At 60.4% G+C, this 55,862-nt stretch carries 57 protein-coding genes (2 of these 57 running past the window's edge); 23 read left to right on the top strand and 34 right to left on the bottom strand.

The features are described from left to right. Positions 1-43, bottom strand: partial view of an NAD(P)/FAD-dependent oxidoreductase gene (locus Q355_RS0104090; protein WP_027876619.1) — the beginning only. 1,166 nt of this gene lie to the left of the window's left edge; the window shows 43 of its 1,209 coding nt (coding positions 1-43); the start codon lies at positions 41-43; its stop codon lies off the left edge, out of view. 141 nt (positions 44-184) lie between these two features. Here Q355_RS0104090 and tig point away from each other — a divergent pair, with 141 nt between their 5' ends. From tig to clpX, 3 genes are all read left to right on the top strand, one after another. Continuing rightward, a complete protein-coding gene (gene tig / locus Q355_RS0104085; protein WP_027876618.1) occupies positions 185-1,399 on the top strand; it encodes a trigger factor in 1,215 nt (404 codons plus the stop codon). 157 nt (positions 1,400-1,556) lie between these two features. Beyond that, positions 1,557-2,144, top strand: a complete 588-nt coding sequence (locus Q355_RS0104080) for an ATP-dependent Clp protease proteolytic subunit (protein ID WP_027876617.1) — start codon at positions 1,557-1,559, stop codon at positions 2,142-2,144. Beyond that, positions 2,131-3,327, top strand: coding sequence for an ATP-dependent Clp protease ATP-binding subunit ClpX (clpX, locus tag Q355_RS0104075; protein WP_027876616.1), 1,197 nt, complete (start codon positions 2,131-2,133; stop codon positions 3,325-3,327). The genes Q355_RS0104080 and clpX overlap by 14 nt, the downstream gene beginning before the upstream one ends. Positions 3,328-3,397: 70 nt before the next feature. Here the strand turns inward: clpX and Q355_RS0104070 are convergent, their stop codons facing one another. The 10 genes from Q355_RS0104070 to Q355_RS15345 form a co-directional block, all read right to left on the bottom strand. Then, entirely contained in the window at positions 3,398-4,084 is a 687-nt protein-coding gene (locus tag Q355_RS0104070; protein ID WP_027876615.1) for a DsbA family protein, read from the bottom strand. A 55-nt stretch (positions 4,085-4,139) separates the two neighbouring features. Further along, entirely contained in the window at positions 4,140-5,078 is a 939-nt protein-coding gene (gene speE / locus Q355_RS0104065) for a polyamine aminopropyltransferase (RefSeq protein WP_027876614.1), read from the bottom strand. Between the two features lie 125 nt (positions 5,079-5,203). Next, a complete protein-coding gene (locus Q355_RS0104060) occupies positions 5,204-5,611 on the bottom strand; it encodes an S-adenosylmethionine decarboxylase family protein (protein WP_027876613.1) in 408 nt (135 codons plus the stop codon). A gap of 131 nt (positions 5,612-5,742) precedes the next feature. Beyond that, positions 5,743-6,261 carry a hypothetical protein gene (locus Q355_RS15350; RefSeq protein ID WP_051529299.1) on the bottom strand — a complete coding sequence of 173 codons (519 nt, stop codon included), beginning with the start codon at positions 6,259-6,261 and terminating at the stop codon, positions 5,743-5,745. Between the two features lie 96 nt (positions 6,262-6,357). After that, complete coding sequence (locus Q355_RS0104050) at positions 6,358-7,185, bottom strand: HAD family hydrolase (RefSeq protein WP_027876612.1); 828 nt, start codon at positions 7,183-7,185, stop codon at positions 6,358-6,360. Positions 7,186-7,210: 25 nt separating this feature from the next. Beyond that, the gene (locus Q355_RS0104045) at positions 7,211-8,059 is read right to left on the bottom strand and encodes an HAD family hydrolase (protein WP_027876611.1); all 849 of its coding nucleotides are present in this window, start codon (positions 8,057-8,059) and stop codon (positions 7,211-7,213) included. A 122-nt stretch (positions 8,060-8,181) separates the two neighbouring features. After that, positions 8,182-9,093, bottom strand: coding sequence for a PhzF family phenazine biosynthesis protein (locus Q355_RS0104040; RefSeq protein WP_027876610.1), 912 nt, complete (start codon positions 9,091-9,093; stop codon positions 8,182-8,184). A 60-nt stretch (positions 9,094-9,153) separates the two neighbouring features. Beyond that, the gene (gene aspS / locus Q355_RS0104035; protein WP_027876609.1) at positions 9,154-10,896 is read right to left on the bottom strand and encodes an aspartate--tRNA ligase; all 1,743 of its coding nucleotides are present in this window, start codon (positions 10,894-10,896) and stop codon (positions 9,154-9,156) included. A gap of 165 nt (positions 10,897-11,061) precedes the next feature. Then, entirely contained in the window at positions 11,062-12,348 is a 1,287-nt protein-coding gene (gene hisS, locus Q355_RS0104030) for a histidine--tRNA ligase (protein WP_027876608.1), read from the bottom strand. A 187-nt stretch (positions 12,349-12,535) separates the two neighbouring features. Next, entirely contained in the window at positions 12,536-14,719 is a 2,184-nt protein-coding gene (locus tag Q355_RS15345) for a diguanylate cyclase domain-containing protein (protein ID WP_051529298.1), read from the bottom strand. 177 nt (positions 14,720-14,896) lie between these two features. Between Q355_RS15345 and Q355_RS0104020 the strand changes: the two genes are divergently transcribed. From Q355_RS0104020 to Q355_RS0103990, 7 genes are all read left to right on the top strand, one after another. After that, on the top strand, positions 14,897-16,471 hold the full coding sequence (locus tag Q355_RS0104020; RefSeq protein WP_245597480.1) for an S-layer homology domain-containing protein: 1,575 nt from the start codon (positions 14,897-14,899) through the stop codon (positions 16,469-16,471). Positions 16,472-16,629: 158 nt separating this feature from the next. After that, a complete protein-coding gene (locus Q355_RS0104015; RefSeq protein WP_027876606.1) occupies positions 16,630-17,649 on the top strand; it encodes a tyrosine-type recombinase/integrase in 1,020 nt (339 codons plus the stop codon). A 28-nt stretch (positions 17,650-17,677) separates the two neighbouring features. After that, positions 17,678-18,112, top strand: coding sequence for a phosphate-starvation-inducible PsiE family protein (locus tag Q355_RS0104010; RefSeq protein ID WP_036258625.1), 435 nt, complete (start codon positions 17,678-17,680; stop codon positions 18,110-18,112). Further along, positions 18,102-18,578 (top strand): cation:proton antiporter regulatory subunit, encoded by a 477-nt coding sequence (locus Q355_RS0104005; protein ID WP_027876604.1) that lies wholly within the window; start codon positions 18,102-18,104, stop codon positions 18,576-18,578. Before Q355_RS0104010 ends, Q355_RS0104005 begins: the two co-directional genes overlap by 11 nt. Before the next feature lies 1 nt (position 18,579). Further along, positions 18,580-19,674 (top strand): cation:proton antiporter, encoded by a 1,095-nt coding sequence (locus tag Q355_RS0104000; protein ID WP_027876603.1) that lies wholly within the window; start codon positions 18,580-18,582, stop codon positions 19,672-19,674. Further along, entirely contained in the window at positions 19,671-20,333 is a 663-nt protein-coding gene (locus Q355_RS0103995; protein ID WP_027876602.1) for a rhomboid family intramembrane serine protease, read from the top strand. The genes Q355_RS0104000 and Q355_RS0103995 overlap by 4 nt, the downstream gene beginning before the upstream one ends. An 11-nt stretch (positions 20,334-20,344) precedes the next feature. Next, positions 20,345-21,184, top strand: a complete 840-nt coding sequence (locus Q355_RS0103990) for an SDH family Clp fold serine proteinase (protein WP_027876601.1) — start codon at positions 20,345-20,347, stop codon at positions 21,182-21,184. A 59-nt stretch (positions 21,185-21,243) separates the two neighbouring features. Here the strand turns inward: Q355_RS0103990 and Q355_RS0103985 are convergent, their stop codons facing one another. The 17 genes from Q355_RS0103985 to rplM form a co-directional block, all read right to left on the bottom strand. Continuing rightward, positions 21,244-24,444, bottom strand: a complete 3,201-nt coding sequence (locus Q355_RS0103985) for an AAA family ATPase (protein WP_027876600.1) — start codon at positions 24,442-24,444, stop codon at positions 21,244-21,246. Positions 24,445-24,503: 59 nt separating this feature from the next. Continuing rightward, the gene (locus Q355_RS0103980; protein ID WP_027876599.1) at positions 24,504-25,037 is read right to left on the bottom strand and encodes a GerMN domain-containing protein; all 534 of its coding nucleotides are present in this window, start codon (positions 25,035-25,037) and stop codon (positions 24,504-24,506) included. Next, positions 25,034-26,263, bottom strand: coding sequence for an N-acetylmuramoyl-L-alanine amidase family protein (locus tag Q355_RS0103975; protein ID WP_245597479.1), 1,230 nt, complete (start codon positions 26,261-26,263; stop codon positions 25,034-25,036). The genes Q355_RS0103980 and Q355_RS0103975 overlap by 4 nt, the downstream gene beginning before the upstream one ends. A gap of 90 nt (positions 26,264-26,353) precedes the next feature. Further along, positions 26,354-26,785: an SsrA-binding protein SmpB gene (smpB, locus tag Q355_RS0103970; protein ID WP_027876597.1), complete on the bottom strand. Its 432-nt coding sequence runs from the start codon at positions 26,783-26,785 to the stop codon at positions 26,354-26,356. A gap of 89 nt (positions 26,786-26,874) precedes the next feature. Then, complete coding sequence (pdxT, locus tag Q355_RS0103965) at positions 26,875-27,462, bottom strand: pyridoxal 5'-phosphate synthase glutaminase subunit PdxT (protein WP_084496048.1); 588 nt, start codon at positions 27,460-27,462, stop codon at positions 26,875-26,877. Between the two features lie 251 nt (positions 27,463-27,713). Next, complete coding sequence (locus Q355_RS0103955; protein WP_027876595.1) at positions 27,714-28,070, bottom strand: hypothetical protein; 357 nt, start codon at positions 28,068-28,070, stop codon at positions 27,714-27,716. Between the two features lie 232 nt (positions 28,071-28,302). Then, a complete protein-coding gene (gene pdxS / locus Q355_RS0103950; RefSeq protein WP_027876594.1) occupies positions 28,303-29,184 on the bottom strand; it encodes a pyridoxal 5'-phosphate synthase lyase subunit PdxS in 882 nt (293 codons plus the stop codon). Positions 29,185-29,281: 97 nt separating this feature from the next. Next, positions 29,282-30,625 carry an acetyl-CoA carboxylase biotin carboxylase subunit gene (gene accC, locus Q355_RS0103945; protein WP_027876593.1) on the bottom strand — a complete coding sequence of 448 codons (1,344 nt, stop codon included), beginning with the start codon at positions 30,623-30,625 and terminating at the stop codon, positions 29,282-29,284. Positions 30,626-30,666: 41 nt separating this feature from the next. Next, on the bottom strand, positions 30,667-31,182 hold the full coding sequence (gene accB, locus Q355_RS0103940) for an acetyl-CoA carboxylase biotin carboxyl carrier protein (protein ID WP_027876592.1): 516 nt from the start codon (positions 31,180-31,182) through the stop codon (positions 30,667-30,669). Between the two features lie 334 nt (positions 31,183-31,516). Further along, positions 31,517-32,071, bottom strand: a complete 555-nt coding sequence (gene efp / locus Q355_RS0103930; RefSeq protein ID WP_027876591.1) for an elongation factor P — start codon at positions 32,069-32,071, stop codon at positions 31,517-31,519. 128 nt (positions 32,072-32,199) lie between these two features. Further along, positions 32,200-32,643, bottom strand: a complete 444-nt coding sequence (locus Q355_RS0103925; protein WP_027876590.1) for a universal stress protein — start codon at positions 32,641-32,643, stop codon at positions 32,200-32,202. A gap of 142 nt (positions 32,644-32,785) precedes the next feature. Beyond that, on the bottom strand, positions 32,786-33,448 hold the full coding sequence (gene phoU / locus Q355_RS0103920) for a phosphate signaling complex protein PhoU (protein ID WP_027876589.1): 663 nt from the start codon (positions 33,446-33,448) through the stop codon (positions 32,786-32,788). 2 nt (positions 33,449-33,450) lie between these two features. Further along, on the bottom strand, positions 33,451-34,431 hold the full coding sequence (locus tag Q355_RS0103915; protein WP_027876588.1) for a sensor histidine kinase: 981 nt from the start codon (positions 34,429-34,431) through the stop codon (positions 33,451-33,453). A gap of 5 nt (positions 34,432-34,436) precedes the next feature. Then, positions 34,437-35,108, bottom strand: a complete 672-nt coding sequence (locus Q355_RS0103910) for a winged helix-turn-helix domain-containing protein (RefSeq protein ID WP_027876587.1) — start codon at positions 35,106-35,108, stop codon at positions 34,437-34,439. Between the two features lie 67 nt (positions 35,109-35,175). Beyond that, on the bottom strand, positions 35,176-35,646 hold the full coding sequence (locus Q355_RS0103905) for a DinB family protein (RefSeq protein WP_027876586.1): 471 nt from the start codon (positions 35,644-35,646) through the stop codon (positions 35,176-35,178). Between the two features lie 71 nt (positions 35,647-35,717). After that, complete coding sequence (gene rpsI / locus Q355_RS0103900) at positions 35,718-36,104, bottom strand: 30S ribosomal protein S9 (protein WP_027876585.1); 387 nt, start codon at positions 36,102-36,104, stop codon at positions 35,718-35,720. Beyond that, positions 36,104-36,544 carry a 50S ribosomal protein L13 gene (gene rplM / locus Q355_RS0103895; protein ID WP_036258622.1) on the bottom strand — a complete coding sequence of 147 codons (441 nt, stop codon included), beginning with the start codon at positions 36,542-36,544 and terminating at the stop codon, positions 36,104-36,106. The genes rpsI and rplM overlap by 1 nt, the downstream gene beginning before the upstream one ends. A gap of 337 nt (positions 36,545-36,881) precedes the next feature. On the opposite strand from rplM, the gene Q355_RS0103890 reads away from it, so the two are divergent. From Q355_RS0103890 to lpdA, 4 genes are all read left to right on the top strand, one after another. Then, positions 36,882-37,166, top strand: a complete 285-nt coding sequence (locus Q355_RS0103890) for a 4a-hydroxytetrahydrobiopterin dehydratase (protein WP_027876583.1) — start codon at positions 36,882-36,884, stop codon at positions 37,164-37,166. A gap of 160 nt (positions 37,167-37,326) precedes the next feature. Then, a complete protein-coding gene (locus Q355_RS0103885) occupies positions 37,327-40,035 on the top strand; it encodes a 2-oxoglutarate dehydrogenase E1 component (protein ID WP_027876582.1) in 2,709 nt (902 codons plus the stop codon). Between the two features lie 98 nt (positions 40,036-40,133). Then, a complete protein-coding gene (gene odhB, locus Q355_RS0103880) occupies positions 40,134-41,336 on the top strand; it encodes a 2-oxoglutarate dehydrogenase complex dihydrolipoyllysine-residue succinyltransferase (protein WP_027876581.1) in 1,203 nt (400 codons plus the stop codon). 47 nt (positions 41,337-41,383) lie between these two features. Beyond that, positions 41,384-42,766 (top strand): dihydrolipoyl dehydrogenase, encoded by a 1,383-nt coding sequence (lpdA, locus tag Q355_RS0103875; protein ID WP_027876580.1) that lies wholly within the window; start codon positions 41,384-41,386, stop codon positions 42,764-42,766. A 249-nt stretch (positions 42,767-43,015) separates the two neighbouring features. Here the strand turns inward: lpdA and Q355_RS16855 are convergent, their stop codons facing one another. The 4 genes from Q355_RS16855 to Q355_RS0103855 form a co-directional block, all read right to left on the bottom strand. Beyond that, complete coding sequence (locus tag Q355_RS16855; protein WP_169735533.1) at positions 43,016-43,192, bottom strand: hypothetical protein; 177 nt, start codon at positions 43,190-43,192, stop codon at positions 43,016-43,018. A gap of 4 nt (positions 43,193-43,196) precedes the next feature. Continuing rightward, on the bottom strand, positions 43,197-43,763 hold the full coding sequence (locus Q355_RS0103865; RefSeq protein ID WP_333659358.1) for a peroxidase-related enzyme: 567 nt from the start codon (positions 43,761-43,763) through the stop codon (positions 43,197-43,199). Positions 43,764-43,882: 119 nt separating this feature from the next. After that, positions 43,883-44,296 carry a cobalamin B12-binding domain-containing protein gene (locus Q355_RS0103860; RefSeq protein ID WP_027876578.1) on the bottom strand — a complete coding sequence of 138 codons (414 nt, stop codon included), beginning with the start codon at positions 44,294-44,296 and terminating at the stop codon, positions 43,883-43,885. A gap of 181 nt (positions 44,297-44,477) precedes the next feature. Next, positions 44,478-44,960 (bottom strand): SRPBCC family protein, encoded by a 483-nt coding sequence (locus Q355_RS0103855; protein ID WP_027876577.1) that lies wholly within the window; start codon positions 44,958-44,960, stop codon positions 44,478-44,480. Positions 44,961-45,078: 118 nt separating this feature from the next. Between Q355_RS0103855 and trmFO the strand changes: the two genes are divergently transcribed. Continuing rightward, positions 45,079-46,416, top strand: a complete 1,338-nt coding sequence (gene trmFO / locus Q355_RS0103850; RefSeq protein ID WP_027876576.1) for a methylenetetrahydrofolate--tRNA-(uracil(54)-C(5))-methyltransferase (FADH(2)-oxidizing) TrmFO — start codon at positions 45,079-45,081, stop codon at positions 46,414-46,416. Here the strand turns inward: trmFO and Q355_RS0103845 are convergent. After that, positions 46,385-46,861 (bottom strand): hypothetical protein, encoded by a 477-nt coding sequence (locus Q355_RS0103845; RefSeq protein WP_027876575.1) that lies wholly within the window; start codon positions 46,859-46,861, stop codon positions 46,385-46,387. The two genes, trmFO and Q355_RS0103845, sit on opposite strands and share 32 nt — an antisense overlap. A 76-nt stretch (positions 46,862-46,937) precedes the next feature. Here Q355_RS0103845 and glmM point away from each other — a divergent pair, with 76 nt between their 5' ends. The 5 genes from glmM to rnr all read left to right on the top strand — a co-directional run bounded on the left by glmM (position 46,938) and on the right by rnr (position 53,082). After that, on the top strand, positions 46,938-48,248 hold the full coding sequence (gene glmM, locus Q355_RS0103840) for a phosphoglucosamine mutase (RefSeq protein ID WP_027876574.1): 1,311 nt from the start codon (positions 46,938-46,940) through the stop codon (positions 48,246-48,248). Continuing rightward, a complete protein-coding gene (locus Q355_RS0103835; protein ID WP_027876573.1) occupies positions 48,245-48,652 on the top strand; it encodes an acyl-CoA thioesterase in 408 nt (135 codons plus the stop codon). Before glmM ends, Q355_RS0103835 begins: the two co-directional genes overlap by 4 nt. Positions 48,653-48,680: 28 nt before the next feature. Beyond that, a complete protein-coding gene (locus tag Q355_RS0103830) occupies positions 48,681-49,013 on the top strand; it encodes a hypothetical protein (RefSeq protein ID WP_027876572.1) in 333 nt (110 codons plus the stop codon). Positions 49,014-49,278: 265 nt separating this feature from the next. Continuing rightward, a complete protein-coding gene (locus Q355_RS0103820) occupies positions 49,279-50,514 on the top strand; it encodes an aspartate aminotransferase family protein (protein ID WP_027876571.1) in 1,236 nt (411 codons plus the stop codon). 99 nt (positions 50,515-50,613) lie between these two features. Then, on the top strand, positions 50,614-53,082 hold the full coding sequence (rnr, locus tag Q355_RS0103815) for a ribonuclease R (RefSeq protein WP_027876570.1): 2,469 nt from the start codon (positions 50,614-50,616) through the stop codon (positions 53,080-53,082). Here the strand turns inward: rnr and Q355_RS0103810 are convergent. Beyond that, a complete protein-coding gene (locus tag Q355_RS0103810) occupies positions 53,079-53,573 on the bottom strand; it encodes a CAP domain-containing protein (protein WP_027876569.1) in 495 nt (164 codons plus the stop codon). The genes rnr and Q355_RS0103810 overlap by 4 nt on opposite strands. An 88-nt stretch (positions 53,574-53,661) precedes the next feature. Between Q355_RS0103810 and coaE the strand changes: the two genes are divergently transcribed. The 3 genes in view from coaE to Q355_RS0103795 are tightly spaced (at most 50 nt apart) and all read left to right on the top strand, a layout consistent with a single transcriptional unit that may run on beyond the window. Next, the gene (gene coaE, locus Q355_RS0103805) at positions 53,662-54,240 is read left to right on the top strand and encodes a dephospho-CoA kinase (RefSeq protein ID WP_027876568.1); all 579 of its coding nucleotides are present in this window, start codon (positions 53,662-53,664) and stop codon (positions 54,238-54,240) included. After that, positions 54,237-55,034, top strand: coding sequence for a helical backbone metal receptor (locus tag Q355_RS0103800; RefSeq protein WP_027876567.1), 798 nt, complete (start codon positions 54,237-54,239; stop codon positions 55,032-55,034). The genes coaE and Q355_RS0103800 overlap by 4 nt, the downstream gene beginning before the upstream one ends. 50 nt (positions 55,035-55,084) lie before the next feature. After that, a protein-coding gene (locus Q355_RS0103795; protein ID WP_027876566.1) for an aldose 1-epimerase crosses the window boundary here: on the top strand, positions 55,085-55,862 show its 5' portion. 137 nt of this gene lie beyond the right edge of the window; 778 of the gene's 915 nt are visible here — the first part of the coding sequence; the start codon lies at positions 55,085-55,087; the stop codon falls past the right edge of the window.

The following is a 55,862-nucleotide window of genomic DNA, read 5'->3' as shown; positions in this document are numbered from 1 at the left end:
TCATCCCGCCGAAGTTTCCGCCAATTACGAGGATTGTTTTCATATCATGCCCCTTGTTTCACAAGTTACTGCATACGGGTGAGGGGTATACAGGGTCACTTGTCCCAGGTGGGTGTATCTGAAACCCGCATAGGGTTGTAAACTATGACCTTGGCGACCCCTGAGGTCGAACTCGAGGTGTGTTGTGGCAGAAATTCTAGAACGTGATGGCTACAAGGTAAAAATCAAGGTGGAGGTTCCGGCCAGTCAGGTCGAACAGACCTACCACACGGTTTTGAGCAACTATGCCAGTCGGGTTAAGGTGCCCGGTTTTCGGCCAGGGAAAGCGCCTGCTAAGGTCATCGAGGCCAAAATTGGTAAGGAGTCGTTGCTTGATGAAGTTAAGGAAGTCCTGCGCGATGAGACCTTCCCTAAGGCCGCCCGCGAGCTTTCTCTGCTACCGGTAGGCGCCAAGGTTTTGGAAGAGCAGCTGACTTTTGGAGAGCCCTTCGTCTACACGGTGGAGGTGGAGAACTACCCTGAAGTAAAACTGCCCGACTGGCGCAGCTTCAAGCTCGAGGTAGAAACACCCGAGCTGACCGACGAAGTGGTCAACAAGGCTCTGGAAGACCTTCGTGGTCGCTATGGTGAGATGGTGGCGGTTGACCGCGAGGTTCAGGCCACCGATCACGTGTTTATCGAGACCGAAGACGGCGGACGCTTTCCGGTGGTGATGGAAAACGCCCAACCACACGTGCGCGAGGCCTTGCTGGGTAAGAAAGCTGGCGACGAGGTGCTGGTGCCGGTTAAGGATGGCGAAACCATTGTGCGCGAGGTCAAGACCAGGGTGCTGGAAGTCAAGGCCCTGCAATTGCCCGAACTCGACGACGAATTCGCCAAGACGGTGGGTGAAGAAAACCTCGAGTCCCTCTTAGCCAAGGTTCGCGAAACCCTCAAGGCGCAGCTCGAGCGCGAGACCGCTAAAGCCAAGGCTTCGCAACTGCTGGACAAACTGGCCGAGGCCATTGAGGTCGAGATTCCTCCCACCATGCAGATGCGTGAAGAGCAGGGTTTGCTGGAAAGCCTGGCAGAAGACCTGCAGGAGCAAAATCTCAACCTGGGTGAATACCTGGAGCAGCTCGAGAAAGACGGTAAGCTTGAGGAGTTCAAGCAAAGCCTGAGCCAGAGCGCAATCAAGCGCTTGCGCCGCTCGTTAGCCGTAGAGGCTCTGGCTGATGAGCTTAAGACTGCGCTAAGCCAGGAAGAGTTCGATGAATTCCTGGCCGAACTGGCGCGCTCGTACCGCACAACACCATCCCGCCTGCAAAGCGAACTCGGGCGAGATACCCTGGCCCGCCTGCGGATTCAGCGCCTTCACGATAAAGCGCTATTTGAAGCCGTGCAGATACTTGCATCGTAGCCATCTTCCAAGACTTCTCTAGACCAGCCAGACCTTACGCATCGGCGCATCGGTAGGGCAGTTTGAGTCCTACCGATGCTGCTTTGAATCCTGCGCTGCTGCCCTATGTGCGCTAATGCCCTCTTGAACCTGACTTCAGTCATACAATAGAGCCGATATGATCGTTCCATATGTCATCGAACAAACTGCCCGTGGCGAACGTGTTTACGACATTTATAGCCGCCTACTAAAAGACCGCATCATCTTTCTGGGTACACCGATTGACGCACAGGTAGCCAACACCATCGTGGCGCAAATCCTCTTCCTGGCAGCGCAAAACCCCAACCAGGAAATTCGCATGTACATCAACTCGCCCGGTGGGGACGTGGACGCTGGTCTAGCTATCTACGACACCATGCAGTTTGTAACCGCCCCGGTCTCGACCATCTGCGTGGGGCTTGCCGCCTCGATGGGTGCTGTGCTGCTGGCGGCGGGTGAGCCGGGCAAGCGGTATGCCCTGCCTCACTCCAAGGTTATGATTCACCAGCCCTGGGCCAGAGGTCTGGGTGGACAGGCCACCGACATCGCCATTCAGGCCGAACAAATACTCAAGACCCGCAAGGTGCTGAACGCCATCCTGGCCCGGCATACCAATCAACCCCTGGAAAAAGTGGAGCGCGATACCGAGCGCGATTACTACCTTACCGCCGAAGAGGCGGCAGGCTATGGGCTGGTAGATCAGGTGGTTAGCCGTGAGACGCAATAAGCCCTCGTGCAGCTTTTGCGGTAAAAAGCACCCCGAGGTTGCCCAGCTGATTGAGTCACCCCTGGGTGAGGTGTACATCTGTAACGAGTGTGTAGATCGGGCCAACCATCTGCTGGATTCCGAGCCCAGGCCTGGCTTTACCGGCCCGCGCCATCTGCCCAAACCGGCTGAAATCAAGAGCTTCCTCGACCAGTATGTGATTGGACAGGAGCTGCCGAAAAAAACCCTTTCGGTGGCTGTTTACAACCACTACAAGCGCCTGCTGCACCCTGAGGCCGAGGTACAGAAATCCAACGTGCTGTTGATTGGGCCTACAGGAACCGGCAAAACCCTGCTGGCCGAAACCCTGGCCCGAATGCTGGATGTGCCTTTCGCTATAGCCGACGCCACCACCCTGACTGAAGCCGGATATGTGGGTGAGGACGTGGAAAACGTTTTGTTACGTCTGCTGCAGGCTGCCGACTTCGATGTGCAGGCGGCTGAAAAAGGCATTATCTACATCGATGAGATCGACAAAATCGCCCGCAAGTCTGAGAACCCCAGCCTGACCCGAGATGTCTCGGGAGAGGGGGTGCAGCAGGCTCTTTTGAAGATTATTGAGGGCACGGTAGCCAACGTTCCACCGCAGGGTGGCCGTAAGCACCCCCACCAGGAGTTCATTACCCTCAACACCAGGAACATTTTGTTTATCCTGGGCGGGGCTTTTGATGGCCTCGAGCGCATCGTGCTTTCGCGGGTGGACCAGAACCCCATCGGTTTCACCCGTCCCAAGAAAAGCGAAGAAAAGCCCGAGGTGATTCCTGAAGACCTGGTTCGTTTTGGCCTGATACCGGAGTTTGTGGGCCGTATGCCGGTGATGGTTCAGCTCGAGGCCCTCGACGAAGAAGCCCTGGTGCGCATTCTGACCGAGCCCAGGAATGCCCTCATTCGCCAGTACCAGGAGCTACTGCGCATGGAGGGCATCGAGCTCCGCTTCACACCCAGCGCGCTTCGGGAAATCGCCCGACGTGCCCTCAAACGTGGTACAGGAGCACGTGGGCTGCGGTCTGTTATCGAAAAGGCTATGGTAGAGCTTATGTACGAACTGCCGGGCTCGGGGGTTAAGGAAGTGGTCTTCGATATGCCCCATCTAGACAAGCCGTTGATGGCGCTCGAGGAGGCCCGCTTGCGCCAGGCATCTTGAAGTAGAGCATTGTTCTTTACAAAGGCTCGCCCTTGGGGCGAGCCTTTGTGCTCTTTGTTCGAGCCTACAGCTAGGGCTTAGCAGGGCTGCTGTAACCATCCTGGTCGCCACCGCTGGACTGCCCGACCAGGGCTTTGTCCAGAATCTCGCGCCAGCTATCGTAGGAGCGTTGGCCGGTGAAGGTCTTGCCGTTCACAATGAAGCTGGGTGTACCGGTGAGCCCCAGATCGAGCGCCAGTTTCTGGTCGGCCAGGACACCCGCGCGCTTGCTGCCCGACTTCAAGCACTCTAAGAAAGTCGCCGGAGCGATCCCGATCTGTCCGGCCAGGTCTGCAAAGTAGTTATCAAGGGCTTGCCCGCTCAAACCCGCCCACTGCGTCTGGGCACGAAAAAGGGCCTCGTGGTACTCGAGGTACAGGTTGTTGTCGGCGGCGCAGGCTGCGGCTTCTCCCGCGCGAATTACGTTTTCCTGTCCGCCAAAGGGAAAATCGCGGAAGACGTAGCGTATTTTGCCAGTGTCAATGTAGTCGCGCTTGATCAGCGGGAACACATTGTTGGCGTGGTCGCGGCAGTGTCCACATAGGTAGTTGGAAAAGTCGACCACGGTAACTTTGGCGTTTGGATCGCCAATAATAAAGCGTGCTCCGGTGGCGGCATCGGCGCTGCTGGCGGTGGGTTTGGGCCTTAGCACCAGAAACAGAATGGCTGCTATGACAACGGCCAGGATTGCAACTACAACAAAAAGAGTCCTTTGCATGGTTTAGATTCTATGCCTTTGTGATGAAAAAATGCATGAATGGTCAAAGGCAGCCTCAAACACCAGACTGTCGTGCTTCACCCTCGTCGGTTAGCCAGAAGGGTGCTGCGTCCCTCGAGACCATCTTTTCTGCCGCAATGGCCTCTTTGAGGTCTTTGGGCAAAACAAACATGGCTTCGATAAAAGGTGCATCGAGGTGCTTGAGCGGTAGCTGGCGCTCCAGAATGCGGGCTTCAAGGGTGCCCTCGCTCAAACCTGTAACGTCGACCGCGTCGGAGGCCACAATAAAACCAAAATTGAGCATGAAGCCAGGGATGTAGTTGCAGTAACTACGGGTGTGCCTAAAAACCTGCTTGACGGTATGGTGTACCACCGGATGCATTTTGTGGTGGGTGAGCAAGACCATACCCGCTTGCATGGCCATCAGGCCGCCGGGATTGAGACGTGCTTTGAGCAGCTCATAGAACTCCACGGTAAAGAGCATTCGGGCGGGGTTGTCCTCACCCACGGGGTCGTTCAGATCAACGATGATCACATCGTAGGTATCGGGGTGATGTTCCAGCCAAGCCCTGGCGTCCTCGGTAACGACCAGGGCCCGGGGGTCGTCGAAGGCCCCCTGATGCCACTCTGGAAGCAGGGTGCGGGCCATTGCCACAAGCTCATCGTCAATGTCGCACATCACAGCCTTTTCCACGCTTGGGTGCCGCAAAACCTCACGCAGCGTAGCACCTTCGCCCCCCCCGACAATGAACACCGAACGTGGGTTGGGATGGGCCAGCATGGCCGGGTGCACCAGGGTTTCGTGGTAGATGTACTCGTCACGTTCGGTAGACTGCACGTCTTTGTCGAGCACCAGGACTTTGCCAAAGCCGCCGGTTTGGAAGATAAAGTAATCCTGAAATTTGGTTCGCCCAGCAGCCAGGACCCTGTCCATGCGGCGGTAGATGGCTTCGTAGGGCGTGACCTGCTCGAGGTAGTACATGCCATATTCCATAGTGATTCCTCCAGTTGTGGGTTTTTATGACGTTCTGCGCGTTATAGCCGCCACGAGCGGCAAAAATAAGCGCGAGACAGCCCTTTTTGTGATTGGGATTGTACCATCCTCTTTCGCTCTATTTGCTACAGCCCGTTTTTGCTCGGTGATTCTTGCCTGCGGCGCTTTATTTCATGCTCACCACCACGCCAAAAACGAAAAGCCGACTCTTCCTGGGCTCCAAATGCCCTGGCCAGCCCCCGCAAGACCGCTTCGGGGTCTACGTCGCGCTTATAAAAGTAAAGGTCGAGCGCTGCCGAGGCGTTGTCCTCTGGCCAGGTGTGAATCATAACTGCGGCCACAGGGGAGAGGATGGCTGCCGAAAGTCCCTGAGGGTAAAACTTGTAGACCGTGGACTGTATACCAGCCGGAGGTGCACCAAGCTTGAGCACTGCATCGCGCAGCGCTACCTCTACCAGCTTGGGGTTTTCCAGCACTTCCAGGTTACAGCCGTATATTTCGGCAACCCAGCGGCCTCCAGAAACACTTGTCACGGCTGTACATGGTAGCACAACTTGTGCACCAAGCACATTTAGGTGAACCGCGGGCAGGCCCGGCAAGCAGAACTTCAAGGACATTTCTGTTGAGCTGCCCCATCAATGCTCAGGAAATTTTAGCCCGCGGGTTATGGCATTAGGCGGGTGGTCTGCGCTGTAGAGTTTGTCTGGCCGGGGCTGGCTTTTTGCAGCCAGTTGAGCGCCAGAAAGCTGTGTGCAAAGAGTACCACCAGCACCAGCGCTCCAATTACGTCGATGGGTTCACGCCCGCTGATCAGCCAGCCAATGGGGCTGGGTGCAGGGAGACCTGTGGTGCGGGTCAGCAGGTAAATTAGAGCGGTAATTCCCCCTATGGCCTGACCTGCCAGTACAAATGGTCTGGCCTGGGCCTTAGGAATCGAGCCGTTGTTCATGAAGCTGAGCATCAGGATAAAAAACCCTGTAGCCATCAGCAGTGCGATGCCCCACAGCATGATTTGTGCATAGAAGAAGGCCTGGGGTTGCTCGAGCATAAGTTGCTCCAGCCCAATGGCTCCACATGGCCCCCCACCCAGCGGTGTTCCGGCCCACCCCAGTAGCTGCAAGGCAAATGGGGCAAACATCAAAGCCACCACTACACCGAGCTTTCGGTCGCGAATACCGAACATGCACAAATGGTGGCACCAACTTCCTATGGTGCATAGGGAAGAATATCCCGCGCTAATAGGGTGACGCTGTGGACAAAAGTGCCCCTAGAACCTGTTTTAGCGGGACAAGCCCAGAGGGTGGCCATTGAGCGCCAGGATGTACTCAACCGCCTGGGCAAAGCCCTGCTCGCGCACATGGCCGGTGATGTGGTCGGCGATGGCCCGGATTTCATCTACAGCATTGCCCATGGCAATGCCCAGCCCAGCTTCGCGGATGGCCTCGAGGTCGTTGTGGCTGTCGCCAATCATGGCGATTTCGCTCAGGGAGATGCTGTAATGCTCTGCCAACCACTGCAACCCGGTGGCCTTTGTAACACCCTTACGGATGACTCCAGTAATCACCTCCCGGGGGCTCTTGTACTCGGCCAAATCTATAGATGGCAGGGCAGCCAGCTCGGGCTTGACCATCTCCCACAGGCCCAGGTCGCTAACTACAAACCACAAACGAACCAGGGTTTCTTCGATTTCCCCCAATAGGGCTGAACGGGCCTCGACCCCGGTCATCTCGATGTGCGAGAGCAGTTCTGGTGGCATTAGACCTTCTTCGTAGTAACGACCACCCTCGGCCCCCATCAGATCGAAGGGAAGCTTATATTTCCGTGCTAGTTCTATCAGTTCTGTCAGGTGCGGCAGTGCGTGGGCATGTAGCGAGCGACCTTGTGCATCGCATACTGAGGCACCATCATTAAAAACGTGAGGCCCGTTGGGGTCTAAACGTTGGGCATAGGCTAACCCATAGCCCCCCTGAGGCCGCCCGGTACACACGGCAAAGCGCAGCCCCTGCTGACGGGCTTTTGCAACTGCTTCCCAGGCCGAATCCGGAACCCCGAAATTGCGACCAGCATAGAAAGTTCCGTCTAGGTCGAGGGCGATTAACTTAATCATGAAATCCCTTCTGTAGATAGCATTTTCACGAGCAAGTTTTATCGTGAAATAAAGCACGATGTGATTGTGCAACAACAGCTTCTAGAGCCTGTTCAAGGCCGCACTCATCGACCGTGCCCACTACCAGATTGGCAGCCTGCTTAACTACTTCTGGAGCGTTGCCCATGGCAATGCCCAGGCCGGCCGCGCGAATCAGCTCGAGGTCGTTTTCGCCATCGCCCACCATTGCACAGTGACGCAGGTTCAGTCCAAGTTCCGCTGCAACCCAGGCTGCGGCTGCCCGCTTGGAAACCCCTGCCGCCGTAACTGAGCTAAAACCAACCCCTGGCATACCGGGGCTGGTGGCTTCATGCAATTCAACATCTGGCATCTGGGCAATTTGTGCGCGTACCTTCTGCCAGGTGGGTGAGGGGCGCCAGACAAACTGTATCCGCACTATCTTCTGATTAAGTCTGTCTAAACTATCTTCCTGCGCTGAAAAGCCCAGCATGCGCTCGTGCGTAAGCAGGTCGGGGTGGTGGCTTTCACGATAAAAGCCACCTTCAGCGGTGTAGACCTCAAATGGCACGCCATACACCCTGCCCAACTCGATCAGGCGCTGGTAGACCTGACGGGGTAGGTCTGATGCCCGTACCACCTGGCCTGTACCAGAAACAATCACGGCCCCAGACTCAAAAATATGCAGACCCTGGGGATCCAGTCGCCTGGCGTACTCGAGGGCAAAACCGCGCCCAGGCCGCCCGGTGCAAATGCTCAGATGCAGCCCCGCTGCCCTGGCACGTGCGACGGCATCCCAGGCGCACGGGGGTACGCCATTGGGGCCAAACAGCGTACCATCAACGTCAATCAGCACAAGCTGGATGGGTCGATTCATATGAGGTCTTTCAAGCACGCTCACTTTGGCTCAGGCTCTGCATCACTTGGCTGAGCTGGTAGGAGCCAACGCTCCAGGGCCAATGCGGGCGTGGGGTACCGAGGCCCGCAGGCGGGCGGTCTTCAGTTGAGGTTTCCGCCCAGCTCCACCACCCCATTTTCGGCCAGCACCGCCGTACCTCCGATATACACCCCCAGAATATTTCCGGCCGGGCCGTACTCCACCCGTACCTCCACCTGGCCGGGGCCACCCATGCGATGCCCCTGGGTAACGGTTAGGTTAACCTCGCCTTCCCAGCGTGGCACCACCCCAGCCCGGGCCAGCAGTGCGCCCAGGGCAGCATTGGGAGAGCCGGTGACGGGGTCTTCGGGGATGCCCAGGGCGGGGGCGAAGGTGCGCGCGTAGAAGCGGCGGGGGCCATAGGGGGCATATACGTGGACGGTGGCGACCTCGAGCTCATTCGACAGCGCAGCAAGCCTATCCATGTCGGGCTCGAGGGCATCCACCAATCCGGGCGCCACCACCGGCATGAAAAGCGTCCACAAGCCGGTAAACGTAATGCCGTAGGGTAAACCCCGGTGCAGGTAGCGCTCGTTGGCCCCCATGACCTCGATAAATTCCTGCAGCACCTTCCAGGACGGTGGGTCGCGGAAGCGGGGGCTCGGGCTTTGTACCAGGGCGCGCCCTTCCGAAAGCTCTACCGTGAGCGACTCCCCAATGGTGCGCAAATAGAGCCTGTTGACGCCTTCTGGAAGCAGGCCTTCTTGCAGCAGCGAAAGCGCCAGGCCCACCGCAGCATGGCCGCTAAACTCCACCTCGCCGTTGGCCGCAAAGAAGCGCACCTCAAAGCCTGTGCCCTCCCAGTCGGTAACGAAGGCTGCCTGGGGCTGCCCCAGCCGGGCGGCTACGAGCTGCATCTCCTCGGTGCTCAGGCCGCGGGCGTCCAGAACCAGGGCCACCCGGTTGCCTCCACCGGGCACCTCGGTAAAGGCATCCACCAAAAGATACGGAACACGATGGCTGGCCTTAGACATAAAGCCCCCCTCTGGCCGGCAGGGGTGTACCGGGGTTGGGGACTGGGGCCGACCAGACACTCATACCTTGCTCCTTATGGCCAGTCCCACCGCAGCCAGCTGGACCTCATCCACCGGGGCCGGAGCGCCGGTGAGGGTTTCCTTGCCTTCCTTGTTCTTGGGGAAAGCAATGACCTCGCGGATGGATTCCTCGCCGGCCAGGTGGGCCACAAAGCGGTCAAGCCCCCAGGCGATGCCGCCGTGGGGTGGCGCGCCGTAAGACAGGGCCTCGAGCAGAAAGCCAAACTTCTGTTGGGCTTCTTCTGCACTGATGCCCAGCAGGGCGAACATACGTTCTTGCAGCTCGCGCCGATGTATGCGTATAGAGCCGCCGCCAATCTCGCTGCCGTTGAGCACAAAGTCGTAGGCGTAGGCCCGCACCTTTCCGGGGTCGGTGTCCAGCAGGTGCAGATCATCGAGATTGGGGCTGGTAAAAGGGTGGTGCATATAGGTCCAGCGGCTCGCCTCCTCGTCCCACTCCAGCAGGGGGAAGTCCACCACCCACAAAAACCTGTAACCGGGTTCGATCAGGCCAAGCCGTTTGCCGAGCTCGAGCCGCACCGCCCCCAGGCACTCTACCGTTTTACGCCAGGGGCCGGCCACAAACAGCAGGGTCTGGCCCTCGCTTAGCTGTAACATCTGCGGCAGGTTGGGAGGTATGAACCTAGCGATCCCGCCCGAAAGCGCGGCCTGCTCGTACCTGGCCCAGGCCAGCCCTGCTGCGCCTTTGCTTTTGGCAATGGCCTCGAGCTCCTCAATTTCCCGGCGCGACAACAGGCTGGGCACCACCAGGGCCTTGACCGTCTCGGCCGCCGCAAAGGCCCTGAACTCGCCGCCTTTGAACACCTCGGTAACCTCTTGCAGCTCGAGGCCAAAGCGCAGATCGGGCTTGTCGGAGCCGTAGCGGTTCATGGCCTCGGCATAGCTCAGGCGGGGGAAGGGGAGGGTCAGCTCGAGGCCTTTGGTCTCACGTAGGATGTGGGCGGCCAGCCGCTCGTTAAGCGCGATGATGTCGTCCTGGGTGACGAAGGACATCTCTATATCGAGCTGGGTAAAATCAGGCTGGCGGTCGGCCCGCAGGTCTTCGTCGCGGAAACAGCGGGCAATCTGGAAGTAGCGGTCGTAGCCGGCGACCATCAGCATCTGCTTGAACAGTTGAGGCGACTGGGGCAGGGCATAAAAGTGGCCGGGCTCGAGCCTCGAGGGCACCAGAAAATCGCGAGCACCCTCTGGGGTAGAGCGTGTCAGGTAAGGGGTTTCAACGCTGATAAAGCCCTCACCATCCAAAAAGCTATAAATCGCTGTGATCACTTGGTGGCGCAGGCGCAAATTCTGGTGTAGCCGTTTGCGACGTAAGTCCACCACGCGGTTTTTGAGTCGTACCTCTTCGCTCACTTGCTGGTCTTCCTCGCCGCGCCAACCCGCGTCGATGGGGAAGGGAGGGGTCTTGGCTTCTGCGAGCACTTCCAGGCGCTCGGCAATCACTTCCACTGCCCCGGTGGCAAGCCTGGGGTTGACCTGGTCAGCAGGGCGAAGTTGAACCTTACCCTCTACCCGTACCACCCATTCCGAACGCAGCCGGTCGGCCTCAGCAAAGCAGGAAGCCTCGGGGCTAACGACGACCTGGGCCAGGCCCTCGCGGTCGCGCAGATCGATAAAGATGAGCCCGCCCAGGTCGCGCCGGCGGTTAACCCAGCCCTCCAGCACCACGGTTTGACCGGCATGTTCTTTGCGTAAATGACCACAGTAAAGCGTTCGACGCATAGGCTTTAGCATACCTTTTTGTGAAAAGTTCTCAAAATCTAGACTTATTGAATAACGTTATCACGAGCATTTAGCATCGTGAAATATTACACATAAGCACTGCCGCGACCAAGGTAGCCAAACCCTAGAGGTGCAATCCAAATCTCAAAACAGGACACGATGAGATTACTGTACCTCCGGGCCTTCGAACAGGCTGTGTAGCTGTAGGGGCTCGAGCTCCTTCTGCTCGCCGCTTTCCAAATGCTTGAGGGTAATGACTCCTTTGGCCCGCTCCGACTCGCCCAAAAAACCTACGTAGCGGGCCCCTTTTTTCAAGGCGTCCTCGAGGGCCTTGCGCGGGCTTTTGGGAGTGTAGCCGATCTCCACCGAGATTTTAGGCCGAAGCTGCTCGGCCAGGGCCAGGGCCTCGATTTTAGCGGCTTCGTCCAGCGGCGCCAGATAAAGCATGGGGCCAGGGTCGGCAGGGATGCGAACACCTTCTTGCTCGAGGGCGATAGCCAAGCGTTCAATGCCGATACCAAAGCCCACCCCAGGCACCGGGGGGCCGCCCAGCATCTCCGAAAGCCCATCGTAGCGTCCACCGCCGCCCAGGGCCGACTTGGCCCCAATCTGGGCGTGGTGAACCTCCCAGGCGGTACGCACGTAATAGTCCAGACCCCGCACAATGCTGGGGTCAACCGAAAAGGACACGCCCATCCGGTCGAGGTAGTGACAGACCTTCTCGTGAAAGGCCCGGGCTTCTGGGCCCAGGAACTCCAGCATGGGCCGGGGTTGTAGCTCCGCGATGATCTGCTGGTCGCGCTCGCTCTTGGAGTCCAGGATGCGCATGGGATTGGTTTCCAGGCGGGTTTTCGAGTCCTCCGAAAGCGTCTGGGCATAGGGCTCAAAAAGACCGCGCAGGTACTGGTTGTAGCGCAGGCGGTCTGCGGGGTCGCCCACCGAGCCTAGTTTGACCTCGAGGCCCCGCAGGCCCAGGGTTTTGTAAATTCGCACCATCAGCGCGATGGCCTCGGCATCCAAAAGCGGGTCGGCCAGGCCCAGGGCCTCGTAGTCCACCTGGTGAAACTGCTTGTAGCGTCCTTTTTGCTGACGTTCGCCCCGGAAGATAGGCCCCCAGGTAAAAAGCCGTACCGGCTGGGGCCAGACCTTCATGCCGTGTTCGTTGTAGGCCCGCACGATGGAGGCCGTGGGTTCGGGGCGCAGTGCCAGCAGTCGGCCACCGCGGTCTTCCAGCACGAACATTTCCTTTTTGACCACAATATCCGAGGTCGGGCCCACCCCTTTTTGGAAGACCTCGAGGTACTCGATAATCGGGGTATGGATCATCTGAGCCCCTGCCCCGCGCAAAACCTCCTCGGCGGATTGGACAATATAGCGAAAAACCGGCTCACGGAAAGGGTACTCCTTGGCCTGAGCAAACACGTCGTTGGTTCCGGGAACGGCCTTCAACATAGGGCCTATTCTAAGCGGTAGGAGTTACGCACCGACCAAACACCCCTCATACGAACCCCGCCTGAACCGTTCCGTTACGGAGAGGTTAGGGCATCATCGTTTTTCAGGCTGTTGCTACCCGCGCTTCAGGCGGGGGCCCCAGAAAAAGACCAAATCAAAGACGTTTCTTATCACCCCAAGTACTGGGCTATTGATCGAAAGCTTGTGTTCCGGTTTCTGCAGAAGTACCGTTTTTATCGGCGTACATGCGCTGGTCGGCCAGAATCAGCAGGTGCTCGGCGGTCTGGGCCTCGCTGGGGAAGCTCGCGAAGCCAATGTTGGCGGACAGGCATATTCCGCTCAGGCAGATCCTGGAGATGGCCTCGAGGATACGCGCAGCCACCACCCTGGCGCCTTCTTTGGGGGTCTGGGGCAACAAGACTGCAAACTCGTCGCCCCCCCAGCGAAACACCATATCCCCGGCCCGTTGCACCTGTGTAAGCGCTCGAGCCACTGCGATCAGGGCCTCATCGCCCAGGGCATGGCCCAGGCGGTCGTTGATGGGCTTGAAATTTTTCAGGTCGAGCACCAGCAAGGTAAGGGGATACTGGTAGCGGGCAGCCCGCTCAAACTCTTCCTTGAGGCGCAGGTCGAAAGCGCGGCGGTTGTATAGCCCAGTGAGGCCATCGGTGAGGGCTGCTTTTTCCAGGGCGCTGCGGCTTTGCAGCTCGTGTACCAGGGTGGCAATGGGTGTGGCAAAAAGCTCTGCCGCGGCCAGGGAGTCCTCGGCAAAAGCCTCGCTATCGTGCAGGCTGTCCAGGTTCAGGTAGGCCAGCACCCGGCCCTGATGAGTTACCGGCAGACACAGGTTGGCGCCCTGGTCATCACTTACAAGCTGGCTTCGGCTCAGGATGCGTGGCTGGCCCTGCAGGGCCTTGGCTTTATCCTGGGCATACCAGGCCAGAAATGCCTCCTCATCCCAGCGTTTATCACACGCCCAGACCGAACCCACCGAGGCCTGACAGGTAAACCCGTCTTCCTCGCGCACCCACAGGCTACCGGCATCGCTGCCCGGAACCAGTTCTACCGCGGCCTCGAGGATGCGCTGGTATACCTGCCGGGAAGGGTACGACCAGGCCTCGATCAGCAGGCGGTTGATGCGCTGGTGCGCTTCTTCGAGCAATACCCGTTCCAGGGCCGAGCTCAGCAGGCGTTCTATGCCCAGGAGAAATTCTTTTCGGCTGCGGGTCCAGGCCAGCCGGGCCCGGGTACCCAGCACCAGCACCACCCGGCCCTTCATGGCGTCGCGGGTATGCACTGGATAGGCCGCCAGGGTCTCGAAGCCCAGCTGCGCTATTTCGGGAATGGCTTCCGGCAGGCTTGCGTAGTTTTCGCTGAACTGGGCCGTGCCCGAGTGGTACGCCTGCCAGGCCAGCCCTTGCCGATAGGGGAGGGTGCGGGCCAGCGGTGTAAGTTTGGGGCGCAATTCCCGTGGTATGCGCCAGGCCAGCCCGCGCAAAGCCCCCCGGCGGTACTGCAAAACCGCCCCAGCCTCCATACCCAGTGCCGGTAGCAGGTAGCGCAGCGTGACATCGGCCACTTTGTTTTTATCACCGGCCGAGGCCAGGTGGTCGGCCACCTTGAGCAGCAGGCGGCGCAGCTCGAGGTCGTGCAGGTGCTCGAGCTGCCGGCTCATGGCCAGGGCCAGGCGGGAAAACAGCTCGAGTTCCTGTTTCTGCCAGCCCTCGGCCCGCAAAAACTGCAACACCGCCACGGTCTCGTGGCGCACCCGCAAGGCCACCGCCAGCTCGTAGGGCCGATGGCGCTTGGGTGTTTCTACCTCCGGCCAGACCAGGCCGCTTTCTTGCAATGCCCGATGCACCAAGGGGCTGGGACTCACATCTTGCGCTGGGGCGGCGCTGTCCTCCAGCAAGGTGAGCCGACCTGCACCGGCAGGAACCCAGATGCGAAGCTGGCTGCCCTGCAGCAACTGCGAGAGCAGGGTGGGCAGTTGGCGCAAAAGCTGCTCGCGGCTGAGGAAGCGCGGCACCACCTCGAGGCCTTGCAGAAACACGTCCTGTAACTGAGCGAGCTGGCGGGCTTTGCGGTGTGCCTGGCGTAAACTGCGGCCCACCTGGTCGGCCAGGTAGGCCGCAAGCGCGAGAATAACGGCCATCACCAGGTAGTCCAGGAGGCTCGAGGGAAAAAAGAGCAGCGCCAGTACCGACCCCAGGGCCGAGGCCAGCCCTACCCGCAGGCCGTAGACGCTCGAGGCTGTTGCGGTGAAAAACATCAGCCACGGAAGGGCATATATGCCATCGAGTTTGACGGCATACACCACAGCAGCTACAACGAGCGAGGTTGCCAGGATGATGGGGTAGGGCAAGGCCATGGTTCGACCCCAAAAGGGATTAGGCATACTTTATCAAATGGCAGGCCGGTTATGTGCCCAGAAACCGATGGAGTCCTTCGTCCTTTGTTTCTAAAGCCCCACCGCAACATCACTACGTAACGGCAGTTGGTGACAAATGTACAAAACATTTCTTTTGGAAAGCCTAATATGCCATCCATGAGAATTTTGGCGTTTGTAACACTTTTTGTCACTGTCTGGAGCCTGGCCCTGCCCCTCGACGTCCCCAGCGACCACTGGGCGGCCCCGGCAGTGGACGAGGTGGTGAAACGGGGCTGGCTGCAGGGTTACCCAGGGGGCGCTTTTCGGGGCGAGGTAGCCCTGGACCGTTACCAGCTAGCCACCACCCTGGCCCGTGTGCTGGCCGACAGCCCCCTACCGGTGCGCGAAGCAGAGGTGCGCTTCAAGGACGTCAAGCCCAACCACTGGGCCTTGCCCGGCATTCGCAGGATGGTAGGGGAGGGGCTGGTGCAGGGCTTCCCCGACCAAACCTACCGGGGCGCATCGGTCTTAACCCGCTATCAGCTGGCGGTGGTGCTGGACAAACTAACCCAGAACCTGGGCGTTGTGGCCCCGGCCAAGGCCCTGCGCCCCGACGACCTGCCTGCGGGTCACTGGGCCGAGGCAGCCGTACTGCGGGTGGCCGCGCTAGAGGTGTTGCCGCTGGGCTCCGATGGCCTCTTTAGGGGAAGCGATCCGGTTAACCGTTACCAGATGGCTCGAGCGCTCTGGCGCATTGGTCAGCTGACTGCAGCGCCTCAGGCAGCGCTCAACCCAGCCCAAGCGGCTTTACCAGCCCAACCAGCCAGTAGCCCCACACCCCAACCCCAGGCCAGTGTAGAACCCCTAACCCGCGTCCAGGCCATTCAGTCTCCTGTAGTGCAGGAAGGCACCACCCTGGTCAGCCTGAGTACTGTGGCATTGCCCGAGGCCTGGTCGGAAGCGCAGCTCGAGGCCAGCCTGGTGCACCTGGGGCAAGCCCAGCGCAATGGCCGGGTCTGGGCAACCTTCAAGCACAACGACCAGCGGGCCATCGGCCTGCTGCGCCTCGAAGAAAAACCTGTGCTGGAGGCGTTTTATCCTCTGAACGAAGCAGTGCTGGTCTCCAGCGAGGGCTGGGCCTGGCTCGAGGGTGGGCAGAAGCTAATGCACCTAGACCCTAAAACCCAAAAAATGCGGGTCTTTGGCCCTATTGGTCAGCCCAACTTGCGTGAAGCCCTACCACCCGTTTTTGCCGCCGGGGTACAACAAGGTCTGCTGGGAGGGGTGGCGCTTGACGAAAGCCGCAACTACCTGGCGCTTATCAACGGGCGGCCTCTATGCCTGCCCGACTGCGCTCGGGTTGATGGCTCGATGGTGCTTCGCCTGGTGCTTCTGGGCCTCAATCCCGATGGCCTGTTTGCCGAGTATGCCTACCTGCTCGATGCGCCTGGCAACCGTGTGGTGGGCCTGGCCTGGCCCAAGCCCCGACTGCTGCTGGTGCACGAGCACGACGGCAAAGTGAGCCGAGTCTATGCGGTAGACCTTAACCAGGCCGACGACATCGCCTTTAGTGAGTGGGACAGCCCCGAAGCGGGCCTGGAGCTGAAACCCCAGGTGAAGCCGGTGGTCAAAAAGCTGGTGCTCGAGGCGGCCCTGGAAAAACCTAGCGGGCTGGCGATTATAAGCCCGACCGAGGCCGTCACGGCCCAGCAAGGGCTCCTGCGCCTGAGCCTGGAGAAACCTCTGTGGTAACCGGCCCATACCAAATTTGATTGCAAGGTACCAAGGTACGCCGGGTGGGTTTCCGCCCGGCGCAGTGTTTTCGTATTGTCGGCCCAACCACTGGTGTTTCTGGGGTGAAATAAAATGCGTACTTATTTACCTAAGTACGCATTTTGTATACTGGGGCCATGCTGGTACCATTAGCCAACTGGCACAACCCGGCCAAGCGCCGCCTCGAGGCCATCCGAGCGGCCCATGAGCGAAACCCAGCAGCCTTGCTTGAGCTGCTCGAGGCCTACCTGGTTCTAAAAGGCCGCAAGCGCGCCACCCTGAGCCTGCGCACCCTGGAGAACTACCGGCTGGCGGTGCGCGATTACCTGGCCTGGGCCTGGTCGGACACGCAGTCACTGGAAATCCTGAAGGCTACAGCCGACGATCTCGACCGCTATATTGCCGACCTTCAGTTGCACGGCGGACATCTGGAAAATTCTGAGAACCAGTGCCTCAAGCCCGGCTCCGTTGCCACCTACCTGGCAGGCGTGCGGGCTTTTTACCGGGCGCTCGAGTGGGCCGGCGTGGCCCAGTTGCCCCAGGTGCACTCGCCCCGCGACCCCACTCCGCCCGAGGAGCGCCGTCCTGCCCTGCCGGAGAGCCTTTATCACAAGCTTTTGCAGCATCTTTCGGGCACCGAACCACCAAACTGCCGCGACCGCCTGGCGGTGCGCTTGATGGCCGAGGCCGGTCTGCGTATTAGTGAGGTGGTTAACTTATGGGTGGATGACCTGAGCCTGTCCGAACGCTTGCTGCTGGTGCGGGCGGGTAAAGGCGGTAAGAAGCGCTCGATCCCCCTCTCCCGGCCCCTGGTGCAAGAAATCCAAGACTGGCTACGGCTGCGCCTGGCCTATGCAGCCCCTGGCGAAAAAGCCTTGCTCATAAACCTGGGCGGGCGCAAAGCCAACGGGCGGGCCATGACCGACCGATCGCTACGCAAAATTCTCAACCGCCACTACCGCGACCTGGGCTTTCCCGAGCGCTACTATGGGGCTCACATGCTGCGCCATACCGCCGGAACCCGCTTCTACAAAAAAAGCCGCGACCTGCACGTAACAGCCCGCCTGCTGGGCCATACCAACGTCAACACCAGTGCCATTTACGCAAAAATGGATCTGGAAGAGCTTTTTGAGGTGGTGGATCAGCTCGAGGATTAAGCTTTGTGTGGCGGTAAACTTTAGTACCATGATTACCCAGCAAAGAATCCTCGAGGTTTTCAAAATCACAACCCGCATCATCTTCAACCTGGCCCTGGTCGCACTCCTGGTTGGCCTTCTGGTAAGCGTGGGGCGAACCCTGCTAGAACTCGGCCTGGCCTTCACACAGCCCACAGTTCGGCTTGGCCTGAAAGACCTGGTAACCAACATCTTGTCGCTGGTGGTGGTGCTCGAGCTGGTGCGGGCCTTTGTTGACTACTTCGAATTTGACCGTATCCGGGCTGAAATCCTGGTGGAGGTGGCAGTAGCATTTGTGCTGCGAGAGATGATGCTGGGCCTGTTTGCTGGTGAGATCAAGGGCTTGGATGTGCTGGTGTGGAGCTTGGGCATACTGGCTTTGATTGGAGCCAGGGCCCTGGCTCTTGCATTTCCCTATGGGAAGGAGAAAAAACATGCGGGTTGAAGAAAGTGTTTTACCTGGTGTAGGGCGTAAGTTCATGGTCACGGTTCGGTCTGGAGACCGTTTGGTCATCGTCATTCATCACTCGGGCTCGAGGGAGCTCCATTACTACGAGAGAGGCAACATGGATGAGCCCACCGCGGTGCTCGACCTGACCGATGAAGAAGCCCGTGAGCTTGGGGCCATCCTGGCTGGGGTGCTCTTTACCCCCGAGGCCGTTGGCGATACCCAAACCAAACTGGCTCAGGACACCATCGAGTGGGTCAGGTTGGGGCCGGGCGCACCATGTGTGGGACACACTGTAAAGGAGTTACAGGAGCAAGGAGCCCACCTGCTGGCAGTTTTACGCGAAGGCCAGGCCCTAATTCCCAACCCACCCCCTGAACTGTCGTTGACTGTGGGTGACACCCTGGTTCTGGCCGGGCCGCGGGGGGCAGTAGAACGCCTGCGAAAACAGATGATTGGATAGTATGCACGAATCGGTAACCGCATTTGCTATTGCTACTTTGCTACTGGGCTTAGGGGCTGCGTTAGTGCATCGCTGGCACTTCCCACCCCTGGCAGCTTACCTGCTTGTAGGCCTTGTGCTGGGTAGGTTCTTAAATACAGAAAGTCTGGAGCCGCTCCCCTCTTTGGGTTTACTGCTGCTGATGTTTTCGGTGGGGCTCGAGTTTGGCCCCGACCGCTTGCAGCAGATGTCGGGTCGGGTTATGCGGGCTGGGGGTTGGGACGCCGTGGCCCTTCCTGTGGGAATACTGGTGGGATTTTTAGCAGGACTCGACTGGAAAGGAGCTTTGCTGCTGGGCGGGGTGATGTATGTCTCCTCGAGCGCAGTCATTGTTAAGCTGATCCTCGACCTGCGCCGGGCCGCCAACCCCGAAAGCGAGGTGGTGCTGGGTGTGCTGGTTTTCGAGGATCTGCTCATTACCATTTTATTGATACTGGTACATGGCGGAAGCGGCCTTAGCTTTGCAGTGGTGGTAGGGCTGCTAGGCCTGTTCTGGTTGTTGCTGCGCCTGGGCGGACACTGGCTCAACCGGCAGCTTCAACTCCTTTCCGACGAGCTGGTGTTGCTGCTGGGGGCTGCTCTGGTAAGCGCCACTGCGGTACTGTTTCACGCTGCTGGGGCTTCGGAAGCAGTAGCGGCGTTCATCTGTGGCGTGCTGGCAGCGGGGCTAGGCTTGCGCGAGCGTTTGGAACACCTGTTTGGTTCGGTGCGAGACCTGGGGGTGGCGCTCTTTTTCCTGACTGTGGGGGCTACAGCCCTTACGCTGTTGGATTCGGTAAGCGCAGGAGTGGTGGTCGTCTGTTTGCTGGCGCTCCTGATCAAGCTGCCCCTCAACTTCAAAGGGGCACGGGTAGCGGGGCTTTCCGTCCGGCGTAGCACCTTTGCGGCAGCCTACCTGGTACCTCGAGGGGAGTTCAACCTGATTCTGGGGGCTATGGCCATGCAGCAGGGTTACCCATTGGTGGGCCAGGTGGCGGTGTTGCTGGTACTGATTTCGATTCCACTAGGTAGCCTGCTCATGCGTTTTATGCCCTCCTGGTACGATCGGAGCAAATGATTCCTATTCGCGATTCACTCCTGTTTCATGGGCCAGCCCCGGTTACCAAGGCCATTATTTTGCTTTGTGGTCTGGTTTTTTATTTCCAGCTATCGTGGGGTTTTGAGGAAAACTTTGCCATTTTTGGGTTTATTCCGGCGGCTTTCCTGCAAGACCCCTTGGGGCAAGGCTATCGTTTGTTGAGCAGCATGTTTGTGCACGGTTCGCTGGGGCACTTGCTGGGCAATTTGTGGTTTTTATGGGTATTTGGCCCGGCCCTCGAGGGCCGGCTGGGGAGTTGGCGCTATCTGGGGCTGTACCTGGTATCTGGCATCGTAGCAGCCCTAGTGCAGGCCATGTTTACCCCCGACCCTTTGGTGCCGATGGTGGGGGCTTCGGGAGCCATCTCCGGGGTTACTGGGGGGTATTTGCGCTCCTTCCCCAGCGCCTATGTTTTTACCTGGATATTCCCGGCTTTCTGGCTTTGGCTGCCTGCAACACTTTACCTGGGGTACTGGGCAGCCATACAGCTCATCAATGCGCTTTTAGGGCTGCCAGGTGTAGCCTGGTGGGCGCATCTGGGGGGCTTTGTGGCCGGTATGATGATGGCTAGCTGGATGCGACCACGGCGCAAGTATCAGACTACCCCGTTTTGGGAAAACTGGTATTATTTTCGCTAACAAGGAGGCCTGTGGAAATCTTTTTTCAGTTGTTCTGGCTGTTTTTTATTCTCTCGACCCTGAGCCCTTACTTTAACCAGCAAATGCTGCTGGCTGCTCGCGCCCGTCGAATTACCGACCTCGAGCGCAAACGAAAAAGCCGGGTCATTACCCTGATTCACCGCCAGGAGGGCTTTTCCTTCCTGGGCATTCCATTTGCCCGCTACATCGACATCGACGACTCCGAGCAGGTCTTACGGGCCATCCGTATGACCGACCAAAGTGTGCCCATTGACCTTATCCTACATACCCCTGGTGGGCTGGTGCTGGCCGCGGAGCAGATCGCCGAGGCCCTCTTGAAGCACCCGGCCAGGGTTACGGTATTTGTGCCCCACTATGCAATGTCTGGCGGAACCCTGATTGCGTTGGCTGCCGATGAAATCGTGATGGATCCAAACGCCGTACTGGGGCCGGTTGATCCTCAGCTTGGACAGTATCCAGCGGCCTCTATCTTGCGGGTTCTGGAGCAGAAGCCCATAGCTGAAATTGATGACCAGACCCTGATTATGGCCGATGTGGCCCGCAAGGCCCTGATCCAGGTCAAGCGCACCGTTGCCGGTCTGTTACGCAAGCACTTTGACGAGCAGAAAAGCGAGGAGCTGGCCCAGCTGCTCTCCCAGGGCACCTGGACACACGACTATCCCATTAGTGTGGAAGAGGCCCGCAACATGGGTCTGAGGGTCTCCACCGAGATGCCCACAGAAGTCTATGAACTGATGGGTATGTATCCTCAGCCGCGTGGAGGTAAACCCAGCGTGCAGTACGTGCCGCTACCCTACGGGCGTGAGGAACCTGGCCCAAGACCGCGATAAAGGCATCGCCTTCAGTATGCCTGGATTCACCTGAGCTGGCGCTCATTTTAGAGGAAACCTCAAGCCAGCGCCTCGTCACGCTTGATGCTGTAGACCCGGCTCAGGCCCTTCTCGGTGGTTACACCATATAGGGCATCGCAGGCCTCCATGGTGCGCTTCTGGTGGGTCACCAGGATAAACTGAGTCTGGCCTTTAAAATGCTGCAAAAAGCGGCAAAAGCGCTGAATGTTGGCTTCGTCCAGGGGTGCGTCTACTTCATCCAGTACGGCTATGGGAAGACCGCCCTCCTCCCCTACTTCGGAAAGGGCAAACAAAAAAGCCAGCGCACCCATGGTGCGTTCACCCATCGAGAGCAGGTTGAGGTTAACCGTGCGCTTACCGGCGGGCTTGAGAATCAGCTCGAGGCCCTGTTGGGAACGCTTTAGCTCTACTTCTGCATCCAGCAAGGCGCTGGCGTAGTGGGAAAACTTCTCTTTGAACACCTGATAGACCTGCTCCATTCGTTCCCGGTACTCCGACTCCACCAGGTGTAACTCGGCCTCGAGCTTTCGTACCGCTACCTCGGACTCCCGCAGCGCCACCTCGAGCCGGGCGATGTCTTCGCTCAGGAGGGCGTACTCCTGCTCGGCCAGATGGTTGATGGGGCCCAGGGTCTCCAGGGCAGCCTCGGTTTCGGAGAGGGCCCGGGCCAGGCTGCGCGATGAGCCCTCCTCTACCGGGCCAGGGGGTAGCTCGGACAGCTCTTGCTGCAGGGTCTCGATGGTAGCCTCGCGCCGGGCCTGGGTCAGGTGCAGAGCCTCGAGGTCGGCCAGAAGTGCGTTGGTGCGGGCGATGAGGCGGGTTTCTTCCTCAGCAAGCGCACGGGTACGTTCCCGGGCCGCCTGTAGCTGCCTTTCCAGCTGCGCCAGATTCAGGCTGCTACGGGCCAGCTCGAGCTCCGCCTTGCGCGACTGCAGGGCGGAAAGCCTCTGCCCCAACTCGGCTTGCTCTTTCCGCAGCTCATGCAGGCGGGCCTCGAGGTCGCCAATATCCTTTTGCGCCGCAGCATAACGTTCCAGGTCTTCACGGTAGCGTTGCCAGCGAGCAGCTATCTCACGCTGGGCGGCCAGCTGGGCAGCAAGGGCCTCACGTTCGCGCTGCAGGGCTTGGAGATGGCCGGGTTGTGGAGGTTCGACTGGCTCTGGGGCCTGAGGCATGGGGCTATGGGCCAGGCGAGCGAGCCCGGAGCCTATGGCCTTGAGTTCGGAGTCCAGCTCGGTCTGGCGGCGCTGGAGCTGAGCCAGACCCAGCCCGGCCAGCCCGGCCCGCAGCTGCTCGGCCTGGGCGCGCAGGGCCTGGGCTTCGGCCTCGAGGTGCAGGGCTTCGGCCTGGGTCTCCTGAAAACGCCGGCGCAAAGCCAGCATCTGCCCACCTTTTTGCAAGCGTCCCCCCGTGATGGCTCCGCTGGTTTCCAGCAGCTCGCCATCCAGGGTTACCATGCGGGGGTGGTCGGGGTGCTTGCGAACCAGGGCTAAGGCGGCCTCGAGGCTCTCCATCACCAGGGTCTCACCCAGCAGGGTGGGCAGGGCCTCGGGGCACAGGGGTAGTTGCACCAGCTGGCGGGCCAACCCCACCACCCCGGCCTCTGTGCTCCAGTTGCGCGATGTTCTAGGCGGCCTGAGCAAAGTGCGGGGCAAAAAGGTGGCCCGACCACCATGTTGCTTGAGGTGCTTGACCGCCGCCTGGGCCGCCTGTTCACTCTCGCACAGCACCCACTGCATGCGGGCCCCCATGGCGACCTCGATGGCCAGCTCCAGGCCTGCTGGAACCTGGAGCAGGTCGGCCACAACCCCCATCAAGCCGGGAATGCCCGACTCACGGGCCCGCCTGGGGCCTTCGGCCAGGTCGGAGCCGGAGCGCAACAGGGCCTCGAGGCGCTGGGCTTCAGCGCGGGCAGCCCGGGCCTCGCTGCTGGCCTGACCCTCCTGCTTGACCAGTTCGTTCAGGCTTGCCCGTAGCTCGCGCTCACGGGCCTGGGCCGCGGCCAGCTGTGCGCGTATGACCGTTAGTTCTTCCTCGAGCCGGGCCCGATCGGCTTCCAGGGCCGATTTTTGCGCCAGCATCTGTTCATAGGCCAGCTTTTGCGCTTCGTAGGTGGCCTGGGCCTTCAGGTAACGCTCATAGGCCTTTTGCGCCAAACCAAGCCGACTTTCCTCGGTCTGAATGGCAGCCTGCAGTTCCTTGAGGCGCAACTGCTGGTTATGCAGCACCTCGGCGGTGGGTTCCGCCTCAGCAGGGATCCTCGGCTCTGGCAAAGCACGCAAACGGGTCAGGCGGGCCTCGCCTTCCCCGATGTCGCCAGCCAAGCGGCGCAACAGCCCCTCCAGCGATGCCTGCTCCTGCGCTGCCAGCCGCAGCTCACCGCTCAGGGCTTCGGCCTGCCGCAAGGCCTCGCTGTGGGCGTTGTGTGCAGACTCCAGGGCCTCGAGGGCCTGGGCTTTCGCGCGCTCGAGCTCGCTCAGACGCTGGGCGACTTCGGCCCGTTCGCCCTCCAGGGCCTGGGCTTTTTGCTGCGCGTTTTTGGCCTCCAGGTCGGCCTCACGAATGCGCGCCGCAATCACACTGCGGCGCAACACCAGGCTGCGCCCTGCCAGCGAGGCTGCTTTGCGGGCGGCCTCGGCCTGCTGGGCTTTTTCCACGACCAGGGCTTTTCGTTTGGCAAGCTCCTGGGTTTGTGCCTGAAGCTCGAGGGCTGCGCTTTGCAGTCGCTCGTGCGCGGTTCTGCTGGCCTGGGTCACGGCCCGCAGCCCCGCGGCCTCCTCCAGGTACGAAAGCAGCACCTCAGGCCCGGCCTGCAAAATTTGCCCCACCTCGCCCTGCCCCACAATGGCATACCCGCTGCGCGAAAGCCCTGTTCCCATCAGGGCGTGTTCAATCTGGCGCAGGGTGCTGCGTGCGTTGTTGAGCCGCACCTCGCTGCTGCCATCGCGCTCGAGGCGTCGGCTCAGGCTAACCCGTTTACCGTTGCCCCCTAGCTCCAGTCCGACTTCTGCAAACCCCAGTGGGGCTTTGCCATCCGAACCGTGGAACAGAAGCGCTAAGGCCTCCTCTCCCCGCAGTTCTCTGGCCCTGGCCCCCACCACCCAGCGCAGGGCCTCGACCAAGTTGCTCTTACCCGAGCCATTGGGCCCCACAATGCCGTAGATACCGGAACCAAACTCGAGGCTGGTACGCTCGCCAAACGATTTAAAACCTTGCAAAATCAGCCGTTCAATCTTCATAAGCGTGTGGGCCCTCCGGCGATGCGGGCCAGGCCAAAGGTAGGCAGCCCAGAGGGCTTTTACTGGCCTGCCCGCCTGAATGGATCCAGCAGCGAGAGGTGCCCGAGGCTTTCGACTTCTTTACCCTCCAGCAAAAACCGAACCAGCTCGACTTCCTTGAACTCCAGCAGGGTATTGGCCATGCCATAAATCAGGGCAGTCTCGCCCGCCGTACCATAGCCCAGCCGCCCATAGGCCGCCGGTAAGTCTACCAAAGCTGTGCTTTCCCGCAAGAAAACCGTAGGGGCCGGCGTGCCTGCCGGAACCAGCGGTGCAGCCCCCGGAATCTGGGGCCCCCGCACTAGTTCTTCCAGCGCCCGCCCTAGGGTGTACTCACCCTCAGCTACCTGAATGGTGCGCTCTTCGACCACCAGGCCGTCCTCGGTGTCTTTGGCGAAGTGCAGTCGAATGGTACGTGGGCCCTGGTTGTCGAGGTCTGAGGGCAGGTTGAGCGACTTTGAGCCGCTGTCGTCCTGCACGGCCCACAAAGCCCAGCTCCCCAGCAGCAGTACCAGCAAACCCAGCACATTGACTGGCGTCAGGACTCGCTTCATGGTCTGGCACCTCCGCTGGTGGCAGGTAGGCCCAGATAATCACGCACCGCCCCGGCCAGTACAGCCGCCACCTGGGCGCGGTTCTCTGGGGTGCGCAGTTGCTCAAAGCCCACTTCAAGCAAAACTGCCGCACCCCCCGCCATCGAGAGTACGTACATGGCATCCTGGCTGGTGTTGGCTACAATTCCGGCAGAAGCAAAGCCCTGCGAAATTACCTGAGCAATTCGAGCTGCCGAGCCAGGGGGCGCTACAAAACGTTCCAGAATGGCCCGTTGGGCGGCGGGGCTGCGGGCCGAAAGCTCGCGCCCTTTTTCCAGCAGGCGCAGGGTTTGAATCTCGGGGTGGCTAAACACCGTAACCCGGCTGCCAGGAGCCGCGTGCAGGCTGATAAACACCTGGGCAGTAGAGGCGTACTGGGCTCGAGCCAATAGCGGTACAGCACGGTCGGCGCTACGGGTCAGAACCACCTCGATCCTTCCCTGAAGCTGTTTTTGCAGTTGCTGAACCACCATCAGCACCAGATCCTTCTCCCGCAGGCTGCCCACCACCACCCCAGCATCGCCACCCCCGTGGCCAGGATCGAGCACCACGCGCGGCAGCCTTGTCGAAGGGCCTCGCTCTACAATCACCTGCCGGGGAAGAAACAGTAGGCGTGGTGTGCCGCTACCCTGGGGCAGGTAAATTTCACTGCCCCAGTTTTCTTTGCTAAAGCTAATGGGGGAATCGGGCGGTGCATCTGGCACTTCTGTAACCCCAATCAGGGCCAGGCGGGGTGGGTTGTTGGCCAGAAGCCGCGCCTGCACGTCCCGATTAAAGCGAAGGATGTAGCGTTCGCTCGAGCCCGCGGTGGTCCGCTGTACTTCCAGCAAGCGGGCCGGACGCAACGCCAGCACCGGAGCGCCGTAGTCGCTGCGGTAGTACAGGTCGAGCACCCGCGCAAGTTCCCGCACCGGCACCCACAGGCCGCCCTGAGCGCTGTAAGCATTGAGCAGCCGAACCGCCTCGGCGCCCTGGCTGCTGATGGGGAAAGCGGCCACCCGGCTGCCCAGGCTCAGGTAAACCTTGCCGGAGGCCTCGAGGTAACCAAGTCCCAGGGCCTCCGCGATAAACCTGGCCGGGCCGTAGGCTACCGTACCGCCTGCCGGGTAGATGGCCTGGCTCTCCTGCTGGCCTACCAGTAAGCGACTCTCGTACTGGGCCCAGGTAAGGCCAAGCAATACCGTCAAAATCGCCAATATGCGCTGCATCCCAAATCCAGTCGCTACAGTTTTACCTGGCCCAGGTTAGAAACGCAAGCCCAAGAAAAAGCCTCAAAGCTACCAGCTCTCCAGCGCCCGCCGGACAGCCTGCTTTTTATCCTCGGCTTTTTTCTGGTAGGCCCGTTTACCTCGAGCCAGCGCCAGCAGCAGTTTGGCTTTTCCTCGCTCGTTGAAATAGATTTTAAGCGGTACCAGGGTGAGGCCCTTCTGCTCAACACGGGCCTTTAGCTTGTCGAGCTCGTGCCTGTGCAGCAGCAGCTTACGCAGCCGACGCGGGTCGTGGTTGGTGTAACCACCCTTCTCGTATGGAGCAATGTAGAGGTTTTCGAGGAACAGCTCCCCGTTTTGAAACCGTGCAAAAGTGCCGGTAAAGTCTACCTGGCCAGCCCGGATGGACTTGACCTCGGTGCCTTTGAGCGCCAGGCCGGCCTCGAAGGTCTCCAGGATTTCGTAGTCGTGGCGTGCTTTGCGGTTCTCGAGTCCAGCCATAGGGCTCTTTATTCTACCCAGTTGGGCATTGTGAAGGGGTGTCTACTAGTGAAACTCTTCACGATAAAACATACTCGTGAAAGATTTATTCACGTAAGCTGACGTGCAGCCTGCTCAATAAACAGCGCATGAATACGTGGGTCATTGGTCAACTCGGGGTGGAAGGTGCTCGCCCAGAGCTTCCCAGACCGCACCAGCACCGGGTCGCCCTTATGCTCTGCCAGAACCTCCACCCCTTCACCCGCATCCAGAATCAGCGGGGCCCGGATAAAAAAGGCATGGAAGGGTTTATCGAAGCCCTTGATCTGCAGGTCGGCTTCGAAGCTATCCACCTGGCGGCCATAGCCATTGCGCTGAATCGAAATATCCAGGCAGCCCAGGCGGGGCTGGTTGGGGTACTGCGGTATCTGTTTGGCCAGCCAGATGGCCCCTGCACAGGTTCCCCAGACGGCCAGGCTACTGGCCTGGACACGTTCGCGCACCGCGTCCTCGAGGCCATACTCCCGTGCCAGCATCCCGATGGTGGTTGACTCTCCACCAGGCACAATCAGCCCAGATAGGCCCTCGAGGTGCCTGGGAAGACGCACTTCCACCACCTCGGCCCCCAGGGCCAGCAGCATCTGCTTGTGTTCACGAAAATCACCTTGAATTGCCAGCACTCCGATTTTCACGCCCATGATGGTATCGCACCCAGCTTACAAACGTACCACTTCAGCAGTACGCATTTGTCATTCAGCGCAGCTTTTCTCGCAGCAAGCGCTGCAAGGCCGTTTTAGCCAGCCTGCAGCTTCTCGAGGCTATTCATGATCGAAATAGCAACGAGGATGCGCTTCACTATAGAGGCATCCTCGTTTTCTGGAGCGGTCTTCAGCAAAAGTGGCTATGGCTTAGGCCACCCCCTGGCAGGCACATTCTCGTTGGTAGGCGGCTAGGCCGGGCTGGTAATCAGGCCTGGGGCTGGACCGTGCTGGCTCTCCTCACGCTCCGCTTTGAGAAGGTACTTTTCATTCTCCTCGCCGAGCGCCTTCAAAAGCCGCTCCCGTGGCACAAACTCGCCGCCCAGCATGTAATAAAAGCCATTTTTACCCAGCACCACCACATAGCGAAGGCCCTGGTGGTTTCGCACAAAAGTGTTGTGCCTGAGCGCAAAGCGGTGCATCTTGTTCAAGGCAAGCAGTTCGCGCTCCTGGCGACGACGGTTCAGCACAGGCATCAGCCAGAGCGGCACCAGAACCAGCAAAGCCGTAACGCCGAAAATCATAATTCCAAAGGTTTCCGCTTGCATGGTGTTACGAGTATACACCAAGACGTTACGTTTTGTGTAACACCTGTGTTGGTTGAACCAGGTCAAACTCCCCTCACCTTTGCTTGAGGGGAGTCCGCCAGACTAATGCTTGTTACAAATGCCTTTGATTTGTTCTTTTTCTGGGGCCCCCGCCTGAAGCGCGGGTAGCAACAGTCTGAACAACGATGGTGCTCCAACAATCCCTAGCGGAACGATTCAGGCGGGGTTCATATTACCAGCCTCGCTTGGCGAGCTTCTCTTCTTCCGACAGGAAGTCCAGGTTAATGCCCACCATAGCCTCGCCCAGATCCTCGGAAACCTCGGCCAGCACTTCTGGGTTGTTGTAGTGCGTTACCGCCCGCACGATGGCCCGGGCCCGCTTGCGCGGGTCGCCCGATTTGAAGATGCCAGAGCCAACAAAAACACCATCCATGCCGAGCTGCATCATCAGGGCCGCATCGGCTGGGGTGGCTACCCCGCCCGCGGCAAAATTAACCACCGGCAGCCTGCCGTTTTCGTGTACCCAGAGCACCAGCTCGTAGGGTGCACCGTGGTTTTTGGCATAGGTCATGAGCTCTTCGCGGGGGAGCGCCTGAATCTGGCGAATTGCGCCCAGAACGTTGCGGGCATGGCGAACCGCTTCCACTACGTTGCCCGTACCGGCTTCACCCTTGGTGCGAATCATAGCGGCCCCTTCACCGATACGACGCAAAGCCTCGCCAATATCGGTAGCGCCACAAACAAAAGGCACCTTGAAGGCATGTTTGTCGATGTGGAAGGATTCGTCCGCCGGAGTCAACACTTCCGACTCGTCGATGAAGTCTACCCCCAGGGCCTCGAGGATCTGGGCTTCAACGATGTGCCCGATACGGCATTTGGCCATCACCGGAATCGAGACGGCGCTCATGATTTCTTTGATCAGTTTGGGGTCGGACATGCGCGCCACCCCACCCTGGGCACGTATGTCTGCAGGCACACGCTCGAGGGCCATCACCGCTACAGCGCCGGCCTCCTGGGCAATTTCAGCCTGCTGTGCGTTGACGACATCCATAATCACGCCGCCTTTAAACATCTCAGCAAATCCGGTTTTGACCCGCAAAGTTCCTTTCTCCATAACTCCCTCCAGCTTTGTAGCATAAGCCTTTTCTTTTTCCGATCCTAGGTTTGGCTTACAGCTCGAGCCGCTTCCGACGTATTATTTCTCGGCGTTCTCAGTCGGCCATCCGGGTGGTTACAAAATTGGTGTAAATAGCGCCCCGCCTGTAAAAGGCGTTGTCCATGACCTTGAGGTGGAAGGGTACGGTGGTCTTGACCCCTGGCCCCTCAATTACAGTTTCGGCCAGAGCCCGGCGCATACGGGCGATGGCCTCTTCGCGGTTTTCCCCGTGCACGATCAGCTTGGCGACCAAGGAGTCGTAGTTGGGCGGGATGCTGTAGCCCACATACAGGTGTGAATCTACCCGCACGCCAGGGCCGCCGGGGAAATGCAGGGTCTCGATTTTGCCGATGCTGGGTCGGAAGTCTTTGTCGTAGTCTTCGGCGTTGATGCGGCACTCGATGGCATGACCGTGGAGTTTGATCTCGCTTTGCTGGAGGGTAAAAGGCTCTCCCGCTGCAATTTTGATCTGCCATTTGACCAGATCCAGGCCAGAAATCATCTCTGAGACGCAGTGCTCAACCTGGATACGGGTATTCATCTCCATGAAGTAGAAGTTGCCATCAGGGTCTACGATGAACTCGAGCGTTCCCGCGCCCTGGTAGTTGACGTATTTTGCCAGGCGCACAGCCGCGGCCAGGATTTCCTGACGGAGAGGCTCCTCCAGCCGGCTGGGCGCTTCCTCGATTAGCTTCTGGTTGCGCCGCTGAATGGAGCAGTCGCGCTCACCAATGTGCACCACATGGCCTTTGCCATCCCCCAGCACCTGCACCTCGACGTGGCGGAACAGCTCGATGTATTTCTCCAAAATCAGGGACGGGTCGGAAAAGTAGTTCTGGGCCTCGACCTGTGCCTGGGCAAAAGCCGTTTTCATCTCATCGGCCGAGCGCACCACCTTCTGGCCGCGTCCTCCCCCACCCGCGCTGGCCTTAAGCAGCACCGGATAACCGATTTTTTCGGCAGCCTCGAGGGCTTCGTCCACCGACTGCAAGACCCCAGTCCCCGGTACAGTGGGCACACTGGACCTAGCAGCAATCTCACGTCCCCCCGCCTTGGAACCCAGGCTGTGCATGGACTCCGGGGTAGGGCCAATGAAAACAATGCCATGATCACGGCACATCTCGGCAAACTGGGGGTTTTCTGCCAGAAAACCATAACCCGGATGAATGGCCTCAGCTCCGGAGATTATGGCCGCAGAAAGCAGATTGGGGATGTTGAGGTAGCTCTGGGCTGAAGGGGGCGGCCCAACGCAGATGGCCTCGTCCGCCAGCAGAACCGGCAGCGACTGGCTATCGGCTTCACTATGGGCAACCACCACCTTTACCCCCAGCTCTCTGGCTGCCCGCAATACCCTCAGGGCAATCTCACCTCGGTTGGCAACCATTATTTTCTTGAACATAGAACCTTCTCTTGATGCACAGCAGGTCTAGACGGTAGTTGTCAGGCGGGTTCGATCAGGAAAAGCACCTGGCCATACTCTACAGGCTCTCCGTTGGAGACCAGAATTTTTCGAACCACGCCAGATACTTCGCTTTCTATCTCGTTCATAAGCTTCATGGCCTCGATGATGCACAAAACCTGGCCCTTTTTGACGGTATCGCCTTCTTTGACAAAGGGCTCTGCGTCGGGGGAAGGGGCGCGGTAAAAGGTACCGACAATGGGTGCTTTGACCTCAACGTACTTGCTGGTGTCTTCCTTTGGCGCTTCGGGCTTGGGGGCCGGCACGGGTGCGGACGCCTGGGCGGGGGCTGGTGCAGGGCTCGAGGCGGCGACGGGGGCAGGGGCTGCCGGAGCCACCGCCTGAGGCTCTATTACCACAGGCGCAGGTGCGGCCAGGTACTGCACCTCCCCTCCGCGCTTGACTGTAAGTTTGTAATCGGGGGTCTCGAGGGTTAGCTCGGCCACTTCGTGCTCTTGCAAGGCTTGGAGGATTGACTTGAGTTCCTTTGCATTCATGACTGCCTCCGAAACAGCGCTGATCTATAGCTTCATAAACTGTAGCCTATAGAAGTATAAGGCCACGGGGCTGGTTTTACCCTTCACCAGGGGTGCAAGCCAAAATCGCCCTGGCGGGCGCTATCGCTCAGGCGCTCTGCTTCAGGGGAACCATCCAGCAAGATTTCATATCAGCGGCAAAAACCGGCTCGGAACAGTCCTTTTCCTGATTGGGACTGCACCATTCTTTCTGAAGACCGCACTATTGAAGCACTGAGAATCTCTGAAGACATTATTGCATCAAAAACACTTGCCCCCAAAGGCAAGTGTTCGAGAAAGTACCCTGGGGCCTGGCTCAGGCGCGGCCAAGGTATTCACCGCTGCGGGTATCTACCCGAATAACCTCCCCGTTCTCGACAAATAGTGGCACCTGCACCACTGCGCCGGTCTCGAGGGTGGCCGGCTTGGTGCCTCCCGAAACCGTATCGCCGCGCACGCCTGGGGGCGTATCGACAATCTTGAGCTCTACCGAGGCGGGCAGGGTAATGTCCAGCGGACGGCCATTATACATGGCACCCTGCACGGTCATACCCTCTTTGAGAAACTTGGTGGCATCGGAAATGTCGCGCGAAACATGGAACTGCTCGTAGGTTTCCAGGTCCATGAATACCAGCTCGTCGCCTTCAGGGTAAAGGTACTGCAGGTCTTTGGTTTCGACGTAGATGTCCTCGAGCTTTTCACCGGAATTAAACGAACGTTCAACGGTGGCTCCGGTCTCGAGGTTCCTAAACTTTGCCACCACTTTGGCGCCACCCCGTCCGATTTTCTGGTGCTGGTAGTCTATGCACTGCCAGAGGGCACCGTCCATTTTTACTTTGGTTCCGTTGCGAAGGTCGGTTACGCTAATCATTTGTTCCTCCTACCCAAAGCAAAAGTCTACAGGATGAGGCAAACCATGAAAAGACAAGGCTGGCCTTTCGCAACCCTGCTTTGCCAGGAGGTTTTTGAAAGAATCCAACAATACTTTTGAACCGTTTGCTACATAGACGTACCCCGAACCACCAAAACAGGAGTCGAGCAGTTGTGCAACACTTTATCGGTTACGCTGCCCATCAAGACCCGGTCTATGCCTTTACGTCCGTGGGTGGCCATTACCACCAGGTCATGCTCTTTGGCTGCCTCCAGGATGGCCGGAACAGGATGCTGCTCGACAATCACAGTGCGGGCGCGAATCCCCTTGGATTCTGCTTCTGCCGATATTCGGCTCAAGACCTGCCGGGCCTGGGCCTTATACTCGTTCATCTGCTGCTCTAAGTGTTCGGGTGGCTGTTTGGCATAGCTCGGCACAAGCTCGTATGGGTTTTCGATGGCGTACAGGATGGTAACCTCTCCGCCCGACAATCTGGCCAAATCGAACCCCTGCTCGAGGGCATCCTGGGCAAATTCGCTACCATCCATTGGGATTAAGATTTTTTTGAACACAGAAAACCTCCTTAGGGCGCATGGGAAAATACGGCACAGGGCTTTCGCTCTGTGTAATACCCTAAACCCGTCCCCTAGGGTCTTGTGTCCCTGACGTGGTAGCAATACCCTCGAGGTTACGTCCAGCCCGCTGCCAGGCTGCCTAAAACACGTCCTCGGGCTTTTTCTCCATCTTACCGGTGAGCCAGTAGATAATGCGCTCAGAGATGTTCTCGAGGTGGTCGCCCAGCCGCTCGTAGCTACGGGCCACACGCCCCAGGGTGAGGGCCTTGGTGATGGTGCGTGGGTCTTCCATCATATAGGTTAGCAACTCACGCGAGACCTCTTCGTAAAGGGCATCAATTTCATCGTCGCGGCGGAATATCTCCTTGGCCGCCTCAATATCGCGCTCGGCAATGGCCTTGGAAACCAGGTCCAGCATCTGGGCCAGGCGGCGCCCCATATCGGGCAGGGTGACGTAGTTTTTCAGCGGAGGCTCTTTGGCCAGCACGATCACATCCTCGGCCACGTGAGCGGCATAGTCGGCGGCCCGCTCGAGGTCGGTAAGGGCCTTGATGATGGTAAAAGCAAAGCGCAGATCGGAGGCCACCAATCCCTGCCGAGCCATGATGGCAATGGTCTTGGACTCGATATCCAGCTCCATGGCGTCTACTTGTGCGTCCTGCGCAATTATCTCCTGGGCCAGCTGGGGGTCCTGCTCGCTTAGCGCCCTGGCGCTTTTCTCCACCATCTCCCGTACCAGCGAGATCATGCGGATGGTTTGCTCGGTCAGTTGGTTCAGTTCCCGGTCAAGAATTTCACGCATACTTACTCTCCATTTCTATAGTTTACGCGGGGGCTTGAGCTATCGGACGGCTGGGTAGCCCCCCCAGTATAGAGGGGAAAGGTGAGGCCAAAGGCATTGCCGTTCTCAAGCGCCCGCCCATAAGCCGTGCCACCCCAGCCAGCGGCCAGCCTGCGTACCAGCGCCAGCCCCAGGCCCGTACCCCGCACATTGGCCGCATGCATGCCCCGCTGTCCGGCCTTAAAAAGGCGCTCGAAGTCCTCCAGAGGCTGACCTTGATTGCGAACCTCGAGCCACACCCCCTCCTTGTTCTGTCCACTTAGCACTACGATTTCCGGGCCTGTTCCATATTTTAGGGCATTGTCCAGCAGGTTGAGCAGGGCCTGGTAGACCGCGTCCGGGTTGGCCCAGACCGTATGGGGAATCTGCCACTGAATCCAGGCCGATTTTTGCGCCAGTTGGGGCGCCAAAAAACGCTCCAGGCGGTTCTGTAGTTCTTCCAGGGCAAAGGTTCTATTTTGCGAGGGGCGGCGGTGGAGGGGCAGGTCTTCTACCAGCCGCCGCAGGCGCAGGGTTTCCTGGTAAAGCAGTTGCAAGGCTTCCTGGGCCTGGGCCCCCTGCAGGCCGCTTTGCAAGGCTTCCAGCAGGGAGAGCATCCCGGCCACCGGGGTACGGAATTCGTGCGCGAGTACCCTGCTGGACTCCTCGAGGGCCTCCAGGCGGTTTTTTTCTTCGGTTCTGTCCCACAATAGCAGCACCCCCGGGATAGCCCTGACCCACAGGGTGCGGCTGCGGGTCTCGACCGTGGCCTCACCCCCCCTTCGGGCCACCGCCTCGAGCTTGTGGTCGCGCAAAGCCAGCAGCAACGACCGGCCCACCACCTTGTCCCGCTCCACCTCCAGCAGCTCGGCTGCTACCGGATTCAGGTAGACCACGCGCCCCTCAGCATGCACCAGCACCCCCTCGCGGGCAGCCTCCCAGGCACTGTGCAAGAGGGTCTCCATCGGTGTTAGTGCTCCCTAAAGCGATAACCCACCCCGCGCAGGGTTTCCAGGAAGCGAGGGGCCTTGGGGTCTTCGTTCAGTTTATCGCGCAGCTGGGCGATGTGCTGGTCTACGGTTCGGGCCGTGCCCAAAAACTCCTGTCCCCAGACCCGCTCGAGCAGTTCTTCACGGGTATACACCCGCCCTGGGTGCCGCGCCAGGAAAGCCAGCAACTCAAACTCCCGGCGGGTGAGCTCGAGGCTGTGCCCATCCAAAAAGGCCTGGTGCCGCTCCAGATCGAGGCTCAGCGCCCCACGCTCGAGCCGGCCGCTCTTGCCCACCCGGCGTAATAGGGCCTGTACCCGGGCAATTAGCTCAGGGGTGGAGAAGGGTTTTGTCAGGTAGTCGTCAGCCCCCCGGGTTAAACCCTCGACGCGGTCGCCCTCGCTGGCCCTAGCGGTCAACATCAGCACCGGCAGGTTTTCGTAGCGTCCATCGCGGCGCAGGCGCTCCAGCAGACGCACCCCTGGTTCATCCGGCAACATCCAGTCGAGGATGACCAGATCCGCATAAGCCATTTTTTCCCAGGCTTCAGCAGCAGTGGCCGCTTCCAGTACCTGGTGCCCGACTTTGGAGAGGGAGAGCCTAAGTCCCATCCGAACGGAGGGCTCATCCTCGACCAGTAGCAGTTTCGGCATCGGTTATTAGTGTAGCGGCATTTTGGTCAGGTAAGTGTCATGCAAAAAGGATGCCCCCAGCCACTAATCAGAGCCGGAAATAGCCAATAAAGTGCGCCGAAGGGGGCTTCTGGCCCAAAAGCCTCATCTGACCTGCCAGCTGCCCCCGGTGAAAGTGGGCATGGCTGGAAAAGTGAAACACAATCTCGCTTACGGTGTTGGTTGAGGTTCCGCCGGAAAAGCTGTAGGTAATGAGGGCGTTTGGGTCGGCGGTAGCGAGCCAGTCCTGGCGTTTAGAGGCCAGCCGCTGCCAGGATTGGTGCAAGCCCTTCATGTCTGCCGGATTGGCTGGAAAAGAGGCGGCTGGGCTACCCTGCAGCCGCTCTAGCCAGACCGCTTCGGCCCCTACCATATGGGCAGTGGTAGCAAACACGCTGGGGAACGAGCCTCCAACCTCTCGGTGGGCCTGTTCCGGTGATAGGGCCAGCAGCGCAGGCCACCACTGTTCCCAAAGCCAGTCGTTGGCATCCACAAGGCGCTTTAGTTCAGCTCTTTCCATGCTTCCCAGGATACGCCTTTGGCAGCAAGCAAAAACCCCCGCCATAGGGCGGGGGCTTGGCGAAGCAACGCCTATCGCTTGCTGTACTGCGGAGCACGGCGGGCTTTGTGTTTGCCGTACTTCTTGCGCTCGACTTCCCGTGGGTCACGGGAAAGCAGCCCGGCGGGTTTGAGCTTGATTCGCAGGTCGGGGTTGTAGTTGACCAGGGCGCGGGCGATACCCAGCTGAATGGCATCGACCTGGCCTGCCTTACCGCCACCATTCACGGTGATAAAGGCATCAAAGCGGCTGGTGGCATCTACCCGACGCAGGGGCTCGAGGGCCGTAACGGCCTTCACCAGGCCCCCAAAGTACTCGGTAAAGGGGATACCGTTGATTTCGACTTTGCCGCTTCCGGGGCGCAAGAACACACGAGCCACACTGGTTTTACGACGGCCCGTTCCGTAATACTGTTCCATTATTCGACCTCCATCTTGACGGGCTTCTGGGCCGCATGGGGGTGGTTGGCGCCGGCGTAAACTTTCAGCCGACGAAACATAATGTTGCCCAAGGTGCCTTTGGGGAGCATGCCCTTGACAGCGTGCTCAACGGCCTTTACCGGCTTTTCGGCCAGCATCACAGCCCCAACGGTGCGCTTGAGGCCGCCGGGGTAGCCTGAGTAGCGGGTGTAGACCTTGGTGCGGGGTTTAGAACCCTTCAAAACCACCTTGTCCGCGTTGATGACCACCACACAGTCGCCCATGGCCATGTTGGGGGTGAAGTCGGGTTTGTGCTTGCCGCGCAAAACGGCAGCGATTTTCGAGGCCACCCGACCAATGGATTGACCTTCGGCGTCTATCAGAACCCAGCCGGGCTCTTTAGGTTCAGGAACGTATGTCTTGAACACAGCTATCTCCATTTTGCGCCAGCGCCTACCAACGCCGTCGCAGCGTGTGATTTGCCTTTGTTTGAGCGGCTCGGGGAAACCAACCCAAAAAAGGCGCCAACGCGGAGTATAGCACAGTATTTTGGCTATGTGCAATCCGGTCGGGTAAAAGGGTAAAACAGCCTCACTGAGGTACTTGTCCAGCGCCCCAAATCGCTGTGAGGCCTGGAGTGCATCCCTCGCTCCGTGTTGGGCAAAAGGGGTAAGCACTCACCCCTTGGTAGGCTGTTCGGCCAAACTTGCCAAAACTCGTATCGCACTGCACTCTGCTGGCCGCCGTGGGCGTAAGTTATGGTCAGGAGGCTTACGTATGACAGCCAAGCTGAGCCATGAAGAAATCTCCAGCGCCCTGCAAGACCTAGCGGGCTGGCAGCTGGTTCAAGGCCGGGTCGAGAAAACCTTCGCTTTCGACTCGTATGCCCAGGGGGTAGCCTTTGCAGTGAAGGTGGCCCTTCTGGCAGAAAAAACCGACCATCACCCCGATAGCCTGGAAATCATGTGGGGCAAGGTAAGGGTGGCCTACGTCACCCATTCGGCGGGAGGAGTGACCCGGAAAGACCTCGAGGCTGCCGCTCAGGTCGATGCGCTGGTCTGAGCCCACCCCTAACGAGCAAAAACAACAAGCGCGCTGAAGGCGATTTCAAGGCCGGGTTTGACTGGCTTGATAAAAGCGCTTGGGATAGCCGGCCAGCGGTTGGCTGGTGGGCTGACACGTTTCTTTGGCGCAGAACCTAGTAGACTAGAAAGCCGTGAGTATGGAACGGTCAATAGATAGTTCGAATCTGGCTTTCCTCGAGGCTTTGTACCAGGAGTACGAGAAGAACCCGGCGTCCATCCCTGCCGAGTGGGCGAGCTACTTTCAGAACGTGCAAAGCGAGCCTGTCGGTGGAAATGGCCTGGTGCAACGACAACCGCCTGACGAGGCCTCGCTATCCGAGCTGGCCTCGTTTTTTTTGAAGGCAGTGCGCTTTTTGCGCACCTACCGTGAGCGCGGCCATCTGGTTGCGCGCATCGACCCGTTAGATCGGCAGCGGCGCACGCCCCCGGAGCTTGACCCCAGCTTTTTTGGCCTGAGCGAAGCCGACCTCGACCGGCCAGTACCTATGGAGCTAGGCGCCCCTACCTTGCGGGCGGTGCTGGAGCAGTACAAAGCCCGCTACGGTGGCACGGTGGGTATCGAGTACGGCCACCTCGACGATCCGGTAGTGCGCAACTGGATTGAAGCTCGCCTGGCAGATGGGTTTTTGCGGCCCACCCCAGAGCAGAAAAGGAAAATTCACGAGCGCCTCATGCAAGCAACCCTGTTTGAAGAGTTCTTGCAAAAGAAATACCTTGGGGCCAAGACCTTTAGCCTCGAGGGCACCGAGTCGCTGATACCCCTGCTGGACCTTACCCTGGAGAATGCCGCCAGGCACGGGGTGGTGGAGGTGGTGATGGGAATGGCCCACAGGGGCCGCCTAAACGTGCTGGCCAATGTGGTCAAGAAACCCCTGCGGGACATCTTTTTGGAGTTTGAAGAGCATTTTCCCGAAGGCTACCACGGCGATGTGAAATACCACCTGGGCTACTCGAGCGACATCGAGACCCCCCACGGCAAGCTGCACCTGTCGCTCAACTTCAACCCTTCCCACCTGGAGTTTGTGGCGCCAGTGGCCATGGGTCGCACCCGCGCCAAGCAAGACCGCTTTGGCGATACAAAGCGAGAAAAGGGCATGTTGCTGCTGGTGCACGGCGACGCGGCCTTCATTGGGGAAGGCATCGTGCAGGAGACCCTCAACATCTCCGGGCTGCCAGCGTATACGGTGGGGGGCGCGGTTCACATTATCCTCAACAACCAGGTGGGCTTCACCACCGAGCCGCACGAATACACCGCCGGGCGCTACTCCACCGAGATTGCCAAGATGGTGGAGTCCCCCATTTTCCACGTCAACGCCGAAGACCCCGAGGCACTGGTGGGCGTGGTGGCCCTGGCGATGGAGTTCCGCAAGGAGTTCAAGCGCGATGTGTTTATCGATCTGATTGGCTACCGCAAGCGCGGCCACAACGAAACCGACGAGCCCAGCTTTACCCAACCCGATATGTACCGCCGCATTGCGGCCAAGAAGCCTCTTTACCTGAGCTACCAGGCCAAGCTCGAGCGCGAGGGCTTGTGCACCCCAGAAACCTGCGCCACCCTGGCCAAGCTGTACCAGGAAACCCTCGAGGCGGCCTTCTCGGGGGCCAGACGGGAGCCCACACCCACCCGCCCCCCTGCCGGTGGTGGCGTTTGGAAGGGCTATCTGGGCGGCCCCGAAGAAGGGGTTCCCGACCCGGAAACCGGGGTTCCATCAGAAAAACTCACGGCCCTGATGGATGGCCTAACCCGGCTGCCCGAGAGCTTTCACCTGCACCCCAAACTGGTTCGGTTTGTAGAGGCGCGGCGCGAGATGGGCCATAACAAGCGCCCCCTGGACTGGGCGGCTGCCGAGATGCTGGCCTTTGCTTCGCTGGCAGTGGAGGGACACCGGGTGCGTATTTCTGGGCAGGATGTGGTTCGTGGAACCTTTACCCAGCGCCACGGCGGCTATACCGACCACCTTACCGGAGAGCGCTACATTCCGGCCAATCATCTGGCCGAGGGTCAGGCGGTGGTGGAGCTGTACAACTCGGCCCTCTCGGAAGCCGGGGTTTTGGGTTTCGAGTACGGCTACAGCCTGGACATGCCCGAGGCCCTGGTGGGCTGGGAAGCGCAGTATGGCGACTTCGTCAACACCGCCCAGGTGATCATTGACCAGTTCATTGCCTCGGCAGAGGCCAAGTGGAGCCGCCTTTCGGGGATTGTGCTGCTGTTGCCGCACGGCATGGAGGGCGGTGGCCCGGAGCACAGCAGCGCCCGCCTCGAGCGCTTCTTGCAGCTTTGCTCCAACGACAATATGCAGGTCACCTACCCCACCACCCCGGCCCAGTACTTCCATCTCCTGCGGCGCCAGGTGGTGCGCCCCTGGCGCAAACCCCTCATCGTGATGACCCCCAAGAGCCTTCTGCGCAACCCCGATGCCGTTTCACGGCTGGACGAGCTGGCCCAAGGCCGCTTCCAGCGGGTGCTTGCTGGCTCGACCGGCCCGGCAATTAAGCGCGTGATACTGTGCTCAGGCAAGGTGTATTACGACCTCGAGGCCGCCCGCCGCGCCGCCCAAAAGGACGATGTGGCCATTGTTCGGCTGGAACAGCTATATCCCTTCCCAATGCAGCCGCTCGAGGCCGCGCTAGCCCAGTACTCCGACAAGGTCGAGGTGGTCTGGACCCAGGAGGAGCCCGCCAACATGGGGGCCTGGTGGTTTATTAGGGCCCGCTTCGGTGACCGCATCTTTGGCCACCCCTTGCGCGTCGTTGCGCGGCCCGAGTCCAGCAGCCCGGCGGTGGGCTCCAAGAAGGTGCACGACAAAGAACAGCAGGCCCTTGTTTCAGCGGCCCTGGGGTTATAGGCAGGACTGGGTTTCCGAGTGTTCCCGCGAACCTCGAGCCGGGTAGATGGAGTAAAGTTGGACAGGTTTGGGTGCCAGCACCCTTATACGGAGGCAACATGGCCTTGGAACTGAAAATACCGGCAGTTGGTGAATCCATCACCGAAGTAGAAATCGGACAGTGGCTTAAGCAAGAAGGGGATGCGGTGGGTGTGGACGAACCGCTGGTAGAGCTCGTCACCGACAAAGCTACCCTCGAGCTGCCCTCACCGGTCGCGGGTCGGCTGGTAAAAATTCTCATCCCCAGCGGACAGGCCAGGGTGGGCGATGTGGTGGCCCTGCTGGAAGAAGGTGCGGCGGCTACCGCAAGCAGCGCTCCGGCCCAGGCCGCCCCTGCGCCAGCCCCCACCACGGCCTCGGCAGTATCCGACAGCAAGGTGATGCCGGCCGCCGAGCGTCTGGCCGCAAAGGCTGGCATTCCAGCAAGCAGCATTCCGGGGAGCGGGCCGGGGGGTCGGGTGCTCAAAGAAGATGTGCAGCGGGCTGTTGCCGCGCCCGCGGCCCCTGCCGCTCAACAGCCCACCGCAGCCAAGCTGCCCAGCCCCCCCGCCATCAAGGGCGAACGCCGCGACGACGTGGTGCCCATGACCCCCCTGCGCCGCCGCATTGCCGAACGCCTGCTGGCAGCCAAGCAGAACACCGCCATGCTCACCACCTTCAACGAGGCCGACATGGGCATGGTGATGGAGCTGCGCAAGGAGTATGGAGAGGCCTTCCAGAAGAAGTACGGCCTCAAACTGGGCTTCATGAGCTTTTTTGTGAAGGCAGTGGTACAGGCCCTGCAGGAAATCCCGCAGCTCAACGCCGAGATCCGCGGAACCGATATCGTCTATCACCGGTACTACGACATCGGCATTGCGGTGGGTGGTGGCGAAGGGCTGGTGGTGCCGGTGATTCGTGATGCCGACCAGCTCTCCATGGCCCAGATCGAGGCCGTTATTGCCGACTTCGGAACCCGCGTGCGGGAAAAGAAGATCAAGCCCGAAGAGCTGATGGGCGGTACCTTCACCATTACCAACGGGGGGATTTATGGCTCGCTCAACTCGACCCCCATCCTCAATCCGCCTCAGGTGGGAATTCTGGGTATGCACGCCATTGTCGAGCGCCCCGTGGCCAAAAACGGTGCGGTGGTGGTTCGTCCGATGATGAACCTGGCCCTCTCCTACGACCACCGTATTGTGGACGGGCGCGAGGCCGTGACCTTCCTCAAGCGGATCAAAGAGCTCATTGAAAACCCGGTACGGCTGGCTCTGGAAATTTAGTCGGCCTGGCAATGTGGTGAGATAACAACTGTGCATTGAGAGGAACTATGCCCAAACATCAACTGGTGGTAATTGGCGCAGGGCCAGGTGGCTACGTGGCCGCCATCAAGGCGGCCCAGCTGGGTCTGGATGTGGCCTGCGTGGAAAAAGAGGCCGCCTTAGGGGGAACCTGCTTGCGGGTAGGCTGCATCCCTTCTAAAGCCTTGCTGGACGCTACCGAGAAAATCCACGCAGCTAAGCATAACCAGCTCGTTGGGGCAAAAATCGGCCAGCTCGAGCTCGACCTGGCCAGTCTGATGGCCCACAAAGACAAAGTGGTTAAGGCCAATACCGGGGGCGTGGAGTACCTGTTTAAGAAAAACAAAGTAACGCGCTATCTTGGACACGGCAAAATCGTTGGGCCCAACAAAGTTCTGGTCGAAGGGCCCGAGGGGGTGCAGGAGCTCGAGGCCGAGCGCATCCTGATTGCCACCGGCTCCAAGGTAGCTAACCTCAAAGGGGTTGCGCTTGACTATGAGATTGTGGGTACTTCCGACCAGGCCATCGCCTACTCCAAAGTGCCTGAGCACCTGGTGGTGATTGGGGGTGGGGTGATTGGCCTCGAGCTCGGTTCGGTTTGGAACCGTCTGGGCGCCAAAGTCACGGTGCTGGAATACCTGCCCACCATCCTGGGGGGTATGGATAGCGAGATTGCCAGAGCTGCCGAGAAAATCTTCAAGAAGCAGGGCCTGGACATTCGCACCGGGGTGCGCGTAACCGCAGCCTACGCCAAAGACGGCAAGGGCATCGTGGAGTACGAAGGGGGCGAACCCCTGGTGGCCGACCGGGTGCTGCTGGCCACCGGACGGGTGCCAAACACCGATGGACTGGGCCTGGAAAACGTGGGCCTCACCACCGACGAGCGGGGCCGGATTCCGGTCAACGCCCACTACCAGACAGCGGTACCCAGCATTTTCGCCATTGGCGACGTGATTGCCGGCCCCATGCTGGCCCACAAGGCTGAAGAAGAAGGCTATGCCGCGGTGGAGTACATGGTAACGGGGTATGGCCACGTGGACTACAACTCCATTCCCAACGTGGTATATACCCATCCCGAGATCGCCTCGGTGGGAAAAACCGAGGAAGAACTAAAGTCTGCTGGTGTTGCCTACAAAAAAGGCTCGTTTCCCTTCTCGGCCAATGGCCGGGCCAGGGCCATGAACGATACCGACGGCTTCGCCAAGATTCTGGCCCATGCCGAGACCGACCGGATTCTGGGGGTGCACGTCATCGGGCCCAGGGCCGGCGACCTGATTGCCGAAGCCGCCGTGGCCATGGCCTTCCACGCCTCTTCGGAAGACCTAGCTCGAGCTTCCCATGCCCACCCCACCCTGGCCGAGGTTCTCAAGGAAGCCGCGCTGGCCACCTGGGACAAGCCGATTCACATCTAGCACAAGAGCCAATGCCAGGTTCAAAAAGATAAACTTCCAACAAAAAGTCTCATCGCAGTCTTCACAGGCGTTGCCTCCCATGCGGGAGGCAACTGTGCTGTGCAGGACAAAGCCATCGAGTTGCGAGTGGCTCAATACTTGTGAAGAGCGCTCTATGAGGCCATCTTTTTGAATCCTGCGGTTGCTGGGCTTGTCGAAGCAGAGCAGGTGGTTGCTTGTATGGTGCAGGCAATTAATCTAGCCATGTGGCTAGCGGGGCCCTCGAGCCAGCAGATTGGCAAAGCCCAGGGCAAGCATCAGCACCACGCCCAAGGCCCAGTATGGGAAGCTGCCGGGAATCCAGCCCTGCTGCTGGGCCAGGTAAAGCAGCAGCCCCACCAGAAGCGCAATCAGGGCCCACAAAGCAAACGGCTTCAAGCCTTGCATGGCACTAGTCTCCCCTCTTGCTTCGGTGCTGGTAGTAGTACTCCTCGTTGGGCACCCAGCCCATTGCGTTGGCGATGCGGTTGGTGAAGTTGAACATGGCGGCTACCTGCGCTGCCTCGAAGATGGCTTCGTCGCTATAGCCAATGGTGCGCAACATTTGCACATCAGCCGAGCTCATCACGGCGGAGTCTACCGTAATCTGGTGAACGAACTCGAGCAAAGCGTGTTCCCGTGGGGTCAGGTGGGCCCGCCGGTAGTTGGCCGCGAGCACATCAGGCAAAACCGGGTCGCCCGTGATTTCGCGCAAATAGGCCGAGTGTGAGGCCAGACAATACTCGCACTCGTTGGCGGCAGAGACCACCACTGCAATCATCTCGCGCTCTTTGCGACTGAGGTGGCTTTGGTCTTCGCCCCGCATCAGGAAGTCGTAGTAGCGAAACCAGCGCAAGAAGTGCTCTGGCGTAAGGGCAAAGTTGCGGGCCACGTTGGGAACAAAACCAGTTTTATCTCTGAATTTTCCGAATAAAGCTCGAACATCCTCCGGCAATTCCGCTTCGTCAGGCACCCTCACCCAGGCCGTGGGTAAGGGCTTCGACGTGGGCTTGGGGGCCCGTTTTTTGCGGCTTACTTTGGTATTTTTAGATTTGGTTGCCATTTTTTTACTCCGGCGGAAAGTGCCGCTACAGAACTTTAGCCCTGAGCAGCCCAGCGCTCTGGAACAGATTTCTTCAGAAATTCCACGATGTCCTGGGTGCTGGTACCGGGCCCAAAAACCCCTGCCACGCCCATCTCTTTCAGGTGGGGCACGTCTTCGTCGGGGATAATACCGCCGCCAAAGAGCAAAATATCGTCGGCCCCTTGCTCTTTTAAGAGCCGACGCACCTCCCCAAAGTAGTGCATGTGTGCGCCCGACAACACCGATAGCCCGATGGCGTCGACATCTTCTTGCAGGGCCGCCGAGACGATCATCTCTGGGGTCTGCCGTAAGCCGGTGTAAATGACCTCCATCCCCGCATCGCGCAAAGCCCTGGCAACCACCTTGGCCCCACGGTCGTGGCCGTCGAGTCCTGGCTTGGCTATAAGCACCCGTATTCGTCTGTCCATGCCTTTATCTTACGGCACAGCGGCAAAAAGCTGCCAGGTACGAAAAGCGCACATGCGACCGGTCTGGCAGTCCCGATTCTCGAGCAAAGCCCCTGGCTGAAGCGCATCGGTGCCCGGTGAGTCAATCGAATCTCTGCTACCAGCAATAGCTGGCTGGCAGGACAGCAGAGCTTTGGAATTTTCAGGTGCTGGAAGCGGAAAGCTCCCGCTGGCTGTGCGTCTTTTCCAGGTGTTCTTTGAACTGTTCAAAGGTTACCTTGAGCAGTTTGTTAGGTTCCCCGAAGAGTGTCGCATACCAGTCGGCGGCCTTGTCCAGCAGGGGGCTGTCGTAGTGGGGGTGGCCTTCCAACAAAAGCTCGAGGTGGGTGCCTCCCTCCTCAGTTTCGCTCAGGCGCAGCCAGCCGGAGATTTTCAGGTTGTGTGGAATACCCGGCACGCTCTGGAACGCGAGAAACTCCGGAGGGCGACGTTCGGTGGCCTCGGCCACCCAAACTAGGTCTACCGGCGGTTGCCCCCGGGCCTTGAAGCGCCAGGCCGAGCCGACCCGGCTGACCTCCTTGATGGCCTTAGCCCAGCCCGGCCAGCTCGAGAAATCCTGAAAGGCGGCCCAGACCGCCTCCCGTGGGGCCTTAATGTTGAGCACCAGTTCCTCCCTAAAACGCATAGCTACCTCCCTTTGCTGGCTACGCACACGGTGGAAAGAGCAACGAATAAAAGTTGGCGTAAACACATATTGCCACGGAAGCATGTATGGGCGCTGAGGCCTGGGTTACACTACAGAGATGACCAAGGTTCATGTTATCGGAGCGGGCCTGTCGGGTGCAGAGGCCGCCTTTACCGCGGCCCGCCTGGGAGCACAGGTTCGGCTGTATGAGATGCGGCCCCACCGCATGACCCCCGCCCACCAGACCGCTCACTTTGCCGAGCTGGTCTGTTCGAATAGCCTGGGAGGCGAGGGGGAAACCAACGCCAAAGGCCTGCTGCAGGCCGAGCTACGGGCCGCGGGCTCCCTGGTCATGCAGGCTGCCGAGCGGAACCGGGTACCGGCGGGGGGTGCGCTGGCGGTGGAGCGGGAGGGCTTTTCACAAGAAATTACCCGGGCCCTGGAGGCCCACTCCAGCATTGAGGTGGTGCGCGAGGAGCTAACGGCCATCCCGGCGGAGGGCATTACCGTGCTGGCCACCGGCCCGCTTACCTCGGATGCGCTGTCGGAGCACCTGCGTGCGCTTTTGGGCAGCGAATTCCTGGGGTTTTACGATGCCGCCGCACCGGTGGTGCTGGGTGAGAGCATCAACATGGACATCGTCTACCGGGCCGGGCGCTACGGGCAGAGCGCCGATTATCTGAACTGCCCCATGGATGAGGCCCAGTACCGGCGTTTTTACGAGGTGCTGAGCCAGGCCCGCCAACACACACCCCACGAGTGGGAGAAGCTCGAGTTCTTTGAAGGCTGTATGCCCATCGAGGAAATTGCCCGCCGTGGCTACGATACCCCCCGCTTTGGCCCCATGAAGCCGGTGGGTTTGCCCGACCCCAGAACCGGCAAAGAGCCCTACGCGGTGGTGCAGCTTAGGGCCGAGGATCGGCGCGGCCAGATGTGGAGCCTGGTGGGCTTTCAGACCGGCCTCAAGTGGGGCGACCAGAAGCTGGTGGTGCAAAGCATACCCGGCCTGGAGAACGCCGAAATCGTGCGCTACGGGGTCATGCACCGCAACACCTACCTGTGCGCTCCGCGGTTGATCGAGCCCACCCTTCAGTTTCGGGCGCATCCGAAGCTTTTGGTAGCGGGGGTGCTGTGTGGGGTGGAGGGCTACCTCGAGTCCGCCGCTACAGGCTTTTTAGCCGGACTAAACGCGGCCCGCCTGGCCCAGGGCCAAGAACCCCTGATTCCACCGGAGGCTTCCATGCTGGGTGGCCTGGTGCGCTACCTGGCCAGCGCCAACCCCGACAACTTCCAGCCCATGAACGCCAACTGGGGGCTGGTTCCGGTCGAAGGCGGTCGGGGCAGGAAGTCGGAGAGGCGCACCCGCATGTTCAGACGGGGCCTGGCCGAGTTTCAGGCCTGGCTGTCTCAGCGGGCGGGCCTGGCTAGGGCGGAAATACTGGCAGGTTCAGGTTAACCAGGCTGGTATAAACCACCCTCCAGCCCTGCTCAGCAAACACCAGCTGGGCCTCGCCGCTGCGCCGCACCGCGCTACCGTCCAGCACCACCAGCAGGCTGAAACGCAGGGTGGCCCGGTTACCCGTGAGCCGGGTTTGGATACCGCTCAGCTCAAAGCTGTTCAAAGCGATGCCGGTGCGCCCAAAACCAGGCGCGGGGTTTTGCAAAAAGCGCTCGCTCCAGAGCGGGTCGTTGCACTTCAGGCCCTCGAAGACCTGCCGCAGGGCGTTTTCGGCCAGGAGTGCTGAGGGCTGCGGCCTTGCATTGGGGTCGGGCCGGGCAATGGCCTCGATGGCCGCTCTGGCCCAGTGGCATGGGGGCACGTCCACAAAGGGCGAAGTGCCAGCCTGCGGCTGGGCCAGCGACAGGCCCCCTAGCAGGATCAAGAAGGCTAGCTTTTTCATGAACTCAGGCTGGCAGAGTAGGCGGCCTTCGACAAGAGAACCGAATACCTTTCGGAGCAGGTATAAACTGTGCAAGATGGAACGCAAATACTTTGGAACCGACGGCGTGCGGGGTGTGGCGGGAGAGCCGCCGCTGACCCCGCAGTTTGTGCTCAAGCTGGGCCAGGCCGCAGGAGCCTACTTCAAAAGCGCCCAGAAGAAGCCGGTGGTGCTGCTGGGCAAGGACACCCGCCAGTCCTGCGACCTGCTCGAGGCCGCCCTGGCCGCGGGCCTGATGTCCCAGGGCGTACAGGTCGAGCACCTGGGGGTGCTGCCCACACCAGGCGTGGCTTACCTGACCAAGGCCCTGGGGGCCACCGCCGGGGTGATGATATCGGCCAGCCACAACCCCTACCAGGACAACGGCATCAAGTTTTTTAGCGCCGCCGGCGACAAGCTGCCCGACGAGGTAGAAAGCGAAATTGAGGGCCTCCTGGAGCGCGAGTTCAAGACCGATGGCATCGGTACGGTTTCCGACTTCCGCGAGGCCGAGCGGATGTACCTGGACTTTTTATCGTCCAAAGGGGGCAGCCTCGAGGGCCTCAAGGTGGTGCTCGATACCGCCAACGGGGCCACCTACCGCCTGGCCCCCCGGCTTTTTCAGCGCCTGGGGGCCGAGGTGTTTGTGATGTTTAACACCCCAGACGGGCGCAACATCAACAAGGGCTGCGGCTCCACCCATCCCGAAGTTTTGCGCCAACAGGTGGTGGAGATGGGCTTCGACCTGGGGGTGGCCTTCGATGGCGACGGCGACCGGGTCATCCTGGTAGACCGGCACGGGCGCGAGTTTCACGGCGACCACGTGCTCTACCTGAACGCCCTGGTACGGCGCGAGCCGGGGGTGGTGGGCACCCTGATGAGCAACATGGGCCTCGAGGTCAAGCTGCGCGAGGCCGGCATCAACTTCTACCGTACCGCGGTGGGCGACCGCTACGTCTACGAGAAGCTCAAAGCCTCGGCCCTGACCCTGGGCGGGGAGCAGAGCGGCCATGTGCTTTTCCTCGACCACGCCCCCACCGGCGACGGCATGCTCACGGCCATTCTGACCCTGCGGGCCATGCGCGAATCGGGGCGCGACCTATCGGAGTGGTACGAGGCCCTGCCCATGTACCCCCAGCTTTTGAAGAACGTGCGGGTCTCAGACAAGCAAAAGGTCATGCAGCAGCCCGAGCTTCACCAGGCCATCCAGGAGGCCGAACAAAAGCTATCAGGCCAGGGGCGGGTCAACGTGCGCCCATCCGGCACCGAGCCGCTGGTGCGGGTGATGGTGGAAGGCCCGGCCGAACTCATCGAGCCGGTTTCTGCGGAACTGGTGGCGCTCTTAGAGCGCCTGGGAAGGCAGATATGAGGGTGCGTTTACCGATTACCGTTCGCTACGCCGAAACCGACGCCATGGGCGTGGTGCACCACAGCAGCTACGTGGTCTGGCTCGAGGCCGCGCGGGTGGAGTGGCTCGAGCAGATCGGCCTGCCCTATCCCCAGATCGAGGCCCAAGGCCTGGCTTTTGCCGTGGTGGAGCTGGGCCTAATCTACCGCCAGCCGGCCCGCTTCGGCGAGCGGGTGGAGGTCGAGGTCTGGCTCTGCGAGGCTTCCTCGCGCACGCTTCGCTACCAGTACCGGGTCTGGAGGGGCCAGACCCTCCTGGCCGAAGGCTATACCCGCCACCTTTGCCAGGACGCACAGGGTAAGGCGGTGCGGATTCCGGCTACGGTTGCCGAGCCTTTGCTTAGGCACCTGGTTCCGCCGAACTGAAAAAGCGCTGGCCGTATGCTGAGGCGTCATGGCTGGAGCTGCAAAAAGCCCAAATAGCGAAAAACCAAGGAGCGAGCGCGAGCTAAAGGTTACGGCGGCACTCTACGCCATGCTGGGCGTGGTGCCCTACCTCAAGGAACACGGGCGCCTACCCGACCGCATTGGCGGCCCCTGGAACTACATTCCCGCACGCATCCTGCTCCAGCAACGCGGCCCGGACCTCGAGCTCACCGACGACGAGCGCCTGGTCTACGAGGCCATCCTGCGCGAGGGTCGGCTTCCGGGGGGTTCGGTGATTTTGCTGGATGAGCACCCGGAGCACCAGCCCGCTGCCAAAACCAAACGCAAGAAGCGAACCTGAAGCCTAAAGCTCCCGAAAAGGTCGCTCGGAGGCTTCGTGCTTGGTGCAAATCCCCAGAATCTGACGGGACTCATCCGGCAGGGCTTCGCAGCGCTCGATGATCATGCAGGATGCAGCGCGCGCTCGTACGCGCCTGGGGCCAAAATATCGCCTTGTCGCCCAGAACAAGAGTGAAGGCTTCGCGTGGAGCACATACAGCGTGCGTAGTTCCCCAGACCGCGCATCAAACAGTGCGGCCTCGAGCGTGATAAACTCAGAACCGATCATGACCCTTTTCGAACAGTTCGAACGACACATCAACCCCGGCCTGGCAGGGCTTTTGCGCTTTACCGGGCTGGACAAAGTAGAGTCCCACGCCGAAGGGGTATACGTCTGGGACACCGAAGGCAAGCGCTACCTGGATTTTCTGGGCCTGTACGGAACCCTGTCGCTGGGCCACCGGCATCCTAAGGTGGTGGAGGCAGCCAAGGCCCAGCTCGACAAAATGCCCATGTCGGTGCGGGTGCTGGTTTCCGAGCCCACCACCAGGCTGGCCGCCCGGCTGGCCGAGATTACCCCTGGCGAGCTTTCGATGGTCTACTTCGGCAACTCCGGCGCCGAGGGGGTGGAGGCCGCGCTCAAGTTTGCCCGCTTCTACACAGGCAAGCCGGGCTTTATCACCACCCAGGGGGGCTACCACGGCAAAACCCTGGGGGCCCTCTCGGTCACGCCGCGCGAGCACTACCAGCTTCCGGCGCGACCTCTGGTGCCGGGGGTAACGGTGGTGCCTTACGGCGATGCCCAGGCCATCGAGGCGGCCATCGGCCCCGACACCGCGGCGGTGATCGTGGAGCCCATCCAGGGCGAGGGGGGCATCCGGGTGCCCCCCGAGGGGTATCTGCGCGAGGTGCGGCGTATAACCCGCGAAAAAGGGGTGGTGCTGATTGCCGACGAGGTGCAGACCGGTATGGGCCGCACCGGCAAGCTCTGGGCGGTGGACTGGGAGCGGGTAGAGCCCGACATCCTGGTGAGCGCCAAGGCCTTGGGGGGCGGGGTGATGCCCATCTCGGCCACCATCTGCCGCCCGGAAATCCTGAGCATCTACAAGACCGAGCCCCTGATTCACTCCACCACCTTTGGGGGCAACCCGCTGGCAGCAGCGGCGGCACTGGCGGCTATCGAGGTAACGCTCAGCGAGGATCTACCCGCCCGCGCCCTGGAAATGGGCCACTACCTGATGGGGCAACTGGCCGGGTTGCAGCAGGCCTACCCCGAGTTTATCCAGGAGGTGCGGGGGCGGGGTTTGTTGGTGGGCCTCGAGTTCAGCGATGCCGACATCGGCGCGGTGGTGGTGGCCGAGCTGGCTACCCGCGGGGTACTGACGGCCTTTGGCCTCAACAATCCCAAGGTGGTGCGCCTGGAGCCACCCTTGATCGTGGAAAAAACCCACATCGACCAGTGCGTGGAGGCGCTGGAGGGGGCCCTGAGCGCTACCCGGCTGGCCTTCGAGGGCGTTCTTTAGCCTGGGATGTGTGAATAACCCAGCGTGGGTGCTTTATGATGAGGCGAGGAGCGCTGAGCGTGCGATACGGTAGTTCGAACTTCTCGACCTAAAAACATCATGCTTGAGCAGATTTACGAGTATCTCAAAAAGCACCCCAAAAAGCGCTTTAGTCTGCGCGAGCTGGTGCGGAGCCTGCGGCTCGACAAGGAGCAGGCCAAAGAGGCCCTGGACTTGCTGGTAGTCGAGGGCAAAGTGGTCGAGCCACGGCGCAAACTCTACCAGCTTCCCGAGGCGCTAGCGCAAAAGGGCCTCGAGGGTCGTCTGCAAGCCCACGCCGCAGGATTTGCGTTTGTGATCCCGGCCAACCCCGACTTACCCGACCTTTACATTCCCAAAGGCCACACCGGCGGGGCCTGGCACGGGGATCGAGTACGCGCCGAGCCGCGTCCCCCAGGCCGCGATGGCAAACCCTGGGGGGTGGTGGTGGAGGTGCTCGAGCGGGCCCATCACCAGGTGGTGGGACGGCTCTACTTCAAGCAGGGGTTTGCCTGGCTCAAGCCCGACGATGCCCGGCTGCCCGCGCTCAAGCTCAAGCCCGAGGGGCTCGAGGGCCTGGAAAGCGGGGCGCGTCTGGTGGTGCGGGTCACCTACCCCAGCGGGCGCAAGCCCCAGGAGCCTTACGGCGAGTTTGCCGGCTATCTGGGCCAAGGCGATAGCCCCGAGGTCGAGACCGAGGCCATCATCGCCAAGTACGAGCTTAGGAGTGTATTCCCGCCTGAAGCGCTGGAGGAAGCCCAAAAGATAGCCCATCTGGACGCAAAAGAAGTTGAGCGGCGGGAGGATTTTCGGGCCTTGCGGGTCTTTACCATCGATGGGGCCGATGCCAAAGACTTCGACGACGCGATTCACATCGAGCAGCTCCCGAACGGCAACTACCGGGTGGGAATCCACATTGCCGATGTCTCACACTATGTGAAAGAGTTCTCGCCCCTAGATCACGAAGCCTACGCCCGCGCAACCAGCGTGTACCTGCCGGGCCGGGTGCTGCCCATGCTGCCCGAGCAGCTTTCCAACGGCATCTGTTCGCTCAAACCTTACGAAGACCGGCTGGTCATCTCGGTGCTGGTCGAGCTCACGCCCAAGGGCAAGGTCAAGGACTACCGCTTTGCCGAGGGGGTCATCCGCAGCGTGGCCCGCCTGACCTATACCGAGGTCGAGGCCTTTGCCGAGGGGCTAAAGCACCCCGAACAAACCCAGGTCTTGCCACCCGACAGGAGTTCGGGGCTCGAAGAAGACCTGAAGCTCCTGCTCAGGCTCACCCAGACCCTAAAAGCCCGCCGACTGGAAGAGGGCGCGCTGGATTTTCGCTTCACCGAGGTAAAGGTGGAGGTAGACGAGGACGGCAGCCTGCACCTGATTCCGCAGAATGAGCCCCGCGCCCGCAGCCTGATCGAAGAGCTGATGCTGCTGGCCAACCGGGTGGTGGCCAAGCACCTGGCCGAGCGAGACATCCCCACCCTGTTTCGCGTCCACGAGGACCCCAGCGAAGAGGCCTACAATAAGCTGGTGGCCGCCCTGGGTAAGCTGGGCTACAGCCTGCCGGGAGGCGAGCTCTCCCCCAAGGCCCTGCAAAGCATCCTGAAGCAAGCCGAAGGCCGCCCAGAGGAGCCTGTGGTCTCGACCCTGCTGCTGCGCTCTTTGCGCCTGGCCCGCTATGCTGCTGAAAACCTGGGGCATTTTGGGCTGGCTGCCGAACACTATCTGCACTTCACCAGCCCCATCCGGCGGTATCCCGATCTAGTGGTGCACCGGGTGTTGCGCACCCTGCTCCAGCGCCGCATTACCCAGGCCCGTAAGGAGGAGTGGAGCCAGCGGTTTCCTAAAATTGCCGAGCATACCTCCGAACGCGAGCGGGCCGCCGAAAACGCCGAGCGCGAGTTGACCAAGTACTACCAGTGCCTGTGGGCCTTAAGGCACCGAGGCGAGACCTTCCGGGGCACGGTCTCGGGCGTTACCGGGTTCGGGGTGTTTGTGAGCCTCAAGAACGGGGTGGAGGGCATGATTCGGCTAGGGGCCCTCGAGGACGACCACTACCAGTACATCGAAGACCTGCTGGCTTTGGAAGGCCTGCGAACCAAACGCCGCATTCGAATAGGAGACGAGATGGAAGTAAAAATTGAAGGAGCCAACCCATCGGCCCGGCAGATTGATCTGGTGCCGACAGAAAAGTTTTATCAGTCGGAAACCCCACCCGAACCACCCAAACAGGAGCAGAGCAAAAAGCGCCGCCGGGGCAAGCGTGGGAAGGGCACAAAACCAGCCGCCCAGGAGCCCAAGGCGGCTGCGACCGCCAAGCCAGCGCGCAAGATAGTCGCCACCGAACCCAAAAGCCCGGCCCCCCATACCAGGGCCCGCTCGAGGCGGGTGGTGGGCCCGCCCGACGAGCGGCGGGGTTTCCAGAAGCCGGTTAAGGTCAATGCTCAGAAAATTTATTTTGGCTCCTGGGGCGAAGCGCCAAGCGCATCCCCCCAGCCAAGTGGGGAAAAGGCTTCTTCATCGAAGCGCAAGCGCCGCCGCAGGCGCTAGGGCTGGGGCTGGGCCACCACCAGCACCCAGTAGTCGCCGCGCCGAACCATGCCCATCTCGCGCAGATGGGGTTCCATGAGGGTGTTGCAGTGGCCGCTGGTGCTCGATGACCAGGCAGCCACTACCGTCTCAGCGGAGGCGTAGTTGTAGGCCAGGTTCTCTCGAATGTCAAGGTATTTGTAGCCCACCTGCTGGGCTCGGATAGCTACGGCATAGGTGTTGCTCGAGCCCTCCTTATGGCTAAACTGACCGGTCTGCTGGATGTGTTCCGCCCGCTGGCGGGCCACCTCGCCCAGCAGGCCGTTCCAGGTAAGGGCAGGCGCAGGGTAGTAGGCTTTGGTGTTGCCATCCGTGGTGCAGCTACGGGCCTGGGCACGGGCCTGGTTGACGGCATTCAAAGAGGATAGATGGTCCTCTGGGGTGTACGAGACCCCAGGGTTAGCGGTACAGGCTGCCAGTGCAGTCAACACGGCTACCAAAAACCATCGCATAGCCCCAGTTTGACACCGTTTTTGGCCCTGGCCGGTGAAGAAGTCACCGCTCGGCGTTACATAAAGAAGGGCAGTATGCTAGGCCCTGATGCGGCTCATTGGTCTTACCGGAGGCATTGGCAGCGGCAAGAGCACGGTGGCCCAGCGTTTGCGGGCGTTGGGTGTGCCGGTTCTGGATGCGGACGAATATGCCCGTGAAGGAGCTCTGGTCTTGAAGTCGGAGATTTGCCAAACCTTTCCAGAGGCGTGTTCAGGTGGAGAGATCAATCGTGCTGCACTTGGGCGATTGATATTCAGCGACCCAGAGGCCCGCAGGCGGCTCGAGGCCCTGATCCACCCCTACGTGCGCCAGCGCATGCGGGAAGAAACCGAAAAAGCCCGTCAAGCGGGGCACCGCCTGGTGGTGCACGACATTCCTCTGCTGTTCGAGACCGGGCGTGAAAAAGATTTTGCCGGGGTGCTGGTGGTGGCCGCCCCCACTGACCTACGCAAAGCCCGGGTGATGGCCCGCAGCGGCCTCTCCGAAGCCGAGTTCGAGGCCCGCGACCAGAGCCAGCTCCCGCAAGAGGATAAGGTGCGTCGGGCCACCTGGGTCATCTGGAACGACGCCGACCTGGACACCCTGTACAGCAGGGTGGAGGCCTGGCTCGAGGAGGTGCAACGGTGAAGCTGGTGCACGACTGGCTGGGGCCCCTCGAGCTGCCCGACACTGCGCAGCGCATTGTGTCGCTGGCCCCCAACGTCACCGAGACCCTCTTTGCCCTGGGCCTGGGCGAGCGGTTGGTGGGGCGCAGCGCCTTCTGTTACCGCCCTGCCGCTACCTTGAGCCTGCCGGTGGTCTCGAGCTATACCCGGGTGCGCTGGGAACTGCTGGAAAGCCTCAAACCCGACCTAGTGCTCATCAGCACCGGCGTACAGCGGGAACTGCTCTTTGAGCTGCACCGGCGGGGTTTTCCCATCTTCCCAATCCCCCTGCCGCAAAGCCCCTATGGCATCCTGGAGAACATCGCCGTATTGGGGGCCCTGCTGGAGGCAACTGAGGCGGCCACCGGGCTGTGTGCCCGTCTTTCAGAGCGCTATGGCGCGCTCTACAAAGCGCTTCCACCCCTTCGGGTTTACCTCGAGTTCGACCTGGGCGGCCCCATTACGGTAGGGCGGGGCAGCTATGTGGGCGAAGCCCTGCGCTACCTGGGCCTGCAAAACATCTTCGCCGAGCACCCCCAGAGCTACTTCCAGCCCGATCTGGCCGAGGTGGCGCGCCGGGGGCCAGAGCTGGTGATATACGAACCCAAACCGCACCGCTCGAGGCCACTGGAAAAAGCCCAACGCCTATTGGCCGAACGGGGTTGGTGCTTCCCCTTGGTGGTTACCGGGGGCGACGAGCTGGCCCACTACGGCCCTTTGTTTTTCGACTACCTCGAGGCCCTGGTCGGGCAGATTCGCGCGCTATTGCCCGCCTGAAAAGTGCCCAGGGCTTGGATTTTTGCCCGCTAACCTTCAGACTGAAGCCAATGCACCTAGAGATTCTGCAAAACCGCTCACTCCGCCTGACCGTCGCGCCCGAGCTGGGGGCTAGCATCGTGGGCCTCGAGCTCCACCAAGCGGGATTCTGGCTGCCCATTTTGCGCCCAACCTCGCCCGCAGCCCTGGTGCAAAAGCACTCCCCCGACACCTCGAGCTACATCCTGGCCCCCTACTCCAACCGCATCCGGGAGGGGCGCTTTGTGTTTGCCGGTAAAACCTACCAGCTTCGCCCCAACTGGCCCGACGGGCAGACCCTGCACGGCGAGGTACACGGGCGGCCCTGGAGCGCACTGCGCATCAACGAGCACACCCTGCATTGCGCTTTCGACGCTTCGAGCCTCCACGACCTGAACTTCCCGTTCCCCTTCAGGGTGGAAGTAGCCTACCGGCTGCAAGGGGATAGCCTTGAAACCTCGACGACGTTGGTGAATGTGGGAACTGAACCCATGCCGGCGGGGTTTGGGCATCACCCGTACTTCATGCGCCACCTGGGCAACTCTCGCGAGGCCCTGCTCTGCTTCGGGGCCGATCACATCTACCTGACCGATGCCAGCTGCCTCCCCACCCGGCCTGCCGAGGCCATACCGCCCGAGTTCGACTTCTCGCAGCCCAGGCCGGTCGGCGCGACCACGCTGGACCACGTGTTCGCAGGCTGGAATGGAAAGCTAAGCCTGGACTGGCCCGGTTCCGACTGGCGCATGGAGCTAAGCGCAGACCCCATCTTCTCGCACCTGGTGGTCTTCACCGCCCCCGATGGAAGCGTGG

Source organism: Meiothermus cerbereus DSM 11376 (genome assembly GCF_000620065.1).
In the GTDB taxonomy this organism is placed as follows: domain Bacteria; phylum Deinococcota; class Deinococci; order Deinococcales; family Thermaceae; genus Meiothermus; species Meiothermus cerbereus.
This window is presented reverse-complemented; position numbering and strand designations above follow the sequence as displayed.

Coding starts and splice junctions, on each gene's coding strand:
- Q355_RS0104080 (WP_027876617.1), top strand. CDS start 1,557: ATGATCGTTCCATATGTCATCGAACAAACTGCCCGTGGCGAACGTGTT.
- Q355_RS0104070 (WP_027876615.1), bottom strand. CDS start 4,084: ATGCAAAGGACTCTTTTTGTTGTAGTTGCAATCCTGGCCGTTGTCATA.
- speE (WP_027876614.1), bottom strand. CDS start 5,078: ATGGAATATGGCATGTACTACCTCGAGCAGGTCACGCCCTACGAAGCC.
- Q355_RS15350 (WP_051529299.1), bottom strand. CDS start 6,261: ATGTTCGGTATTCGCGACCGAAAGCTCGGTGTAGTGGTGGCTTTGATG.
- Q355_RS0104050 (WP_027876612.1), bottom strand. CDS start 7,185: ATGATTAAGTTAATCGCCCTCGACCTAGACGGAACTTTCTATGCTGGT.
- Q355_RS0104045 (WP_027876611.1), bottom strand. CDS start 8,059: ATGAATCGACCCATCCAGCTTGTGCTGATTGACGTTGATGGTACGCTG.
- Q355_RS0104040 (WP_027876610.1), bottom strand. CDS start 9,093: ATGTCTAAGGCCAGCCATCGTGTTCCGTATCTTTTGGTGGATGCCTTT.
- aspS (WP_027876609.1), bottom strand. CDS start 10,896: ATGCGTCGAACGCTTTACTGTGGTCATTTACGCAAAGAACATGCCGGT.
- hisS (WP_027876608.1), bottom strand. CDS start 12,348: ATGTTGAAGGCCGTTCCCGGAACCAACGACGTGTTTGCTCAGGCCAAG.
- Q355_RS15345 (WP_051529298.1), bottom strand. CDS start 14,719: ATGGCCTTGCCCTACCCCATCATCCTGGCAACCTCGCTCGTTGTAGCT.
- Q355_RS0104020 (WP_245597480.1), top strand. CDS start 14,897: ATGAGAATTTTGGCGTTTGTAACACTTTTTGTCACTGTCTGGAGCCTG.
- Q355_RS0104015 (WP_027876606.1), top strand. CDS start 16,630: ATGCTGGTACCATTAGCCAACTGGCACAACCCGGCCAAGCGCCGCCTC.
- Q355_RS0104010 (WP_036258625.1), top strand. CDS start 17,678: ATGATTACCCAGCAAAGAATCCTCGAGGTTTTCAAAATCACAACCCGC.
- Q355_RS0104005 (WP_027876604.1), top strand. CDS start 18,102: ATGCGGGTTGAAGAAAGTGTTTTACCTGGTGTAGGGCGTAAGTTCATG.
- Q355_RS0104000 (WP_027876603.1), top strand. CDS start 18,580: ATGCACGAATCGGTAACCGCATTTGCTATTGCTACTTTGCTACTGGGC.
- Q355_RS0103995 (WP_027876602.1), top strand. CDS start 19,671: ATGATTCCTATTCGCGATTCACTCCTGTTTCATGGGCCAGCCCCGGTT.
- Q355_RS0103985 (WP_027876600.1), bottom strand. CDS start 24,444: ATGAAGATTGAACGGCTGATTTTGCAAGGTTTTAAATCGTTTGGCGAG.
- Q355_RS0103980 (WP_027876599.1), bottom strand. CDS start 25,037: ATGAAGCGAGTCCTGACGCCAGTCAATGTGCTGGGTTTGCTGGTACTG.
- smpB (WP_027876597.1), bottom strand. CDS start 26,785: ATGGCTGGACTCGAGAACCGCAAAGCACGCCACGACTACGAAATCCTG.
- pdxT (WP_084496048.1), bottom strand. CDS start 27,462: ATGGGCGTGAAAATCGGAGTGCTGGCAATTCAAGGTGATTTTCGTGAA.
- Q355_RS0103955 (WP_027876595.1), bottom strand. CDS start 28,070: ATGCAAGCGGAAACCTTTGGAATTATGATTTTCGGCGTTACGGCTTTG.
- pdxS (WP_027876594.1), bottom strand. CDS start 29,184: ATGGAGAAAGGAACTTTGCGGGTCAAAACCGGATTTGCTGAGATGTTT.
- accC (WP_027876593.1), bottom strand. CDS start 30,625: ATGTTCAAGAAAATAATGGTTGCCAACCGAGGTGAGATTGCCCTGAGG.
- accB (WP_027876592.1), bottom strand. CDS start 31,182: ATGAATGCAAAGGAACTCAAGTCAATCCTCCAAGCCTTGCAAGAGCAC.
- efp (WP_027876591.1), bottom strand. CDS start 32,071: ATGATTAGCGTAACCGACCTTCGCAACGGAACCAAAGTAAAAATGGAC.
- phoU (WP_027876589.1), bottom strand. CDS start 33,448: ATGCGTGAAATTCTTGACCGGGAACTGAACCAACTGACCGAGCAAACC.
- Q355_RS0103915 (WP_027876588.1), bottom strand. CDS start 34,431: ATGGAGACCCTCTTGCACAGTGCCTGGGAGGCTGCCCGCGAGGGGGTG.
- Q355_RS0103910 (WP_027876587.1), bottom strand. CDS start 35,108: ATGCCGAAACTGCTACTGGTCGAGGATGAGCCCTCCGTTCGGATGGGA.
- Q355_RS0103905 (WP_027876586.1), bottom strand. CDS start 35,646: ATGGAAAGAGCTGAACTAAAGCGCCTTGTGGATGCCAACGACTGGCTT.
- rpsI (WP_027876585.1), bottom strand. CDS start 36,104: ATGGAACAGTATTACGGAACGGGCCGTCGTAAAACCAGTGTGGCTCGT.
- rplM (WP_036258622.1), bottom strand. CDS start 36,544: ATGGAGATAGCTGTGTTCAAGACATACGTTCCTGAACCTAAAGAGCCC.
- Q355_RS0103890 (WP_027876583.1), top strand. CDS start 36,882: ATGACAGCCAAGCTGAGCCATGAAGAAATCTCCAGCGCCCTGCAAGAC.
- Q355_RS0103885 (WP_027876582.1), top strand. CDS start 37,327: ATGGAACGGTCAATAGATAGTTCGAATCTGGCTTTCCTCGAGGCTTTG.
- odhB (WP_027876581.1), top strand. CDS start 40,134: ATGGCCTTGGAACTGAAAATACCGGCAGTTGGTGAATCCATCACCGAA.
- lpdA (WP_027876580.1), top strand. CDS start 41,384: ATGCCCAAACATCAACTGGTGGTAATTGGCGCAGGGCCAGGTGGCTAC.
- Q355_RS16855 (WP_169735533.1), bottom strand. CDS start 43,192: ATGCAAGGCTTGAAGCCGTTTGCTTTGTGGGCCCTGATTGCGCTTCTG.
- Q355_RS0103860 (WP_027876578.1), bottom strand. CDS start 44,296: ATGGACAGACGAATACGGGTGCTTATAGCCAAGCCAGGACTCGACGGC.
- Q355_RS0103855 (WP_027876577.1), bottom strand. CDS start 44,960: ATGCGTTTTAGGGAGGAACTGGTGCTCAACATTAAGGCCCCACGGGAG.
- trmFO (WP_027876576.1), top strand. CDS start 45,079: ATGACCAAGGTTCATGTTATCGGAGCGGGCCTGTCGGGTGCAGAGGCC.
- Q355_RS0103845 (WP_027876575.1), bottom strand. CDS start 46,861: ATGAAAAAGCTAGCCTTCTTGATCCTGCTAGGGGGCCTGTCGCTGGCC.
- glmM (WP_027876574.1), top strand. CDS start 46,938: ATGGAACGCAAATACTTTGGAACCGACGGCGTGCGGGGTGTGGCGGGA.
- Q355_RS0103835 (WP_027876573.1), top strand. CDS start 48,245: ATGAGGGTGCGTTTACCGATTACCGTTCGCTACGCCGAAACCGACGCC.
- Q355_RS0103830 (WP_027876572.1), top strand. CDS start 48,681: ATGGCTGGAGCTGCAAAAAGCCCAAATAGCGAAAAACCAAGGAGCGAG.
- Q355_RS0103820 (WP_027876571.1), top strand. CDS start 49,279: ATGACCCTTTTCGAACAGTTCGAACGACACATCAACCCCGGCCTGGCA.
- rnr (WP_027876570.1), top strand. CDS start 50,614: ATGCTTGAGCAGATTTACGAGTATCTCAAAAAGCACCCCAAAAAGCGC.
- Q355_RS0103810 (WP_027876569.1), bottom strand. CDS start 53,573: ATGCGATGGTTTTTGGTAGCCGTGTTGACTGCACTGGCAGCCTGTACC.
- coaE (WP_027876568.1), top strand. CDS start 53,662: ATGCGGCTCATTGGTCTTACCGGAGGCATTGGCAGCGGCAAGAGCACG.